Annotated in this window: 39 protein-coding genes (1 of these 39 running past the window's edge); 16 read left to right on the top strand and 23 right to left on the bottom strand. The window is 52.4% G+C overall.

What is annotated here, in order from left to right; genetic code table 11:
- Positions 1 to 188 precede the first annotated feature (188 nt).
- On the bottom strand, positions 189 to 890 hold the full coding sequence (locus tag ACO0LM_RS24810; protein WP_423040961.1) for a ZIP family metal transporter: 702 nt from the start codon (positions 888 to 890) through the stop codon (positions 189 to 191).
- Between ACO0LM_RS24810 and ACO0LM_RS24805 the strand changes: the two genes are divergently transcribed.
- Positions 826 to 960 carry a hypothetical protein gene (locus ACO0LM_RS24805; RefSeq protein WP_423040963.1) on the top strand — a complete coding sequence of 45 codons (135 nt, stop codon included), beginning with the start codon at positions 826 to 828 and terminating at the stop codon, positions 958 to 960. The genes ACO0LM_RS24810 and ACO0LM_RS24805 overlap by 65 nt on opposite strands.
- 86 nt (positions 961 to 1,046) lie before the next feature.
- Here ACO0LM_RS24805 and gorA read toward each other — a convergent pair whose 3' ends face one another.
- Positions 1,047 to 2,399, bottom strand: a complete 1,353-nt coding sequence (gorA, locus tag ACO0LM_RS24800; RefSeq protein WP_423040955.1) for a glutathione-disulfide reductase — start codon at positions 2,397 to 2,399, stop codon at positions 1,047 to 1,049.
- Positions 2,400 to 2,507: 108 nt separating this feature from the next.
- Positions 2,508 to 3,389 (bottom strand): dienelactone hydrolase family protein, encoded by an 882-nt coding sequence (locus ACO0LM_RS24795; protein ID WP_423040954.1) that lies wholly within the window; start codon positions 3,387 to 3,389, stop codon positions 2,508 to 2,510.
- Between the two features lie 307 nt (positions 3,390 to 3,696).
- On the opposite strand from ACO0LM_RS24795, the gene ACO0LM_RS24790 reads away from it, so the two are divergent.
- From ACO0LM_RS24790 to ACO0LM_RS24770, 5 genes are all read left to right on the top strand, one after another.
- On the top strand, positions 3,697 to 4,944 hold the full coding sequence (locus ACO0LM_RS24790) for a putative Na+/H+ antiporter (RefSeq protein ID WP_423040952.1): 1,248 nt from the start codon (positions 3,697 to 3,699) through the stop codon (positions 4,942 to 4,944).
- 557 nt (positions 4,945 to 5,501) lie between these two features.
- Positions 5,502 to 6,557, top strand: a complete 1,056-nt coding sequence (locus ACO0LM_RS24785; protein ID WP_423040950.1) for a gamma-glutamyl-gamma-aminobutyrate hydrolase family protein — start codon at positions 5,502 to 5,504, stop codon at positions 6,555 to 6,557.
- Between the two features lie 125 nt (positions 6,558 to 6,682).
- Positions 6,683 to 7,879, top strand: a complete 1,197-nt coding sequence (locus ACO0LM_RS24780) for a cation:proton antiporter (RefSeq protein WP_423040948.1) — start codon at positions 6,683 to 6,685, stop codon at positions 7,877 to 7,879.
- A 1-nt stretch (position 7,880) separates the two neighbouring features.
- The gene (locus ACO0LM_RS24775; RefSeq protein ID WP_423040946.1) at positions 7,881 to 9,014 is read left to right on the top strand and encodes a YbdK family carboxylate-amine ligase; all 1,134 of its coding nucleotides are present in this window, start codon (positions 7,881 to 7,883) and stop codon (positions 9,012 to 9,014) included.
- A 63-nt stretch (positions 9,015 to 9,077) separates the two neighbouring features.
- Positions 9,078 to 9,638 carry an HD domain-containing protein gene (locus ACO0LM_RS24770; protein ID WP_423040944.1) on the top strand — a complete coding sequence of 187 codons (561 nt, stop codon included), beginning with the start codon at positions 9,078 to 9,080 and terminating at the stop codon, positions 9,636 to 9,638.
- 96 nt (positions 9,639 to 9,734) lie between these two features.
- On the opposite strand, the gene creD is transcribed toward ACO0LM_RS24770, so the two are convergent.
- The 4 genes from creD to cdd all read right to left on the bottom strand — a co-directional run bounded on the left by creD (position 9,735) and on the right by cdd (position 13,961).
- A complete protein-coding gene (gene creD / locus ACO0LM_RS24765; RefSeq protein WP_423040942.1) occupies positions 9,735 to 11,147 on the bottom strand; it encodes a cell envelope integrity protein CreD in 1,413 nt (470 codons plus the stop codon).
- Between the two features lie 149 nt (positions 11,148 to 11,296).
- On the bottom strand, positions 11,297 to 12,727 hold the full coding sequence (gene creC, locus ACO0LM_RS24760; protein WP_423040940.1) for a two-component system sensor histidine kinase CreC: 1,431 nt from the start codon (positions 12,725 to 12,727) through the stop codon (positions 11,297 to 11,299).
- Complete coding sequence (gene creB, locus ACO0LM_RS24755) at positions 12,724 to 13,449, bottom strand: two-component system response regulator CreB (RefSeq protein ID WP_423040938.1); 726 nt, start codon at positions 13,447 to 13,449, stop codon at positions 12,724 to 12,726. The genes creC and creB overlap by 4 nt, the downstream gene beginning before the upstream one ends.
- A 110-nt stretch (positions 13,450 to 13,559) precedes the next feature.
- Positions 13,560 to 13,961: a cytidine deaminase gene (cdd, locus tag ACO0LM_RS24750; protein ID WP_422982711.1), complete on the bottom strand. Its 402-nt coding sequence runs from the start codon at positions 13,959 to 13,961 to the stop codon at positions 13,560 to 13,562.
- Between the two features lie 216 nt (positions 13,962 to 14,177).
- On the opposite strand from cdd, the gene ACO0LM_RS24745 reads away from it, so the two are divergent.
- Entirely contained in the window at positions 14,178 to 14,855 is a 678-nt protein-coding gene (locus ACO0LM_RS24745; protein WP_423040936.1) for a DUF5610 domain-containing protein, read from the top strand.
- A gap of 92 nt (positions 14,856 to 14,947) precedes the next feature.
- Here the strand turns inward: ACO0LM_RS24745 and ACO0LM_RS24740 are convergent, their stop codons facing one another.
- From ACO0LM_RS24740 to rbsK, 7 genes are all read right to left on the bottom strand, one after another.
- Positions 14,948 to 15,790, bottom strand: coding sequence for an isopenicillin N synthase family dioxygenase (locus tag ACO0LM_RS24740; RefSeq protein ID WP_423040934.1), 843 nt, complete (start codon positions 15,788 to 15,790; stop codon positions 14,948 to 14,950).
- A 12-nt stretch (positions 15,791 to 15,802) separates the two neighbouring features.
- Entirely contained in the window at positions 15,803 to 16,801 is a 999-nt protein-coding gene (locus ACO0LM_RS24735) for a nucleoside hydrolase (RefSeq protein ID WP_423040932.1), read from the bottom strand.
- Between the two features lie 382 nt (positions 16,802 to 17,183).
- Positions 17,184 to 18,155, bottom strand: coding sequence for an ABC transporter permease (locus ACO0LM_RS24730; RefSeq protein WP_423040930.1), 972 nt, complete (start codon positions 18,153 to 18,155; stop codon positions 17,184 to 17,186).
- Positions 18,152 to 19,234 carry an ABC transporter permease gene (locus tag ACO0LM_RS24725; RefSeq protein WP_423040928.1) on the bottom strand — a complete coding sequence of 361 codons (1,083 nt, stop codon included), beginning with the start codon at positions 19,232 to 19,234 and terminating at the stop codon, positions 18,152 to 18,154. The genes ACO0LM_RS24730 and ACO0LM_RS24725 overlap by 4 nt, the downstream gene beginning before the upstream one ends.
- 111 nt (positions 19,235 to 19,345) lie before the next feature.
- Positions 19,346 to 20,875 carry an ABC transporter ATP-binding protein gene (locus tag ACO0LM_RS24720; protein WP_423040926.1) on the bottom strand — a complete coding sequence of 510 codons (1,530 nt, stop codon included), beginning with the start codon at positions 20,873 to 20,875 and terminating at the stop codon, positions 19,346 to 19,348.
- 283 nt (positions 20,876 to 21,158) lie between these two features.
- Positions 21,159 to 22,163, bottom strand: coding sequence for a BMP family lipoprotein (locus tag ACO0LM_RS24715; protein ID WP_423040924.1), 1,005 nt, complete (start codon positions 22,161 to 22,163; stop codon positions 21,159 to 21,161).
- A gap of 305 nt (positions 22,164 to 22,468) precedes the next feature.
- The gene (gene rbsK, locus ACO0LM_RS24710) at positions 22,469 to 23,398 is read right to left on the bottom strand and encodes a ribokinase (RefSeq protein WP_423040922.1); all 930 of its coding nucleotides are present in this window, start codon (positions 23,396 to 23,398) and stop codon (positions 22,469 to 22,471) included.
- A 457-nt stretch (positions 23,399 to 23,855) separates the two neighbouring features.
- Here rbsK and ACO0LM_RS24705 point away from each other — a divergent pair, with 457 nt between their 5' ends.
- The gene (locus ACO0LM_RS24705; RefSeq protein WP_423040920.1) at positions 23,856 to 24,290 is read left to right on the top strand and encodes an SRPBCC domain-containing protein; all 435 of its coding nucleotides are present in this window, start codon (positions 23,856 to 23,858) and stop codon (positions 24,288 to 24,290) included.
- 187 nt (positions 24,291 to 24,477) lie between these two features.
- Here the strand turns inward: ACO0LM_RS24705 and ACO0LM_RS24700 are convergent, their stop codons facing one another.
- Positions 24,478 to 24,669 (bottom strand): Thivi_2564 family membrane protein, encoded by a 192-nt coding sequence (locus tag ACO0LM_RS24700; protein ID WP_422982731.1) that lies wholly within the window; start codon positions 24,667 to 24,669, stop codon positions 24,478 to 24,480.
- Between the two features lie 66 nt (positions 24,670 to 24,735).
- Complete coding sequence (locus ACO0LM_RS24695) at positions 24,736 to 25,068, bottom strand: collagen-like protein (RefSeq protein WP_423040918.1); 333 nt, start codon at positions 25,066 to 25,068, stop codon at positions 24,736 to 24,738.
- A 387-nt stretch (positions 25,069 to 25,455) separates the two neighbouring features.
- Here ACO0LM_RS24695 and ACO0LM_RS24690 point away from each other — a divergent pair, with 387 nt between their 5' ends.
- Positions 25,456 to 26,559, top strand: coding sequence for a carbohydrate kinase (locus tag ACO0LM_RS24690; protein ID WP_423040916.1), 1,104 nt, complete (start codon positions 25,456 to 25,458; stop codon positions 26,557 to 26,559).
- The gene (locus tag ACO0LM_RS24685; RefSeq protein WP_423040959.1) at positions 26,559 to 27,485 is read left to right on the top strand and encodes a pseudouridine-5'-phosphate glycosidase; all 927 of its coding nucleotides are present in this window, start codon (positions 26,559 to 26,561) and stop codon (positions 27,483 to 27,485) included. The genes ACO0LM_RS24690 and ACO0LM_RS24685 overlap by 1 nt, the downstream gene beginning before the upstream one ends.
- Positions 27,486 to 27,540: 55 nt before the next feature.
- On the opposite strand, the gene ACO0LM_RS24680 is transcribed toward ACO0LM_RS24685, so the two are convergent.
- The 6 genes from ACO0LM_RS24680 to ACO0LM_RS24655 all read right to left on the bottom strand — a co-directional run bounded on the left by ACO0LM_RS24680 (position 27,541) and on the right by ACO0LM_RS24655 (position 33,712).
- The gene (locus ACO0LM_RS24680) at positions 27,541 to 29,295 is read right to left on the bottom strand and encodes a DUF3426 domain-containing protein (RefSeq protein ID WP_423040915.1); all 1,755 of its coding nucleotides are present in this window, start codon (positions 29,293 to 29,295) and stop codon (positions 27,541 to 27,543) included.
- 5 nt (positions 29,296 to 29,300) lie between these two features.
- Positions 29,301 to 30,212 carry a 50S ribosomal protein L11 methyltransferase gene (gene prmA / locus ACO0LM_RS24675; protein ID WP_423040913.1) on the bottom strand — a complete coding sequence of 304 codons (912 nt, stop codon included), beginning with the start codon at positions 30,210 to 30,212 and terminating at the stop codon, positions 29,301 to 29,303.
- A gap of 371 nt (positions 30,213 to 30,583) precedes the next feature.
- On the bottom strand, positions 30,584 to 31,951 hold the full coding sequence (accC, locus tag ACO0LM_RS24670) for an acetyl-CoA carboxylase biotin carboxylase subunit (RefSeq protein WP_423040911.1): 1,368 nt from the start codon (positions 31,949 to 31,951) through the stop codon (positions 30,584 to 30,586).
- Between the two features lie 110 nt (positions 31,952 to 32,061).
- A complete protein-coding gene (gene accB, locus ACO0LM_RS24665) occupies positions 32,062 to 32,514 on the bottom strand; it encodes an acetyl-CoA carboxylase biotin carboxyl carrier protein (RefSeq protein ID WP_422982745.1) in 453 nt (150 codons plus the stop codon).
- Between the two features lie 145 nt (positions 32,515 to 32,659).
- Positions 32,660 to 33,097 (bottom strand): type II 3-dehydroquinate dehydratase, encoded by a 438-nt coding sequence (gene aroQ, locus ACO0LM_RS24660; RefSeq protein WP_423040909.1) that lies wholly within the window; start codon positions 33,095 to 33,097, stop codon positions 32,660 to 32,662.
- A 78-nt stretch (positions 33,098 to 33,175) separates the two neighbouring features.
- Positions 33,176 to 33,712, bottom strand: coding sequence for a TlpA family protein disulfide reductase (locus ACO0LM_RS24655; protein ID WP_423040907.1), 537 nt, complete (start codon positions 33,710 to 33,712; stop codon positions 33,176 to 33,178).
- A gap of 282 nt (positions 33,713 to 33,994) precedes the next feature.
- Here ACO0LM_RS24655 and ACO0LM_RS24650 point away from each other — a divergent pair, with 282 nt between their 5' ends.
- Entirely contained in the window at positions 33,995 to 35,242 is a 1,248-nt protein-coding gene (locus ACO0LM_RS24650) for a YjgN family protein (protein ID WP_423040905.1), read from the top strand.
- A 19-nt stretch (positions 35,243 to 35,261) separates the two neighbouring features.
- Complete coding sequence (locus tag ACO0LM_RS24645) at positions 35,262 to 36,308, top strand: M48 family metallopeptidase (protein ID WP_423040903.1); 1,047 nt, start codon at positions 35,262 to 35,264, stop codon at positions 36,306 to 36,308.
- Between the two features lie 70 nt (positions 36,309 to 36,378).
- On the opposite strand, the gene ACO0LM_RS24640 is transcribed toward ACO0LM_RS24645, so the two are convergent.
- Positions 36,379 to 36,990: a hypothetical protein gene (locus tag ACO0LM_RS24640; RefSeq protein WP_423040901.1), complete on the bottom strand. Its 612-nt coding sequence runs from the start codon at positions 36,988 to 36,990 to the stop codon at positions 36,379 to 36,381.
- A 302-nt stretch (positions 36,991 to 37,292) separates the two neighbouring features.
- On the opposite strand from ACO0LM_RS24640, the gene mpl reads away from it, so the two are divergent.
- The 4 genes from mpl to ACO0LM_RS24620 all read left to right on the top strand — a co-directional run.
- On the top strand, positions 37,293 to 38,699 hold the full coding sequence (mpl, locus tag ACO0LM_RS24635) for a UDP-N-acetylmuramate:L-alanyl-gamma-D-glutamyl-meso-diaminopimelate ligase (RefSeq protein ID WP_423040899.1): 1,407 nt from the start codon (positions 37,293 to 37,295) through the stop codon (positions 38,697 to 38,699).
- Entirely contained in the window at positions 38,696 to 39,268 is a 573-nt protein-coding gene (locus ACO0LM_RS24630) for a YqiA/YcfP family alpha/beta fold hydrolase (protein ID WP_423040897.1), read from the top strand. Before mpl ends, ACO0LM_RS24630 begins: the two co-directional genes overlap by 4 nt.
- Positions 39,269 to 39,302: 34 nt before the next feature.
- Entirely contained in the window at positions 39,303 to 39,869 is a 567-nt protein-coding gene (locus tag ACO0LM_RS24625; protein ID WP_423040895.1) for a chorismate--pyruvate lyase family protein, read from the top strand.
- A 627-nt stretch (positions 39,870 to 40,496) separates the two neighbouring features.
- A protein-coding gene (locus tag ACO0LM_RS24620; RefSeq protein ID WP_423040893.1) for a ribonuclease catalytic domain-containing protein crosses the window boundary here: on the top strand, positions 40,497 to 40,939 show its start. Its footprint extends 1,636 nt past the window's final position; the window shows 443 of its 2,079 coding nt (coding positions 1-443); its start codon is at positions 40,497 to 40,499; the stop codon falls past the right edge of the window.

Raw genomic sequence — 40,939 nt, 5'->3', positions numbered from 1 at the left:
TATTGTGGGCTTTTACAACAACGTTCGCTTGCATTCTGCCCTGGGCAATCTGCCACCCAGTGTCTATGAGCAAAAAATGGCAGAAAAAGAACCTATCCCAGTGTCCGAAAATACTTGACCACTACACTGCGTAGCTTGCTAGCTGCTTAGATTCTGTCGGCACAATGCAAAAAAAGAGGGGCAGGGCATCACCGGTGACTGGTCACAAACAACACCAGTACCACGCCCAGTGACACCAGCAGAATCTGCGGTATGGTTTCTTTCAGTGTAGCCCGCCGCTGCATTTGCGGCATCAGATCACTGACGGCAATATAGATAAAACCGGAAGATGCAAACACCAGCACATAGGGGATCATGCCGCTGGCGTTTTCCAGCGTGAAATAACCTATCACACCACCGACCACTCCCATCATGCTGCAGATCAGGTTATACACATAGGCACGTGCACGACTGAAGCCGGCATTCAGCAAGACAATGAAGTCACCTATTTCCTGTGGGATTTCATGCGCAATAATCGCCAGACCAGTGACCAGGCCAAGCTTGGGATTCGCCAGAAAGGCAGCCGCAATCAAAATGCCGTCGGTGAAATTATGCAGGCCATCACCCACCAGTATCATCCAGCCGGCACGGCCTGCTTCATCCGCATCATGTCCATGCTCATGATGGTGACCGTCCCCTTCATGATGATGCGAGTGGCGCAGTATTGCGAACTTTTCCAGCAAAAAGAAAGCCAGCAAGCCGCCCAGCAGGCAGGCAAACAGGGTGCGGGTGTCGGCACCGGATTCAAACGCTTCAGGCAGGGCATGCAGCAAAGAGGTGGATAGCATGATGCCCACCGACAGGCTGACCATGCGCTCTACCACTTTGGACAAGAGAGAAAACGAAAAAATGGCGGCAGCCGTGATGCTTAAAACACCGGCAACGGTGGTGGCAAACAGGATGGATAACAGCGTGGAATGAATTTTAAGCCTCGGGAATTTGCAACCAGGTTGCAAATTAAAGCATATTGTGGCGTTTTCTGCAAATCCGGATTGCTGCGGTACGCCCTACACCACTGCCGTCCGCATGGTCACAAACTCTTCTGCAATCGTCGGATGCACGCCTATCGTGGCATCCAGCTGTGCCTTGGTGACGCCGCATTGCATGGCTACGGCAAAGCCCTGGATGATTTCACCGGCATCTGCGCCCACCATGTGCATGCCCAGCACGCGGTCGGTGTCGCCATCGACGACTATCTTCATCAGGCAGCGCTCAGTCGAACCCGACATCGTATGCTTGAGTGCCTTGAACTCGCTTTTGAAGATTTTGACGTGGGCATGTTTTTCCCGCGCCCTGGCTTCAGTCTGGCCCAGGGTTGCGACATTCGGGTGGCTGAATACTGCTGTCGGAATATTTTCATACGACATCAGCTTGTGACCATGCTGGAACAGGTTGGCGGCGACTACCATGCCTTCGGCCAGTGCCACCGGGGTCAGGGCCACGCGGTCGATGACATCACCGATCGCATAGATATTGTCGACGTTGGTGGCAAAGTGTTCGTTGACGATGATGGAGTTATTTTCCCGTACCTGCACGCCGGCGTTTTCCAGCCCCAGGCCTTTGACATTTGGCTGGCGGCCAGTGGCAAACAGCACGCAATCACTATCGAGCGTGCGGCCATCGCTGAGCGCAACGCGCTTGCTGTTGCCGTTGGCAGTGATGGACAGGATTTTGGTGTCGAGTGCTATCTCCACGCCTTTTTTGTGCATTTCATTGATCAGGAAATGGCCCAGATCACTATCCATGGTGCGCAATATCTGGTTGCCACGCTGTACCAGCGTCACTTTGCAACCGAGGCCATTCAAGATGGATGCCAGTTCCACCGCGATATAGCCACCACCTTGTACCACCGCATGCCGGGGCAAGGCAGGCAGGTGAAAGAATTCATCCGAGGTAATGCCCAGTTCGCTGCCTGGCAATGCTGGCCGCACAGGGTGGCCACCGGTGGCGATCAGGATATGGTGGGCGCGATAGCTTTGTCCATTGACGACGACGGTATGCGCATCCAGTATCTGCGCATGGCCAGCGATGACATGTACTTTGGCCGTTGCCAGAATCTGGCTGTAGATGGTGTTGAGCCTGGCGATTTCCCTGTCCTTGTTGGCGATCAGCGTGGACCAGTCGAAGTGCTGTTCTCCCAGGCTCCAGCCAAAACCGGCAGCCTCTTCAAAATCGGCGTGGAAATGCGCCGCGTAAGACATTAATTTTTTGGGAATGCAACCGGCGTTCACACAAGTGCCTCCCAGTGGACCTGCCTCTGCCAATGCCACCCGCGCACCATACTGCGCTGCAAAGCGACTGGCACGCACACCACCAGAGCCGCCGCCTATCGTGAATAAATCATAGTCGTACGTATGCATGGTGGTCCTTGAGTTGCGGTAACGGTGTCAGGCAGATTCCTTATGCATATCAATGGAACCTGCCTGAGATTGGCTACACGGTATGGCTGTTGCAGCGAGGGATTAAAATCAAACGACGCCATTCGCCTTGAACCAGGCCAGGCAACGGTTCCAGCCGTCTTTGGCGTCGGCTTCATTGTAGCTGGGGCGATAGTCGGCATTAAAGGCGTGGCCAGAATTTTCATACACCTTGAATTCTGATTTACTATTACCTTTTTTGAGTTCGACTTCCATCTTGAAGACAGATTCAACCGGGATACCCTGATCTTTGGCACCATACAGACCCAGCACCGGTGTTTTCAGTCCGGCAGCGATATCGATAGGGTGTTTCGGTGTCAATGCAGTGGCGTCACCCAGCAATTTGCCATACCAGGCGACGCCGGCTTTGACATTGGGGTTATGCGCAGAATACATCCAGGTAATGCGGCCACCCCAGCAAAAGCCGGTGATGCCCAGGCGCTTGGTGTCACCGCCATTGCTGCCAGCCCAGGCGACTGCGGCATCCAGGTCCCCCATGACTTGCGCATCCGGCACTTTAGAAATAATTTCCTTGATCAATACGGCGACGCTTTCAGCATTTCTGGCATCACCCTGGCGCGCAAACAATTCAGGCGCGATCGCCAGATAACCCTGCTTGGCAAAACGGCGGGCGACATCGGCGATATGTTCGTGCACACCAAAAATCTCGGAAATCACCAGTACCACCGGCAAATTGCTCTTGCCTTCAGGTTTGACAAAATACATGGGCACATCTGCGCCAGCCACGCTCAATTTGGTCACGCCATCGGTCAAACCGGTACGGTCAGTCTTGATCATGGTTTGTGCACATACCGGCGCTACCGCTGCGGCAAAGCCTACACCTACTGCTGTTTGTATGAAACTGCGACGGTTGACTGTTGTGTTGTCTTCGCTGCTACCAACCAGGCTGTTAAAATCTTCGCGATACTGCATGGTGTTCTCCTATATGTATTCGTTGATACAGTTAAGTATATGAAACCCCGGACAAAACAGGAATGAATTGTACAACTGATTCAGAGAACTTACCTGTAAGAGGCGGTATTGCCGCTATTGCTTATGAACATCGCTTACGGTTTTGGCAAAACCGGTGGCAAGCAGTCAGCTACACAGCAGCTTCTTTTGATCATGGTTTGGCATCGCACAGGGTGGGTTATAGCGGTGGATACCACGCCGGTTTTTATCGTAGCCAGAGATAAGCTCGTGTAAGATAGGTATCCATATCTATGCAAAGAAAACAGCAATGACTTTAATGGACACCCTGGGTGCCGTGATCTTTGGCCTGGCCTTGCTGCACACCTTCAGCGCCAAGTTTTTTGAAGTGCTGGCGCATCGCCATGCCCGGCATGCAGGACTGTTTCATTTATTGGGCGAGGTGGAAGTCGTATTCGGTTTTTGGGCTTTTGTGCTGGTCGTCGTCATGGCGCTGGTATCTGGTAGCAGCGCTGCGGTGACTTATGCCGAGTCTCGTCAATATACAGAACCGCTGTTTGTATTCGTTGTGATGGTGGTGGCTGCATCACGTCCCATACTTGAGATAATGGGGCGTGTACTGCGCGGCATGGCAAGTTTCGTTCCCCTGCCGGATGCGCTTGCCATGGTCTGGTTTGGTCTGGCCGTCGTTCCCTTGCTGGGTTCTCTGGTTACCGAGCCAGCAGCGATGACCCTGGCGGCATTGATACTGGCCCCCAGGATATTTCGCCAGGGTATATCTGAATGGCTGAAATATGCAGCGCTGGGGGTATTGTTTGTTAATGTTTCCATTGGTGGCACGCTGACTTCGTATGCCGCGCCGCCGGTGCTGATGGTGGCATCGGCCTGGCAGTGGGACAGTGCTTTCATGCTGGCGAGTTTCGGCTGGAAAGCCGCTGTTGCCGTACTGGTCAATGCCACTATCGTGACACTGTTATTGCGCAAGCAAATCACTGGCGACGGCAGTACAGATGAAAAGCACAATCAACCAGTACCGTTGATCGTCAGCCTGATACACCTGGCCTTTCTGGCGGGTGTGATCTTGCTTGCGCATCACCCCGTATTTTTCCTTGGATTATTTCTGTTCTTCATGGGGTATACCCAGGCCTATGAACGCCATCAGAATCCATTGATTTTGAAAGAGGGTTTGCTGGTTGGCTTCTTTCTTGCAGGCCTGGTGGTGTTGGGCGGCATGCAGCAATGGTGGCTGCAGCCTATCGTATCCAGCCTGAAACCGCACATCCTGTTTTTTGCGGCGCTTGGCCTGACGGCGATTACCGACAATGCTGCGTTGACCTATCTGGGGTCTTTGATTGCAGGTCTGAGCGAACAAGCCAAATATCTGTTGGTCGCCGGTGCCGTCGCCGGTGGTGGCCTGACCGTCATTGCCAATGCCCCCAATCCGGCAGGCGTGGCTTTATTGAAGCGTGGTTTCAATGACGAATCCATCAGTGCATTGGGTTTGCTGCTGGGTGCCTTGCCGCCGACTTCGGTCGCTGCATTGATGTTTTTTATCTGATTCGCATTGACTGGTTCTTATGAATTCGTTGAAATTTTTTATGCGTTCCAAAGTCATGCAAGGTAGATAGATTTCACAAAACATGCTTTGACCTACACTGAAAATGTGAGATACACAGGGCAAGTTCTGTTGTAGGCGTTGTCTGACAGACGCAGTCCCGCAATACCGCTACAATACATAAAGTGTGTGTGGCGTACTCCCCACACATGATGTATATGCACTTGCATAATTTATGCAAGACGGCAATAAATCAGACCCAATGCAGGGCACGATTCAGTGCCAGTCAAGTGGCAACCGTCTTTTTGATGGAAACCGCGTAGCGGTTTTTTGGCGACAATAATGAACTCAAAGAGGGAAATGGCATATCAGTGTCAGGCAGGATATCGCGGTTTTTTCGTCTATGCCAGGACGTATCCTGTCACTCTGATGATTGAAGAAACAGAGTATCCGTGATTTGTCGTGCTCCCTGATTAGCGAGAAAGATTTTTTCCGTATTGCGTATTTTTACTTTGATTTGCACGTGATGCTTTTGGTTTTATCAGAGATGGATGAATGCCATGCCAGACGAAAAAAACAAGCAGGAATCAGCCGGTGCCGAGGCCGCAGATGCCGCACAAACCAGTGTGGTTGACACTGCTGCGGTGGCAAACCAGTCGCAGGGGCCAACTGCCAGTGCTGCGGTGGTACAAGCACCAATACCCACTTCAAATTCAACTGCTGGCCTGCAAGATCACCAGGCTAGTTATCAGAATGGTGAATCACCCTGGCGCACTCTTGTGCGGGTTGTTTCTGCCCGCTTGCGCGCAACGTCCTTGCGTACCGCAAAAGGTATTACCCATCGTACGTTGAAAATCGGCGTATCCGCCCGGATATTTCATCCCCAGGCCGGTGCCAAAGGTTTATCCAGCAAGACCTTGCAGTATCTGGAAGAGTCGATTGCACAATGGGTAATGGCGCGCGATGTCATGGTGTTCATGATCCCTTCGGTCAATACCAATGGCCTGATACGTCCCAGTAGTATACGCCTGCGTGACTATGCCAGGCATCTCGATGGCCTGGTATTGCAGGGTGGTGCCGATGTTGCGCCACAGACTTACTCGCAACAATCAACACGTCCGGAATGGAGTGGTGACCGTACCCGTGACATGTATGAGCTGGAACTTTTGCATGAATTTATCGAAGCCGATAAACCTTTGCTGGGTATCTGCCGTGGTTGTCAGTTATTGAATGTGGCTTTTGGTGGTAGCCTGTATCAAGATATCGCCACCGAGGTGCCGAATGCCATCGCCCATGTGAATGATCTGTACGACCAGCATGGGCATGAATTACAGTTCACTGCGCAATCCACGCTGGCACAATTGTTCCCGCCATTACTTACCGCCAAGGTCAATTCCATACATCATCAATCCATCAAAAATCTGGGCCGGGATATCAGGATAGAAGCTATCTCTCCCGCAGATAACATCGTTGAAGCAATACGGTATCAAAAAGCGAAATTTGTCGTAGGCCTGCAATGGCATCCAGAATTTCATCTGACAGGGCAGAGTGATTTACTGGATTGCACGCCCATACTAGACAGTTTTCTGCGTGCAGCCAGAGAAACACGATTTTAAAAATTGGACTGGTGCGCCGATGCAGATAAAAAGGAGCAATGCAGCAGCATCACAGGTGATTGCATTTTTCATGTTATCCACATCAGTATCAGCATTAGCATCAGGCACCCGTGACAGGAGACAGCATGACAGAATTTTCCATCAACATCAGTGAAATGGCCTGGCCTTGCATCATTGCGCTGGCCTGGCTGTTGGGGGATATGGGGCATCGCTGGCTACACCTGCCGCGCATCAGTATCTATGCGCTGACGGGTTTCGCACTGGTCAACCTGTTCCCGACTTATCTGTCGCCGCTGGATAACCATAGTCTTGTGTTGTTGGCCAATATCGCTTTCGGCCTGATCCTGTTTGAATTTGCTTATCGCATCAATCTGCGCTGGCTCAGCCTCAATCCCTGGGTAGCCGTGACAGGGCTGGTGGAAGCGGGCGTCACTTTTGCGGCGGTGTATTTCGTGGCGCTATGGCACGGCAGTTCACAATTGATGTCCCTGCTGCTGGCGGCACTGGCGATGTCATCTTCACCGACTGCGGTATTGCGTATCATTAATGAGCAGCGCAGTTCAGGCCAGGTCAGTGAACGCATCCTGCACCTGACGGCCATCAATTCCGTGCTGGCGGTATTTGCTTTCAAGATCATCCTGATGTATTGGGTGATGCAGACATCGGGCGACCTGTTGCAGGCTTCTGCCCAAAGCCTGCATGTCATGATGGCGGCTTTGGCGTCGCTGATAGCAGGGATCGTATTTGGTATCTTGCTGCCTATCGTGTTGAGCTGGCGTGGTCGCCAGGCAGAAGATGCAACGCTGGGCTTTGCCTTTGCAGTGATTGTGCTGGTGTCGCTCGGCTATGCCAGTGGCTTGTCGCCGGTATTGGCCACTCTGGCTTTTGGCCTGGTAGCAAGGCACCGGCGCATCAGCCTGGGTCGTACCCAAAGAAATTTCGGTGTGCTGGGCGAGTTGTTGACGGTGGTGCTGTTCGTATTCGCGGCATCCACGCTGGCATGGCAGCATGTCTGGGCAGGTGCGCTTCTGGGCGTGGTATTGCTGGTCATGCGCCTGGGTAGCAAGATACTGGTTACTACCGCCCTGGCACCGGTCAGTGGCATCTCTTTGCGCAAGGGCTTGCTCAGCGGAGTTGGTCTGGCACCAGTTTCAGTCTTTCTATTGCTCAGCCTGGAACAGCCACGCAACTTCGGCATGGTCATGAGCGAAGAATGGTTTGCCCTGATTGCCATGACGCTGATGCTGGAAGTTGTTGGCCCCGTCCTGACCCAACTGGCCTTGTTCGCTGCCAAAGAAACACCGGAAGAAAGGGAGCAATAATATGCCACTAGGAGAATTCACCAATTCGAATGCCCTCTCCATGGGGGTAGAGCTGGAATTGCAACTCGTCAGCCTGTCTGATTTTGACCTTGCCGCTGCCAGCCCCGATCTGTTGCATCTGCTGGCGAAACGCCCTTTCCCCGGTAATGTGACGCCGGAAATTACCCAGAGCATGATAGAAATCTGTACCGATGTACAAACCAGGTATCAGGGCGTGCTGGGGCAATTGCAGGAGATTCGCGATACCCTGGTGCATGGTGCTGACGTATTGAATATCGGTATCTGTGGTGGCGGTACCCATCCCTTCCAAAAATGGACAGACCGCAAGATATTTTCCAAACCGCGCTTCAAGGAAGTGTCTGCGCTATATGGTTATCTGGCAAAACAATTCACCATCTTTGGCCAGCATGTACACATAGGTTGCACATCTGGCGATGACGCCATGTTCTTGCTGCATTCTCTCAGCCGCTATGTGCCGCACTTTATTGCCCTGTCTGCTTCTTCACCTTATGTGCAGGGTGGTGATACCTTGTTCAATTCTGCCCGGCTGAATTCTGTGTTTGCTTTTCCCCTGTCGGGACGTGCACCATTTTTGTTGAACTGGGATGCGTTTGCCAATGACTATTTCAGCAAAATGGAAAAAACCGGTGTCGTCAAAAGCATGAAGGATTTTTACTGGGACATTCGCCCCAAGCCAGAATATGGCACCATAGAGTTACGCGTCTGTGACACGCCGCTGACGGTGGAAAGAGCGGCCGCCCTGGCCGCTTACCTGCAAGTCTTGTGCGCCTACCTGCTGGAACGGCGTGAAGCGCCACCATCAGAAGATGATTACCTCGTGTATAACTATAATCGCTTCCAGGCTTGCCGCTTCGGTCTGGACGGCGTTACCGTACACCCCAAGACCTATGAAAGCACGGTACTGCGCGACGACATACTGGCCAGCTTCGACCGGCTGAAACCGTATGCCGAAAATCTGGATGCCTTGGCCGCATTCAGCCACTTGCGAGTCGCGATACAGACAGGTAATGATGCACAATACCTGCGCCAGCAATTTCAGGAAAGCGGCAGCCCGGAAGGGATGGTGAATGCTGCCTTGCATACTTTCCGTGACAGAAGACGTAGCGACAGATGACCTGCCATAGTGGCATGGTGCTTGTCTTTGCCGGGTAAGCAATTTTATAGAGAGGAAGGCAAGATGAATAAATGGACACCCGATATCTACGCAAAAGCCTGGGATTTTTCATCACGCCAGCATAACGGACAAACATATGGTGGCAAAGTGGAAGGTGAAAAGGTAGAGTACATCAACCATATCGCCAGCGTCGCCATGGAAGTGATATGGGCCTTGCAATTCAATGCAACTGCGAATGGTGCGCTGGCGGTGCAATGTGCCTTGTTGCACGACACTCTGGAAGATACCGGCACCAGCTATGATTTTCTGAAAAATGAGTTTGGTCAGGCCGTGGCTGACGGTGTGCAGGCGCTGTCAAAAAATACGGCACTACCTGACAAGGCTGCGCAAATGCGCGATAGCCTGGATCGTATCTTGCAGCAGCCGCAAGAAATCTGGATGGTCAAGATGGCAGACCGCATCAGTAATTTGTACCATCCACCGCATTACTGGGGCAATGAAAAAATACTTGCCTACCGTCATGAAGCGCAAATGATTCATGATGAATTGCATACTGCCGATGCCAGGCTTGCAGAGCGTCTGCAAGCGAAGATACAGGCTTATCCTCAATTCTTGCGTAAATAATAGGGATTGTGATTGTCTGTAATGGACTTTCTATATGACGAAGCGGGGTGGATTTGATTTTTTCAAATCCACCCCGCTTCAGTCAGGCAAGCTGTTTCAGCTTGCAATCGCCGGTGCAGTCTTACCCAGTTGATACCAGTCTACCTTGCGCGTGATGACCATGATGGCGGACAGTACGGCGAACAGCAGCAAGCTACCCATAACCAGGGCATTGCTTTCTGATTGCAGCAAGCCAAACAATATTCCATACAATACTGTCAGCGCGCAGCCAAAGCCGAAACCACGCTTCCAGTTGCGCAAGGCATACGACAAATAAAAACCTATCAGAAGAATACAGGCAACACTGGCCAGCAGATACGCCAGGATGAAACTGATTTTTTCCGACAGACTGACCAGCAACAGAAAGAACAAGGCCAATGCCAGCCCCACCAGCGTATATTGAATCGGGTGGATAGGCAGTTGCTTCAATACTTCAAACAGGAAAAAGGCAGCAAAGGTCAGCGCAACAAACATCAGGCCATATTTGACAGCGCGATCCGCCTGGGAATAAATATTGACCGGCTCGATAAACGCGACGCTGAACACATCGATCGGTGTCGAGGCTGCAGTGCTTTCTTCCGGTGTTCTTGTTGCCTGGGCTGCAATCACCGGGCTACCGGCATTTTCCAGATTGTTCATTTGTTGTTGCGCATTGCTCGACAGGGCAGAAATATTCCAGTTGGCGCTAAAGCCATTGTCATTGCGTATCCTTCCTTTTGGTGACGGCAGGAAGCGTCCTCCATATTGCGGGTGTGGCCAGCTCGATGACAGGGTGACCTGATTGTTTTTGGCAATCGGTGCAAAGCTCAGACGTTCCACGCCGTCGAGTATCAGGTCCATCTTGAATTTAACCTGGCCGGCGCTTGCCATTTGCATGCCATCCAGGCGAGCATGGATACCACGCTGGAAGGCATTTAACTTGCTGCCCTGCCTGAATTCAAAGCTTTGCTCACCCCATTGCAGTTTGGGGAAGTTTTGCAGGCCACGGGTATCGCTCAAGCCTATAGCCACATAGGGTGCTTCCTGCACACTGATGCTGGCTTTGGTTTTATCTTTGGATGCGAGGCTGGCCATGTCGGGCAGCACAAAGTCACCGGAAATCTGATGGTTGCCGGTATATACCAGCACCTTATGGATGCCGCGATAGCGCTGGTCGGTATCGATCGTGCCTTTTACCGTCAGATCATTTGGATACACATAATGCTTGTGGTTATTCGAGACCAGGCGCTTGGTGACTTTTTGAGTCGCGGTATCAATGGTTTCTTCTTCCCAGGTTTCGACATACGGTATCACCAGGACCGGCCCTATGACCACCTGTTCACTGACAGAATCGGCAGTGATGCTGCGCACGGCTTCGTCCCGGTAGCGCATGCGTTCCCAGATGGTGGATTGAATCATCATCAGGGGAATGTAGATAACTATCGCCAGCAGACCGATGATAATGGTTTTGAACAGCAAACTCTTTTGCATGACAGACTCCATAGATAAGGAGCTACCAATGTATATAACTTGTGTGCGTTGTTGATGTGTTTTGTGTGAAGTGATACATCAGCTTGTGATGCATCAGCTCGTGACGCATCAGCTCGTGACGCATCAGCCTGTGACGTGCCTGCATGTGACTACAGAGGCAGATTCAGGCAGGCGCGGGTACCACCCTGGGGCAGGTTGCTGACGCTGATGCTGCCCTGATGCAGCAGAGCGACTTCACGCACGAAGGGCAAGCCCAATCCGGTGCTTTTGGCGGCAGTTGGCCTGGGCAGGGAATAAAAGCGGTCAAAGATTTTATCTTGTGCATAATCGGGTATGCCTGGCCCCTGATCCTGTACGCCGATCTGCAGTTGTTGTGCCGATTCTTTTGCTTGCATGTGTATCGTGCTGCCGACGGGGGCAAAGTCTATGGCATTGTCCAGCAGATTGCCGATGGCCTGGCGCAAGAGCAGTACATCACCCATGATGCCAGGGTTGGCAACGATGCCAGTAGCATCAATCTCCAGGTTCAGGTTTTTGGCCGACAGGGCAGCTTGCACATCCTGTGCGCATTGCTGTAGCAACTCTGGTACCTGTATGGCTTCGGCATGCTCCAGGCTTTGCTGTTTTTCCAGTTTAACCAGGGCCAGCAGTTTGTCTATCAATTGTTTCTGGCGCTGGTTTTGTTCGAGTATGTTTTGCAGGAAGCGTTGCCTGTCTACCGTTGGCATGTCTTCACGCATCAGTTCGGCAGAACCCTGTATGGATGCAATCGGGCTTTTCAACTCATGTGCCAGGGTATGCATCAGTTGCTCTACATATTGCTTGCCTTCCAGCCGGTTGCGCATGGATTCCAGTGCCCGACCCAGCCTGCCAATTTCATTATTGCCCAGGGCCGGCAGGGTTGCCTTTTCACCTTTTTCCACACTGCTGGCGTAAAGCTGCAATTTGCGCAAGGCCTGGTTCAGCCACCATGAAAACGCAATACCTATCATCAGGGAACCCAATAACATCCATGCACTGCGCTGGAGTATCTTGCGCTGACTGCGTTGTACAAAAGGATTGATGGTGGAAATGGCTTTGGCGACCGTCAATGAGCCGATGATATGGCCACGGTCCATGATGGGGGCTGCCACATGCATGATACTGCTGGCATCATCACCCGGGTCGGCACGGGTGCTGCGTGCACCATATTGACCTTGCAGGGTTTTGTAGACATCATTCCAGCGCGAATAATCCTTACCGACGTCCTTGCCATCGCTATCAAAAATGACCAGGCCTTTGTCATTGGTGATATACACGCGGTAGTCGAGACTGTTCTTGCGTATGCCGCTGATGTTGACATCGACACTGCGCTGCGCATAGTTTTGCAGGCGCTTCATTAAAGTGCTGTCGGAAGTATTGCCGCTTGCCACATCTTCCGCCACCAGCGTTGCCAGCATTTGGGCGGTATCGATCAGGGTATCTTCCAGCGTGGCACGTACCCCCGGTTTTATTTCTTCCACCACCACATTCAATACCAGCCAGGCCGTCAGACCCAGTATCAAAAAATATCCCAGCAGTATGCGCAGGCCTATCTTCATGCGAGGCTCAGGCTGTAACCCATGCCGCGATGTGTCTGTATGCCTTCGTCACTGCTGTCTGTCAGTTGTGCATCCGCTGCATCGTGGCTGCCCAGCCGTGTCTGTCGCAGTTTGGCACGCAATGATTTGATATGCGCATCGACGGTACGTTCCAGTGTCTCGGGCGCGTTGGTCCAGACTATTTCCATTAGTTGTGCTCGTGAGAATAAATGCCCGGGACGTTCCACCAGGGTTTTGAGCAACAGATATTCATAGCGGGTCAGGTTCAGGGCATGTCCGTAATACAGAATGCGCGCTTCATCCTGACGCAATTCAAAGCGTTTGGCTGGGCCCATGTTTGTCTGTGGATTACCTTGCTGGCGCCGTAAAATGGCGCGTATGCGGGCCACCACTTCGCGTGGTGAAAATGGCTTGGTCACATAATCATCGGCACCGATTTCCAGGCCGACGATACGGTCAATTTCATCATTGCGTGCGGTCAGAAAAAGTACCGGCGTATCTGAAAACTGGCGCAACTGCCGGCAGACATCAAAGCCATTGATATCTGGCAGGCCGATATCCAGTACGATCAGGGCAGGTGTGATACTGGCCTGACGCAGCATGCTCAGCGCTTGCTGCCCCAGACTGACATGGGTAGGCATGAATCCGTCTGTGCCCAGTGCATACGCAAGGTTTTCTGCGATGCTGATTTCATCTTCGATAATCAGTATGGATTTGGACATGCAGGCGGATTGGCTCAGAAATGGGAAAAGAAGAGAAACAGGTCGATTAAGCCAGAACGTGGCCGTAACGTGGACTGAGCCGACCGGCCCAGTCCTGATTCATTACCAGTTTATTCAGGCTTGAGGTAAAACGCATCAGGCAATTGGGCACCGGCTGTGGTGGTTTTCACGTCACCTTTCAGATTCGTCAGCAGCACCGGTAAATCCGGGCCGCCGAGTTCAATGATGACCTGGCGGCAGGCACCGCAAGGGGCGATTGGGCCCTCGGTGTCACCGGTGACGGCAATCGCGGCAAAATCACCAGGGCGATAACCGCTGGCAACCGCGCTGAACAGGGCAGTACGTTCGGCGCAATTGCATAAACCATAAGAGGCATTTTCTACATTGCAACCAAGGAAAACTTTGCCGTCCTTGGTCAGTACGGCAGCGCCGACCTTGAATTTGGAATAGGGCGCATACGCAGACTCGCGTGCAGTGTTTGCAGCTTGCAATAATTGGTCTTGATTGAGCATGGTGTTCTTTCGTTGTGATAGGCGTTATTGTAGTATTAAACCAAGGCAGTCAGTGTATTTACCGTCAAGCAGAGGGGTAAATCAGGTAGCGATGAATAACCAAGGCGGGGACGTTATTTTCAGCGATGATTTTCTTTTATCATTGTAATTTCCAGGTTTTTGGTCCATAACGAAGGAATAAAGATGCGTTTCTGACCTTTACCAGAGGGCAATAAAATGAGTATCAGTATTTCTACCCAGGACCTGTATGTCCGCACTTACCAGACTGCGCAGACCAATACACCGAAAACTGCCGACGCCAGCGACGAAACCGGTACTGCAGACGGCACGACAAACAGCACGACTAACAGCACGGCAGGTAGCACGACGGTCAGCCTGCAAAGTGGCAACAGCGATACCGTGGTGTATGCCGACCCACGCCTGAACAAGACTGCAGCACCTGATTTGCAGGCCCTGCTGGAAGAGTCAGATCGCAAGGCGCAGGAAATTGTCAATCTGATCAAGCCACTGATTCAGCAACAGGGATTGGATTTATCCAAGGTGGTCAGTGGTGAGCAGAAAATTTCAGCCAGCCCCGAAGCCATCAAGGCGGCGCAGGCCGCGATTGCCGACGGTGGTGAATTCAGCGTGCAAAAAACTGCTGAACGCATACTGAGTTTTGCCAAGGCGGCGATTGGTGATGACCCGGCCAAGCTGGACAAGATCACTGCTGCAGTCGAGCAGGGTTTCAAGGAAGCTGCAGATATCCTGGGCGGCAGCCTGCCAGATATCAGCAAACAAACCCTGGAAGCCATACGCACCGAATTTTCGCGTTGGAAATCAGAGGGTATACCTTCCGGTGATACTGTCAGTCTGGCCAAACCCACGACATCAGCGACCCAAAAGGCAGCTTGATTACATAGTAGGGTGCGCATGGCGCACCCTACAAAAAAAGCGCATCAGGAAACTGATGCGCTTTTTTATTTGCAGACCCGGGATAAAAAAATTTACTTCTTCACACCCAGTTCACGCAAGCGTTCTTGCAGGTAGCTACCCGAAGTATGACGCTCAGACAACACCACGTCAGCGCGCGGATGCAAGAACAGTGGCAGCGAGATACGTGATTTTTTCGCTTCTTCACCGGTAGGGTTCAACACGCGGTGGATAGTCGATGGATAGTAGCCGCCAGAAGCTTCATCCAGCATGTCACCGATATTCACGATCAGCATGCCAAAGTCGCAGGGTACATCATGCCAGGCATCATCCTTGCCCTGTACTTGCAAGCCAGCCTGTGTGGCGGCTGGCAGCAGGGTCAGCAGATTGATGTCGCCGTGGGCGGCGGCACGCACTGCATCGGGTTCTTCATCACCACGCAGGGGTGGGTAGTGTAAAACGCGTAGCAGAGTCAAGTCGCTGTCGGTGATCATATCTGACAAGGGCATGGAATACTTGGCCTTGATGTCAGCCGGTGAATGATCTTCTACCCATTGCAACAACTCTGCGGCCAGCTTTGCACCATCGTCGTAATACTTGCGTGCTGCATCCGACACTTCAGATGGATAACGGCCACCAGGGTAGATATGATAAAACTCTTTCAGGTCACGCTTGGTCTGGCCCTTGGCGGTTTCGGAAACTTTTGGCGAAAAATAGCCATCCATTTTCTCAGGATTAAAGTCATACTTGTTCTTTGCATCCGTCTGGAAAAAGTCATACCATTCCTTGTAAATGGTTTCCAGCACGCTTTGTGACAGAGGATGATTGGTCAGGACACCAAAGCCGGTGCGGTGCAGGCTTTCGGTGAATTTTTTCGCGGCATCGGGGGCGCGATAATCAACTGGTTCGATAAACATGATGGTCTCTCCTTATTGCGCCAGTGGTGCCTGCAACCAGCCTGACGACAAGGTCGCATCAATCAATTGTTTGCATGCTTCGGCATCGACTTTCATGCAAACGCGGGTTTCTGGTTTACTGGCTTCCCAACCGGCTTGTGGATAAGGGATAGGCAGTTTTGCCATCATGGTCTGGCCATTGCCTATACCTTCTTTGGCAACGCGTACGCGGCCAGAGTTGGTCTCGAAAATCTGTGGTGCCACCAGCCAGACAAACGCCAGCACATCATGGCCATAGCAAGCATGACCCAGATCTGGGCGTATGCTTTGGTAGAAATTGGCATAGAAGTTCACTGCATGCGACAGGGTATCCATGGCCACATGTTTATGCTGGTCTGCCAGACGCGCAAAGAAAGTCGAAGGCAAGACCACGCGATGGGTGACATCCAGGCCGACCATGGTCAGGTCCCAACCGGCGGTAAAGACCAGGTCAGCGGCATCCGGGTCATTCCAGACATTGGCTTCTGCCACGGGCGAGACATTGCCCGGTTCATCGACGGTACCGGCCATCAGGACTACCTGCTTCAACAGCTTGGGCAGTTGTGGTTCCATCTTCAGGGCCAGACCCAGGTTACCCAACGGACCAACGGCGACCAGGGTGATTTCACCCGGGTGCTGACGTGCCATCTTGACGATGAATTCTGCTGCGCTTTCTACCTCTGCCTTGCCACCGACTTCAATACGGCTGTTCAGGTTACCCAAACCGTCAGCACCGTGGATGAAATCTGGCGGCATGCCAGGCGCTTTGGCGAAAGGTACTGGTACCCCTTGTGCTACCGGGATGGAACGACCAGCAATGCGCGTCAGGTACAACGCGTTAGTGGTTGCCTGTTCAACGTGGACGTTACCAAAGGTCGTGGTAATGCCGACCACGTCGATATCAGGATGTGCCAGGGCAAAGTACAAGGCCATGGCGTCGTCCACACCTGGATCGGTATCAAAGATGACTTTGTGTTTCATTGTTGCTGACATGTGGATGCTCTCCAAAATTACACCGGCTGGCCATTGGGCAGAACCCAGTCGCGATGTGAATTGTTGCAGTTGACCCGGTTCAAGGAGGTCGAAATTATGTTGTGTGGTGCAAGACCTAAAGGCTCACCACAGAGACACAGAGGGGCACAGAGAAGAGCATGAGGAAAAGCCGAGAAGGTTGCAAGATTGTAGGTTGGGCCGGGCCACGATTAGCTACGCTTCATCAGCCCAACACTCAGCATTTCAAACACGTATACGATTATCCTGGGTTGAGTGTTGGGCTGGTAAACCGTAGCCCAACCTACAGGATTCTTTCGCCTTTCTCTGTGACCCTCTGTGCCTCCTCTGTGTCTCTGTGTTGAAAAGGTCTTTACACAATAAATTACCGTGACTTCACAAACGGCTGGCCTATCGCTTTCGGGGCGACGGACTTTGCCATCAAGCCTGCCAATACGATTACGGTCACGACGTAAGGAATCATTTGTATCAAGGAGCCAGGTACCTTGCCTATGCCAGGGAAGACCACGCCTTCTATCTGTACCTGCAATGCGGCGAAGAAGCCGAACATCAGGCAGCCCAAGGCTGTATGCAAAGGCCGCCAGTTACCAAATACCAGTGCCGTCAAGGCCAGGTAACCGTTACCGGCTGACATGTCACGCAAGAAAAAACCGCTTTGTACGATGGACAAATAAGCACCAGAGAAAGAACACAATACGCCAGCACACAACATGGCCATGAAGCGGGTGCGTTCTACATTGATACCTGCCGCATCGGCAGCGTGCGGGTTTTCACCGACGGCGCGCAGGCGCAAACCAAAGCTGGTGTGGTACAAGATCCAGTGGACCAGGGGGATCAGGGCAAACGCCAGGTAGACCAGGGCGCTATGGCCGCCGATGAGCTTGGTATACACCCAACCCAGGAAAGGGATACCGGCAATAGCTTCAGCGCCTGGAAAAACGATATCAAACAGACGGGCGTCACCCAGGTCAGGCGTGCGGCCCCCCTGCTGGAACAGGTATTGGGCGATCACAAAGGTCAGACCGCTGAGGGTAATATTGATGGCAATACCGGCGACCAGTTGGTTACCCTTTTGCGTGATACTGACAAAACCCTGCAATAGCGCAATGGCGACCGAAATGCCTATGCCTGCCAGTATACCCAGCCAGGGGCTCTTGGTGGCAAAGGCCACAGCCGCCGAGACAAAAGCCGCCGCCAGCATCTTGCCTTCCAGTGCCAGATCGACTACGCCGCTGCGTTCTGCAAACAGGCCAGCCATGGCGGCAAACATCAGTACCGGGGCATTGCGTATGGTCGATACCAGAATGCTGGAAAATTGAAAATCATCAAACATCATTTTTCCTTACGCTTGAGCAGGGCAGACAGGGCAGGGGCATACAGGTTTTCCATGGCACCGCAGAACAGGATGATCAAACCCTGGATAAAGATAAACGTCTCTGGCGGGATATTGGCTTTTTCCAGCGACAAGTCAAAGCCACCCTGTATCAGCGCGCCAAACAAAACCGACGACAGCAAAATACCAAGCGGATGTTGACGCCCCATCAGGGCAATCGCGATACCGATAAAACCGGCACCAGCAGGGAAATTCAGGTTCAGGTAATGGGTAGAACCCATGACAGAGTTGACCGCAGCCAAACCTGCCAGCGCACCCGATATCATCATGGTGATGATGATGGTCTTGCTGATGGAGATACCTGCATAATGCGCCGCATGCTGGTTCAGGCCAGTGGCACGCAACTGGTAACCCCAGGTGGTACGCCAGACGACAACGCCATAAATCACCAGTGCCAGCAGCGCCAGCACAAAGCTGATATTCAACGGTGTTTCGCCCAGTACTGGCAAAATGCTGTTCAGTTTAGGCAGCCAGGCAGCATCGGCAAATACGCGGCTGGCAGTATTTTGCTGGCCAATAGGGATAAGGAAACTGACGATCACATAATTCATCAAACTGGCGGCGATGAAGTTGAACATGATGGTCGTCACCACCACATGGCTACCGCGTTTTGCTTGTAAATAACCCGGCAAGAACGCCCAGGCCGCACCAAAGGCAGCACTGCCCAGCATGGCCAGCGGTATCAGTAACCAGCCCGGCAGGCTGGAATCGAGTGCCAATACCACCAGGGTCAGACCCAGGCCGCCGACATACATTTGGCCTTCGCTACCGATATTGAACAAACCGGCCTGCATCGCTACCGATACTGACAACCCGGTGAAGATAAAAGTCGCTGCATAAAACAGGGTGTAACCCAGGCCTTCAGGATTCAGCACTGCAGCATTGATCAGGATGCCCAGGCATTCTACCGGGCTTTCACCCAGCAGATAAATCACACCCGCCGCGACCAGTAAGGCGGAGAACAGGTTTAACAGCGGCAGGGCAAATGCGGTGGCCCAGCGTGGGAGGTCGGCTTGATTCATCTTTGTTTGGTCGCTTGTCTGTATTCGCTTTGTTTCTTACATGTGCTTGCTAAGGCGCTATCGGGTCTGTGCGGTTTGTACCGTACATCAATGTGTGCGTATCAATGTGGGTCAATGCGTGTGTATGCCACCCATGAGGCAGCCAATCTCGGTTGCATCAAATTCTTCCGCCTTCAATTCACCGGTGATGGCACCGCCAGAGATGACCAGGATGCGGTCAGCCAGGGCGCGTACTTCTTCCAGTTCCACTGATACCAGCAAGATCGCAATGCCGGCATCACGCATCGCCAGCAGGCGGGTATGCAAGCTTTCTATCGTACCTATATCAACGCCACGGGTAGGCTGGCCCACCAGCATCAGCTTGGGGTTGGCGGCGATTTCACGTGCCATCACCACTTTTTGCTGATTACCGCCAGACAGCAGGGCGATGCGCAAATGCGGATCAGCCGGGCGCACATCAAACCTGGCCAGCAAGTCGGTGCAATTCTTTAATATGCTTTTGTAATCGAGCAAGCCAAAAGACTTGCCCAGTTTTTTCTGGTAACCCAGGAAGCTGTTCATCATCACCGAGAAATTCTTGATGACGGCATCGCGCAAACGGTCTTCCGGCACGTGGCCTATGCCCAGTTCACGGAAAGTCGCTGGCAAACCATCGGCGTCCTTGCGACCGGCAAAGGGTAAATCCTTGCCCTGCATTTGCAGTTTGCCACTGGTGGGCAGGCGCATGCCGCTCAAGATTTCCAGTAATTCACTCTGGCCATTGCCCGACACACCGGCAATCGCCACAATTTCACCAGCACGGATATTGAAATTGACATTCTTCAGCAGACTCACTTTTTGCGAATTCACCAGATTGAGGTCTTTGACGTCTAGCACCATCTCGCCCGGCGTATAGGCAGCACGTGGTAAGTGGGTGACGATGGGTCTGCCCACCATCATCTCGGCCAACTGGACGGTAGTGGTGTCAGCCGTGGCGACAGAGCCGATAACGGCACCTGCACGCATGACCGTGACCTGGTCAGTGATTTCCAGAATCTCTTGCAGCTTGTGGGTAATCAGGATGATGGTCTTGCCCTGTTCCTTGAACAGGCGCAGCACTTCAAACAGCGAAGCGGTTTCCTGCACCGTCAGGACGGCGGTGGGTTCATCCAGGATCAGGATATTCGCGCTGCGATAAATTTGCTTGAGGATTTCTACCCTTTGTTGCACGCCGACGGACAAGTCCTGTATCGTCGCCAGTGGGTCGACATCCAGCGAATAGCGTTTGCAAATTTCACGCAGTTTGGCTTCGACTTCATGACGTTGCGGTTTCAGCCGAAAACCGCCTTCCATACCCAGCATGACATTGTCGAGCACGGTCATATTTTCCACCAGCATGAAATGCTGATGTACCATACCTATACCCAGCTTGATGGCTTCCTGGCTGTTGCGGATGTGGTGTTCTGCGCCATTGATGAGCAGCTTGCCACTGTCGGCGCGGTAATAGCCATACAGTATGCTCATCAGCGTGGATTTGCCGGCGCCGTTTTCACCGATCACGCCATGGATGGAACCCGGTGCAATGGAAAAGCTCACATCACGATTGGCCTGTACCGCGCCAAAGCGTTTGGAGATCTGTTGAAATTCGACTGCTGGCTGCATACTTTAGCGTTTCTTTAAAATACGATGTGCGACAGATGGGGGCGAAGAACGTGTTTACGATCTGTAGCGAGCGAGCGTCAGCGGGGTAAGGGTAACAAAAACGCAGCGCAAAAAAGCGGAATGTACTTAAGTACATGAGCATTTTGAGCAGCGCATGAGCCCCGATCACGCTCGCGCTTAAGATCGTAAACACGTTCTAAACATCAATCAGGGCGCAAAGCATCTGTAAAAGATACTGCGCCCCTCATACATTAGCTGTTACCTACTACCTGACTACTTGGCATCAGACCGGACACTTATTACCTTCACGGAAATCAACCACCTTGATCTTGCCGCTGATGATGTCTTGCTTGGCGGCGTTCACGCGTTTTTCCATATCGGCGCTGACGACGCTGCGGTTGTCCTTGTCCAGTGCCCAATCAACGCCACCTTCTTTCAGGCCCTTGTACTGGGTACCGTTTTTCCAGTTACCGTTTTTCAGTTGCATGAAGCTGTCATAAATGGCTTGATCCACGCGCTTGACCATGGACGTCAGCATATTGCCAGGGTGCATATAGTTCTGGTTGGAATCCACGCCGATACCCAGCTTGCCTTTTTCTTTGACTGCTTGCAAAGTCCCCAGGCCACTACCGCCGGCAGCGGCAAAAATTACGTCCACGCCGCGTTCAAACTGTGCCCTTGCCAACTCGCCGCCTTTGGAAGGATCGTTCCATGCAGCAGTGGTGGTGCCGACCATGTTTTGAACGACTTCAATCTTGGCTTCTGTGGCTTTCGCCCCTTGTGCATAACCACAAGAAAAGTTGCGTATCAGCGGAATATCCATGCCGCCGACAAAGCCGACCTTTTTGGTTTTGCTGGCAATGGCTGCTGCCACGCCGACCAGGTACGAACCTTCCTGTTCCTTGAACAGGACTGAGCTGACATTGTCACCAGTAGCAATACCGTCGATGAGGACGAACTTTGTTTTTGGAAATTCTTTGGCGATGTTTTGTACGGCCTGTGCCTGACCAAAACCGATAGCGGCGATCAGGTCCACATTTTTACGGGCCAGATTACGCAAGACCTGTTCAGTCTGGGTGTCGCTGGCAACCTGTACCTCAAAGAAATTGAGTTTGGTTTCTTTCTTGAAGCGCTCTGCACCCTCGGAAGCTGACTGATTGAAGGATTTGTCAAACTTGCCGCCCGCGTCGTAGATCACTGCAAATTTAAGATCTGCAGCATACGCGCTGGCCGCACCACCGAATGCCATCAGGGTTGCCAGGGACAGGCAGATTTGCTTGAGTTTCATGAAATTTCCTTATTCAGATGTCATAGTGCCGACGTGCTTGAAGCTATGCGCATGCGGTACCCAAATTAAAAACCATGTTTCGCTACCGCCAGGCTGACTATCCTTGCTACGGAGCCAGCCTGGAAAACCTGTGCAAGCCTAACATGGTGCAGACATTTCGTTTCAGCCACGAGGGCAAAATTTTATCAAAAACAGTGTTGCTGCTGGCAGCAGGGCATCAATCGAGCATGAACAGGGAATTAATCGAGCGTTATTTGCTGCCCGCGCCCACTTTTGGTGCCAAATTTTGTATTTACTTCAGACATTCAGGCTGCTTTGCTGACCGCCATGAACTCCAGCACTTGCTGGCGTTGTGGTATCGATGTTTGCGCCCCCAGCTTGGTGACCGTTAAAGCTGCGGTGTATTGCGCTTCGCGGCTGGCATCAACCAGGCTCAGGCCATTCGCGATACCTACGGCGAAGGCACCGACAAAAGTATCACCGGCAGCAGTCGTGTCCACCACGTCCACTTTCACGGCCGGAATGAACTGGCTGCCTGTGCTATCGGTAATCAGGGCACCGTGTTCACCCATGGTCAGCAAGACGGTCGCTGTGCCACGTTGCAAGATTTGTTCCGAGGCAGCTTTGGCGCTGGCCTGATCGACCACCGTGACGCCGCTCAGTTGCGATGCTTCGGTTTCGTTCAAAATCAGATAATCAACCTGGGCCAGCAAGACGTCGCTCAGGTCTTGTGCGGGGGCGGGATTCAGGATGACTTTGACCCCTTTGCTGCGGGCAATTTCTATCGCACGGGTGACGGTTGCCAGTGGGGTTTCAAGCTGGCATACCAGCAGTTGCGCACCGGCGATGGCGGCGGTGGCGGCTTCCACCTGGGCGCTGGTCAGGGTGGCATTGGCGCCTGCTGCTAGCACGATGCTGTTGTTGCCATTGTCATCGACCAGGATACCGGCAACACCGGTGGCCACGCCTGCCACTTTGGCCAGGTGGCTTAATTCCATCCCTTCGGCGGCCAGGCAGTCATGAGAAAAACAGCCAAAGCCATCATCACCCACGGCACCGATGAAGCTCACCTGTGCACCCTGACGGGCCGCGGCAACAGCCTGATTGGCACCTTTACCGCCAGGTATCTGTCTGAATTCATGCCCATGCAGGGTTTCACCCACGGCTGGCATGCGTGGCGTGCGAAAAACCAAATCCATATTGACACTGCCGACTACAGTTATGCGTGGCTTCATGATGCTTTTTTCTCGATAAAAAAGTGTCGCGCAATCGTTTGCGCAATCGATTTCGTATTTAACTATGGGGGCTGTTTAACGTCAAGCGCAATCTCGATTTTTGGTCAAAAAATGTGCAAAGACGCGGCTAGCTGGCAACCCTGTAGTTGGCATTATTTTCAGTCTTTGATTAGAGCCGGTTCAGGGCAGAATTTTATTGCGCTGCACCAGTGACGTGACCATGAAGTTATGACAGTTACAAGTGCAAATTGTTCTGCGATTTCGCCAAAGCGGGCTGATTGTGGGGCTGCTTTGGATGGATGTCAAATTCGATAATCCCGTCATGCCGGTTTGTGAGCATTTACTTATTTTAATTGTTATTATGGTATTTATTGTGGATGCTTGCCTTGACTCAGCGCATAATCACATAAGCACACTAAAATTTCAGGACTTGTGAACCCACGGAAACGAAGCGGCCATGACAACATTCAATACATCTCGTGAAATCCCGGCAGGCGTAGAGCAGGTCTTTGCCGCAATCAGCGATCCGGAACGTCTTGCACTGTGGTGGGGTCCTGCTGGTTTCACCAATACTTTCATTGCCTGCGAATTCAGGACTGGTGGACGCTGGTCTTTCATCATGCATGGACCAGACGGTAAAAATTATCCAAACGAAAACGTGTTTACAGATATACAAGCGCCAGTGAAGCTGGTTGTTCAGCACGCATCCGAGCCACATTTCCTTTTGACCATAAACCTGGCTCCGTCGGCGGCGGGAACCCTCGTGTCCTGGTCGCAGGCATTCGACGACCCCGATGTTGCTCGTCATATCGAGCACATCGTCGTCCCGGCCAACGAACAAAATCTGGACCGTTTGTCTGCGGAGGTCATGCGCAAGCTGGCTAGTGACTGAGCCGGCGTTGCAGCGAATCCTTTATGAGTGCTGGGCTTGCTAGCGATTTTTGATGCTGTTGGAGGCTGATCTGGTAATAAAGATCGCTTGGAGATTTTCTGCCGGAAGGTTAAAAAAACCGCCAGTCGGCGGTTTTTTTCACATCTGTGACACTGGTAACTGGTACATGGTCATTTCTGAAAGGAAGCTACCAGTGTATGGTCGGTATGTGTATGCCGGGCATGATTCCCAGCGCCGACAAAATGATCACGATCAGCAAAATAATAAACAGCACGCGTACTATTTGCCCGACTGGGGCAGGTAAGGGAAGCATGCCCACCAGCCACCAGATTAGCCCGAAGACGACCAGATAGATAATGAGATTGATGATCTGATTCATATTTTCCTCAGGTAAAGTACGGGCAGGTCAATGCCCGCTTTTTTTGCCAAATGGGCTAGGTGATAATTATTTCGGGGGTAAAACGACAATAGTATCACCAGGTTTACCGGGTTCGCCAGTTTTTCCTTTGGCGCCGTCATAACCAGGCGAGCCTGGAACACCTTTGTCACCGGTTGCGCCTTGCATGCCTTCTGCACCAGTTGCGCCAGTAGCTCCAGTTGCACCAACCGAGGCGGGCGCACCAGTGGCACCGGTAGCGCCGGTTGCACCAGGCGCACCAGCGGGGCCGGGTACTGCTACAGGCACAGGCACAGGAACAACGACCTGAGCCGGTTGGCGATCACATGCGCTTGTCGCCAAAACGCCAATAATTGACAGTAAAAGAATGGAAAATTTCATGGTAGGGACCTTGGTTGTATATAAATAAAGAGGAAAAAGAAGCAGGGCCGGGCAAAGGCAGGGAAAGAGTTTTCTTTGTACTTGCCCATGTCACTGCACTTTTCTGAGGATGCATGTAAAAACATTTACATTCCGTGCGCTAGCAAACATATTGAAAATTAGTTTTGTTTTATATTGGTTGAACCGGTAATAAAGAGTGTTGCTGATACCAGATTTGATAAGTTGTACAAACATCAAACCAGTGTCGGCTTTCATGGAAATTGATCAAACCCGCTGCCGCAAGGTATGCGGGATTTTTTTTGTGGAACAATTTAATTGACATTGAAAAGACAAATGTTTATTGTGTTAAACAATTGTTTTTTTAGTTTTTTCCAGGTAAAACTTGCCATGAGTCCCCCTATCTCTAAAAAAGAACAGCTTTACCAGTTGATTGCTGCCCATCCTTTCATCTCACAGCAAGAACTGGCGGATCAGCTTGGTTTGTCGCGTTCTGCCGTGGCGGGGCATGTCGCAGCACTGATACGTGAAAAACGCCTGCTGGGGCGGGCCTATGTCTTGCCGGATCAGCATGCCGTAGTGTGTATAGGCGGGGCAAATATTGACCGCAAAATGCGCACGCTGGGGCCTATGCAGATGGGCACATCCAACCCTGTGAGTCAGCATGAAGCCTTTGGCGGCGTGGCACGCAATATTGCAGAAAACCTGGCGCGTCTGGGTTTGCCTGTGAATCTATTGTGTGCTGTGGGGGATGATGCTGCCGGCCAGAGCATCTTGACGCAGGCGCAGTCCGTCGGCATTGATGCCAGAGCCAGCTTGCAAATTGCCGGTACCCTTAGCGGCAGCTATACCGCCTTGCTGAATGACGAAGGCGATATGGCGCTGGCGCTGGCGTATATGGAATGCTGCGAAGCCATGACGCCCGAGTATTTGCGTAGCCGTGCCCCCCAGCGCAGTGCCGCTGCTTTCACTATTGCAGACTTGAATTTGCCCGCAGATAGCATAGCCTTGCTATTGGAAGAGGCTCACTTGCAGGCCAGTCCATTGCTGCTGGTGGCAGTGTCGCAACCCAAGATGGCGCGCCTGCCCGAGCAGTTGCAGGGGTTGCGTTGCCTGGTACTGAACCGTGGCGAACTGGAAACGGTGGCCGGGCGCAGTTTACCTCAGCTAGAGGACGTGGCCATTGCCTGCCACCAGTTACAGCAGCGCGGTGCCCGGGACGTGATCATTACCCTGGGTAGCGACGGCGTTTTATATACCGATGTTGCAGGCAAGCATGGCATCAATCATCTCGCTGCACCAAAGGTCAGTGTGAAAGATGCGACTGGCGCTGGCGATGCCTTCTCGGCCGGAGTGGCCTGGTCTTTGTACCATAGTGCCGATGATCTGGGACTGGCTTGCCAGCGTGGTTTGAAGCTGGCTGCGCTGACCATCCAAAGTGAGGCGACTGTTGCGCCTGCGCTGAACCACCATATTTTTAATGAGGAAACATGATGCAATCTTATCTGGTCTTGTCGGACGAAGTCCGCGCTGCCCGCCTGGCAGCCAAACCCGTGGTGGCGCTGGAATCCACCATCATTTCTCACGGCATGCCTTACCCGCAGAATGTGCAGACGGCGCGCGAGCTGGAACAGATTATCCGTGACCGTGGTGCCGTGCCGGCCACCATCGCCATCATGAATGGCAAGATACACATAGGCTTGTCTGACGCCGAACTGGAATTGCTGGGCAACACGCCGGATGCCATGAAGGTCAGCCGCCGTGATCTGGCGTATGCCCTGATCAACAACAAACTTGGTGCCACCACCGTGGCCGCCACCATGATCTGCGCAGCATTGGCAGGCATAGAAGTATTTGTTACCGGCGGTATAGGTGGCGTACATCGCGGGGCCGAAACCAGTTTTGATATTTCTGCAGACTTGCAGGAACTGGCAAGAACTTCAGTTGCCGTGGTCTGTGCCGGAGCCAAATCCATACTCGATATCGGTTTGACGCTGGAATATCTGGAAACCCATGGCGTGCCTGTGGTCAGTGTGGGTCAGGCGGCTTTCCCGGCGTTCTTTACCAGGGACAGTGCTTACCAGGCAGATTTCCAGCTGGATACGGCAGAGCAGCAGGCCGACTTTATCCATGCCAAATGGACGCTGGGTCTGACCGGTGGCGTGGTGATTGCCAATCCGGTACCTGAAGTGGCAGCCATGCCAAGAGAAGAAATTGAAAGCATCACCCAGTCAGCCTTGCAGCAGGCTGATGAGTTGGGTATCAAGGGGAAGGCGATTACCCCTTTCCTGCTCAATCGCATCAAACAAATGAGCGCTGGACGCAGCCTGGAAACCAATATTTCCCTGGTGAAGAATAATGCAGTAGTCGGTGCGCGACTGGCGCTGGCCTTGCATCATTTGCGCAAGCGTACGGTATAAAAACCATAGCGATGACGACACATTGCGCCGTCATCGCGGATGAAATGAGTCCTGATCAGGGATAGAAGACACTGACGTGATAGCCAGCTGCTTTCAGCTTGGGCAATTCGAAATACAGTTTGATATTCTGATCGCTGCCTGCCGTGAAGCCTTTGCTCAGTTTGTCTTTTTCGGTCAGGTAATCTTCCGGGCCGAAGACGCGTTGCAATACGGCCTTGTCCTTGGTATCGTTCAATATTAACTCTACCGTCGGCCATGCCTGCACGAGGCTGCTGTGGTTCTGGATTTGCATGACCAGCAAAAAGACATTCCTGTCCGGTGCCAGCGCCTGCAATTCATTCGACTCCACGGTGATCTGCTCGATTTGTGCCGGCAGCTTAACCTGGCATTGCAAGAGCTGGCAGGCTTGTTGCAGATGCGGCTTGCTCTCTGGCAGCCAGGCTGCCAGTTGGCTGCGGAAAATATATGCGCTTTGGGCCAGCAGCGATGGGAAAAGCAAGAGCACCATCAGCGTCAGCATGACGGTTGTGACACGTTTGCGTCGCTGCTGCTTTTCAGCCTGAATGACAAAATTGGGGCGATGCGCTTTTTCATCTGCATCGCTGCTTGAATCTTCGCTGACGGCTGCATGATTTGCCAGCGCGGCTTCTTCAGCGCCTATATACGCGGCCTTATCGGTTTTATCATCAGATGGTTTGATCTCAGCCTCAGCCTGTGAGGTGGAATCGGTTTCTACGGGAGCTGTTTCCTTGTGCCGCCAGACTTTGGTGGTCGTGGCTGGCGCTGTATTGCTGCTTGTGGGCTTGGTGTCTTCTGCACGTTCATTGATGGACCAGTCTGCAGTTGGCGGATCCATCAATGCGGCGCGGGTTTCCAGCTCAGCTCTTGCGACGTCGCTGTCACTGATGTCTTCCATGGTGGTAGGGAAGCTGCCATCGCCCAGGTCAAAATCAATAGTAGAAGCACTGACCACTGGCGCGGGCTTGACGACAGCAGTGGGCGCTACTGGCGCAGTTATGGCGGCAATAGGTTTGCTGGCCTTGCTTTCGGCCGTTGTGGCGGCAGCTGGTTTTGCTGGTACTGGTGTTGCCTTGGGCTGGTCCAGATTCTCTGCTTCAAATTCTTTTTCTGCCTTGGAAATGGCAGCCAATATTTCATTGCCCGGCTTGTTGATCAAGGGTTTACCTGCGGCTGAAGCGGTGACTGGAGCGATGGCAGTGACTGGCGCTGCCGGTTCAGCGGGCGAGCGTGTACTGACAGCCGGCCCTGTCCTGGCAACTGCTTTAATCTCAGGAGCAGGGCTTGCTTCAACCGCAGGTGCCACTACTGGTGCAGGTGTGGCCGGGGTAGGGGCGGGGGGCGGTGTCGTAGCTGCAACCCCTGCCGCGTCCCATAATAGAATGCGGTGGTTAGGGGCGGGGACCGTCGGTGTTGTAGCTGTAACTGGAACACTAGCCGCAACTGGTGCCGGAGCACTTATGTTTGCTGCCTGTGTTACCGGTTTGGCTGCATTACTGGTCGCTGCGGGCGTGGTTGGTGTGTTTGGTGTGCTTGCCTTGGCAACTGGGCTTGGGCCTGGAGTTGCTGGTGTTGCAGCTACTGGTGTTACAGTTGCTGATGTTGTAGCTACTGGTGTTGTAACTGCTGGTGTGGCAACTACTTTTTGGCCATCAGCCGGGATCAGGTTTTCAACCGCATTAAAGGTTTGCTGACACGAACCGCACCTGACCAGGCCCGCATGCAATTTCAACTGGTCATTCGCTACCTTGAAGGCAGTTTGACAGTGGGGGCAGCGGGTAGCCAGGGCCATTTGCGTCAGCCGTCCAGTCTGCCTGACAGGGCAACCCAGCCTTCGTGTTCGGCCCAGACGCTGAGCTGAATGAATGGGGCATACGCTGCGGCCACTTCTTCTGCCTGTCTTGCCAGTACGCCAGACAGTATCAAGGCACCGCCGGGGGCGACACGGCCAGCCAGCATGGGAGCCATCAGTTTCAACGGGCTGGACAAGATGTTGGCGACCACGATATCAAATTTTTCTGGTGCCGGATGAGCAGCGCCAAATGCTTCCGGCAATGCGTATTCGATCTGGCATTGATTGCGTTCTGCATTGTAGTTGGCTGATTCTATCGCCTGCGGGTCAATATCAACACCGATGACTTTGGCAGCTCCCAGTTTGCTGGCCACCATCGCCAATATGCCGGAACCGCAACCATAGTCGAGTACCGACAGGTTTTGCGGCGCATGTGCTTCCAGCCATTCCATGCACAGTCGTGTGGTAGGGTGGCTGCCAGTGCCAAAAGCCAGGCCGGGATCGAGTTCAAGGATCAGGCCATTGCTATCAGGAGCATCGTGCCAGCTCGGTACGACCCAGATATTTTTACCAATATGGATGGGGGCAAACTGTGATTGCGTGAGACGCACCCAGTCCTGCTCTTCAACCTGGCGGGTGATATAGGCAGGTGCGGTTGCCAAGCCGACGGCAGTTGAGGCTTCGGTTACCAGTGTGGCATGGTCGCAATCCATATTGGCCAGGGCGACAACGCGGCTGCGGTCCCAGGCGGCTTCATCCGGCTCCATGCCGGGTTCGCCAAACAATGGCCTTTCGGCATCCGTGCCTTCGTCTGCATCTTCGACGGAAACAGACAGTGCGCCCGCATCCATCAGGGCATCTGACAAAGCCTCTGCCTGTTCACGCGCCACTTCAATCACTATTTCTATCCAACCCATATTGCTACTTTCTTATACAACGTTATTACTTCAAGAAACTTCAAGACCAAGAGGCTCGCCTCAGAGACACTGAGGAAGCGCAGAGAAAATCAAGAGAAAAACAAATTCATCCTCGACATCAACACTGCGCGCGTCCGCAATACAGGTCTGCGGTGTTGATTTATTGTATTAAAACATATCAACAGCAAAAAAGCTTACCACAGAGGCCGGATAACAAAGCCAAAAGCACAGGGAAAAACTTGTGTTTTCTCTGTGCTTGTTTTCCCTATTTGTAGGTTGGGCCGGGTCTGGCTCAACCTACGATTTTGAGATAAGCCTAAAGCTTTCCTCTGCGCCCCTCGGTGTCTCTGAGTCTCTGTGTTGAGAGGTCTTTACTTCGATTTTTTGGACAACTCTGGCATATCCGCCAATTTGTGTTCCAGATAATGAATATTCGTGCCGCCTTCAATGAAGCGGGCATCGATCATCAACTCGCGGTGCAGCGGGATGTTGGTCTGTATGCCTTCGACCACCATTTCCGACAAGGCGATCTGCATGCGGCGGATAGCCTGCTCGCGCGTTTCACCATAGGCGATGACCTTGCCTATCATGGAATCATAATTCGGTGGCACGAAATAGCCTGCGTAAGCATGCGAATCCACGCGGATGCCAGGACCACCCGGTGTATGCCAGGACGTGATGCGACCTGGTGAAGGTGTGAACTTGAACGCGTCTTCGGCATTGATGCGGCACTCAATGGCGTGACCCTTGAGGATGATATCAGTTTGCTTGAAGCGCAGCTTTTCATTGAAAGCAATACGTATCTGCTCTTGTACGATATCGACGCCGGTGATCATTTCCGTTACCGGATGTTCAACCTGTACGCGGGTATTCATTTCAATGAAATAGAATTCACCGTCTTCGTACAAAAATTCAAACGTACCTGCGCCACGATAATTGATCTTGCGGCAGGCAGCGGCGCAACGGTCGCCGATTTTTTCTATGATCTTGCGCGGAATGCCAGGTGCAGGTGCTTCCTCGATCACTTTTTGGTGGCGGCGTTGCATGGAGCAATCGCGCTCACCCAGCCAGATGGCGCTGCCATGCTGGTCGGCCAGAATCTGGATTTCCACATGGCGCGGATTTTCCAGAAACTTTTCCATATACACTTCCGGATTGCCAAAGGCCGCGCCAGCTTCCGACTTGGTCATGGTGACCGCGTTCAGTAAGGCAGCTTCGGTATGCACCACGCGCATGCCGCGACCACCACCACCACCGGCAGCCTTGATGATGACCGGGTAGCCGACCTTGCGGGCGATTTGCACGATGGCTTTTGGGTCATCCGGCAATGCACCTTCAGAGCCAGGTACGCATGGCACACCTGCCTTGATCATGGCATGTTTGGCCGAGACCTTGTCACCCATCAGGCGGATGGATTCGGCACGTGGGCCAATGAAGACAAAGCCGGATTGTTCTACGCGTTCGGCAAAATCGGCGTTTTCAGACAAAAAGCCGTAACCTGGGTGAATCGCCTGGGCATCGGTGACTTCAGCGGCGCTGATGATGGCCGGCATGCTCAGGTAACTCAAATTGGAAGGAGCCGGGCCTATGCAAACAGATTCGTCGGCCAGCTTCACATATTTTGCTTCGCGGTCGGCTTCAGAATGCACGACCACGGTTTTGATACCCATCTCGCGGCAGGCGCGCTGAATACGGAGCGCGATTTCACCACGATTGGCGATAAGAATTTTTTCAAACATGATTTAACTTTGCTGTGGCAATGGTTGCAATTGCATTAGCGGAAAATCCAGTTTCCGTGCTCGCTGGCTGATTGCCGCAGGCACCGATATTTCCCTAATGCGCGCCTGGATTAGCCAATCACGAACAGCGGCTGACCGTACTCAACAGGCTGACCATTTTCAACCAGGATCTGTTTGACCGTGCCTGAGAAATCGCTTTCGATTTCATTCAGCAGTTTCATCGCTTCGATAATGCAGAGAGTGTCGCCAACATTGACGCTCTTGCCGATATCGGCAAATGGGGCTGCGCCAGGAGAGGCAGAACGGTAGAACGTACCAACCATAGGGGATTTGACGATATGGCCATCCGGCACCACGGGTGCTGCTGTGACCGGTGCTGCGGCGACAGGTGCGGCTGCCGGCATCATTTGATGCTGGGGTTGCTGCATCATGACGACTTGATTTTGTGGCATCGCAGATGATTTGACGATGCGGACTTTTCCTTCACCTTCAGTCACTTCCAGTTCTGCGATATCTGATTCTGCTACGAGGTCGATCAGGGTCTTGAGTTTTCTTAAATCCATGTGGAATCCCCTTGAAAAAAGTGGTTCTGAATTAATTGAGACGCGCAATTCTGAGCAGGAAAACAGCTCTGACGATGCCGCCGAAGCTTGGATTATATACGAAATAAGCCGTCATTATCGGCAAATTGCGCGAAGATGCGAGAATTTAAATATTTTTGAGGGAAAAGTCAATCGCCAGGCGATAGCCGTCGGTACCGAGGCCGCAAATGACCCCTTTGGCAATTGCCGACAGAAAAGAATGATGTCTGAAGGCTTCTCTCTGATGCACATTGGAGATGTGCACTTCGATAAATGGTATGGCAACAGCAGCCAGTGCATCCCTTAAGGCAACGCTGGTATGTGTCAGGCCGCCCGGGTTGATGATAATAGCATCGACTTGCTCTTTTTGGGCAGCATGAATGCGATCAATTAATGCGCCTTCATGATTACTCTGGAAAAAAGCCAGTTCAGCGCCTGCGGCACGGGCTTGCGCCTGGGCTGCAGTCTCTATTTCTGCCAGGGGCGTGGCACCGTACGTGGCAGGCTCACGACTGCCCAGTAGGTTCAGATTGGGGCCATTCAGCAGCAGGAGTTTGCTTGCCATAGTCACATTCAATTTGACGAAGATGGGCGCATTTTGCCGCTAATGGCGTTAGATTGGCAAGGAAAACCGTCGCAACTTTTATTTTTCAGAAGAAAATTTGGCGATGTCGGCACGCAATTCCTCCATTTTCAGACGGCCAAGGTAGTTTTTGACAACTTTACCGTCCGGTGCAATCAGAATAGTAAACGGCAGGCCACCAGCCTGATTTCCCAACTGACGCGACAATTCGCTGCCTTCCATGCCGGCGGCAAACAGCGGGTAATTGATTTTGTATTTTTTTGCAAATTCGGCAATATTACTGGGGCTATCTATACCCAGGCCTAGTATCTGTACTTTTTTCCCTTTCAGTTCTTGCTGCAAGGTGGACAGTTCCGGCATTTCCTGTACGCAGGGCGCACACCAGGTCGCCCAGAAATTGACCAACAGATAACGTCCTTGCCATTGCGTCATGGCCTGGGGTTTGCCATCGCTATCCTTGAATTGCTGCGCCATTAACTGCGCCACTGCCTTGTTCTCGGGCGGTGTGGGCGTTGTCTGGACGTTACCGGCATAAATGCCCAGACCGGTCGACAACAGGCCGAGAACGATGGCCAGACTAATAAACTTCTTGTTCATACAGGGATTCTTTCACAGGGCTGCATCCAGACCGTGATGGTAGCGCAGCTTGTTGATTCGTGCTGAGAGAAGTGCATTACCTGAATCGTCTGGCTGCGTTGAAACGCAGCGCACAATATATCTCCCTGCTCTCGGCTGTCAATGCCAGGCTGCACGTGGCACACCCTGCGATAAGGGTAAATCCATCAACCATTTTACAAAATTTCACAAAAGTGACTGCTCCTATGGTATTTTGCGAGGTCGCGCTGATGATTAATTATTAAATTTACAATATAAAAAAGCATGCAAACAAGCACAGACACAGACAATACCGCTCCCTGGCAGGTGCCGCTGGGGACGGATGCATCAGTCGCAGACGCATCTTTCGCCGTAGGTGATCTATCGCTGATCAAGGACCTGGTTCATGCTCAGGCCCCCGCCCGAGCGATGCATCCAATTACTTTCACTGGCAATGGCCGTGAATATTTCCGTATTTGGATAGTTAATCTCTGTCTTAGCCTGGCGACACTGGGGATTTATTCTGCATGGGCGAAGGTAAGACGGTTGCAATATTTTGACCGTAATACCCAGCTTGATGGCGCGGTGTTCAATTTTCATGGTAATCCCAAAACCATTTTGCGTGGCCGCGTGCTGGCTGTGCTGCTGCTGTTTTGTTATCACTATCTGTTCACCTTGTCGAAAACAGTGGCGCTGGTGCTGTTTATCATCTTCTTGTTAGGCATCCCCTTCATGATGCGCAGCGCTATGCAATTCCGCCTGCGCAATACCAGTTTCCGTGGATTGCGCTTTGATTTTAATGGCAAGCTGACCGAGTCTTACCAGATATATTTGCCGGTTGCCCTGGTGTTCCTGTTGCCGGGTCTGATCGGGGTACTGTATCCGCAACAAAAACTGTATGTCGGTCTGGCGTTTCTGGTCTATCTGGCCTGGCCCTGGCTGCATGCCCGCATGCGTATTTACCAGCATGGCAATCTGTCTTATGGCAAGCTGGAATCACGCTGTTCACTGACCGGCAGTGCCTTTGGCTGGTCGTATTTTGCTGCGGCTTTGTCGCTGATCGGTTTTGTCACTCTGGTGGTGATCGTCAGCATGATTTCCATGTATTCAGTCAAATTGTTCAATCCTGATGCCTACAAGCATTACGCTAATGATTATGGCTGGTTGATGGCCTTGGGCGTGATGGCGATGGTCGTGGTCGTTTACCTGATATTTTTAATTTGCGGCTGTTTTTTGCAAGTAAAAATCTGGAATAAATCATGGAATGCCACCACGTTTCCTGGCGTGCAAATTCACTCTACGATTCCGTATTTTGCCTATTTGCGCCTGCAATCCAAAAATCTGGTGCTGACCTTGCTGAGTCTTGGCCTGTACCGGCCATTTGCCGTCATAAATGTTTATCAATTCCGGTTGGCTCACATCAACCTGGTGGCCGATCAGTTTGATCAGGTACTGGCAAGCAATGTTCCTCAGCATGGCCAGGCGGTAGGTGACGGTTCGGCTGACCTGTTTGGTTTTGATTTATCCTGGTGATTGAAGCAAAGGCGACGATATGATTTCCGCGAATTATTTTGATCATCAACGGGGCGGGCTATATCCAATCTGGCTGGATTTGCAAGGCGCTTTTATTACCCTTAACGGTGACGGCGTGAACAAGCATTTTCCCAGACAGGAATTGCAGGTCGACGAAGTGTTCATGCATGCCCCTTGCGTGTTGAATTTTGCTGATGGCAGTCATTGTGAGATCCATGATGCCGCACACAAGCAAAGTTTGCTGGCATGGCTGAACCATCAACCTTCGCAAGTGCAGCGCTGGCAAAAAAAATGGCAGGCGGCCCTGCTGGCCATCATTGTTATGGGCGGCATGCTGCTGGCTGCCTATGATTGGGGGGTGCCGGTCTTGGCTGACAGTGTTGCCAAAAGACTTCCTGTCAGTTATGAAAGGGCTCTGGGTGCGGAATTGATGACCGCGATTGACAGATCCTTCATGGAACCCAGTAAATTAAGTGACAAAAAAATTGCCAAGGCTGAGCAGTTGTTGCGGCGTTTGCGCCCCAAGGACGCGAGGGTACCTATTCATCTGGAAGTGCGCTATGCACCCAAGATAGGGGCGAATGCCTTTGCCTTGCCGGGCGGCACAGTGGTGGTAACCGATCAATTGATCGATTTGATTGTTGGCTACGGCGGGAATGAATTGGAAGGCTATCTGGCCGATGAATTGTCCGGTGTATTGGCACACGAAATTGGTCATGTACAAAAAAATCATGCCATGCGTCGTTTGAGCCGGGATGCCATGATCACCGTCATTGCTGGTAGCCTGTTTGGCGATTTCAGCTCGGTCGCCACGCTGGCACCGACTGCCTTACTGAATCGTGAATATTCACGCGAAATGGAAACCGAAGCCGATACCTATGCCATAGAGCGCCTTAAGCAGCTAAATATATCGCCTTCCCATCTCGCAGATACACTGGAAGCCATGCAGAAACAACATGGCACTGGTGCCAAAATACCCGCCTGGTTACGCGCAACATTGAATTACAGCAGCACCCACCCGCCAACTGAACAACGCATAGCGCGCATGCGGGCGGCGGCACTGTAAAGTATTGAAAGCAGGGGCTTAGTGGAGTAGTGTCGTGCTGGCCAGGTAATTCTCAGCTATCAAAGGGAAATCAATCCCCTGCCAGATCAGTTTGATCTTCCGCAATCAATGCACGCAAAGCATGGAGATTTGCTCTTTCCGTACTTTTGCCATGGCCGCTACGGATGTCGTCCTGGTCGTGCAAGACCAGGTGAACACCTTCGTTCTTGTGCATGAAACTCAGGGTTTCTATGCGGTCATTACGATTATTGAAACTTTCAGATACTTCAAACTGCATTTCCTTGTTCAGCAAATAAATCGCTACCTCTTTGGTATTGTCGGCAAACAAATGCAAATAAATGTCGGAATGATTGCCTGCCGTGCCGTTCAACACGGCTCCGACCAGATAGGGATGGAAGCGTTCGAGTTCTTCCATGAGTTCGACGGCAAGTTGGCGCAAATGCAATAAACGCTGAGACTGGGTATCGCCAAAGAACAATTCATTGTATTCGCGCACTTCCTGTTCGACCTGTGCGTTGTCGGGCAGGATATCGCCCTTGATTTTCTGGTTGCCCAGCAGTTGCTTGGCGGCCTTGCGCTTGGCTGAGGCATAGTCGGCACCATCTTCGGCGATCATGCGCGCTGCCAGGGCAGCAATCTCAGCCCGCAGGCTTTCGGCTTCGTTTGGTGTATGGATCATCATGTGGTCATCATAACTGAATACGTAAGCCCCCTCAATACAGAGAAGAGCAAGGCTGCTTGTGGGTGGGGCCTTCATTCGGCATGTAGCCCCCGCTATGACTTCGCGGGGATGCATGGGAGGGCAGCCGAAAGGCAAACTAAAATCAAGCCTGTCAAAAATTATTCTTTTAATATTTTTCTCTGTGACACTCTGTGCCTCCTCTGTGACTCTGTGTTGAGAGGTTTTCAGGTTCTGTTACGAGTGGTGACAAGAACATGCCTTCTCTCAGGTAGAATTGCGGGATTCTGGAATTTGGTTCAATTATGCATATTCATATTTTAGGTATCTGCGGCACTTTCATGGGTGGCCTGGCGGTGTTGGCGAAAGAGGCCGGTCATACGGTGACGGGCTGCGATGCCAATGTCTATCCGCCTATGAGTACTCAGCTTGAATCGCAGGGCATCACCCTGACGCAGGGCTATGGCGCCGAGCAAATTGCATTGGAGCCGGATTTATATGTCATAGGCAACGTGGTATCACGTGGCAACCCTTTGATGGAAGAAATCCTCAATCGGGGCTTGCCCTATGTATCTGGCCCGCAATGGATGGGTGACCATATATTGCATGATAAGTGGGTACTTGCTGTCGCTGGCACTCACGGCAAGACAACCACCTCGGCCATGCTGGCCTGGATACTTGAATATGCCGGTTATGCACCGGGCTTCCTGATCGGTGGCGTACCGCTGAATTTTGGTATCTCTGCCCGCTTATGGGGTAACCATGCTTCAGATTTTTTCGTGATCGAAGCGGACGAATACGATACGGCGTTTTTCGACAAGCGCAGCAAATTCGTTCATTACCATGCCAAGACAGCGGTATTGAACAACCTTGAATATGATCATGCCGATATTTTCCCCGATGTGGCAGCGATAGAAAACCAGTTCCACCACCTGGTGCGTACCGTACCTGGTGTCGGTCGCCTCATCGTCAACGGCGATAATGCTTCGCTGGAACGGGTGTTGAAGCGCGGTTGCTGGAGTGAAAAAGAATTTTTTGGTGCCGGTAATCAGGCCTGGCGTCTGGTCATGCAGGATGGCGAAGACTTTGATGTCGTCTTCAATGACGAAGTGCAAGGCACCGTACACTGGAACCTGAATGGCGAACATAATCGCCAGAACGCGTTGGCAGCCATCGCCGCTGCACGCCATGTCGGCGTCACGCCGGATATCGCCATCGAAGCGCTGGGCCAGTTCATCAGTGTCAAGCGCCGTATGGAAGTGCGCGGCATTGCTGACGGCGTCACCGTCATCGACGACTTTGCCCATCATCCCACGGCAGTTGCCACTACCGTTGCCGGCTTGCGGCATAAGGTTGGGGCTGCACGTATCCTGGCCGTGCTGGAGCCGCGTTCCAACACCATGAAGCTGGGCACCATGAAGCAGGCTTTGCCCGGCAGCCTGGAACAGGCTGATCTGGTATTTGGTTTTGGTGCAGCAGAAGGCAAGGATGCCTTGGGCTGGGACCTGGCAGAAGCGCTGGCTCCGCTGGGCGACAAAGTCAATTGCCACAGCAACATTGCTGAGCTGGTAGAGGCCATCGTCGGGCAGGCCCGGCCAGGTGACCATGTACTGATCATGAGCAATGGTGGTTTTGGTGGTGTTCATCAAAAATTGCTGAATGCGCTGCAAAACCGTGCACAGCAGAATGGCAGCGAGGCCAGGGCGGCATGATCCTGTATCTGCACGGTTTTCGCTCATCGCCTGATTCGTACAAGGCGCGCGTCATGCGTGAACACATGCAGGCATTGGGCCGGGCCGGGGAGATTGTCTGCCCTGAACTGTCACCTTCGCCCTTGCTGGCGATACAACAGGCAGAAGCGATACTGGCAGGTCAGGATACCAGACAGGTAAGCATCATTGGTTCTTCACTCGGTGGCTATTATGCGACCTGGCTGGCCGAAAAATATGGCTGCAAGGCAGTATTGTTAAACCCGGCCGTCAAGCCACCACGCGACCTGGAAAGCTATGTCGGTGTGACGACGTATTATCACAACGACCGCATCTTTGAATTCAAGGCTGACTACGTGGCAGAGTTGCGTTCCCTCGCTGTTCAACAGATCAGCCAGCCCGAACGCTATTTCCTGATTGCTGCAACCGGTGATGAAGTGCTGGACTGGCGTGAAATGGTCGCCCATTACCCGGCTGCAAAACAATATGTAATAGAAGGCAGCGATCACGGCATTGCCGAATTTGCTGATTGTCTCGATATGGTCATGGCGTTTTGTGACAAGGCGCACTGATTTGGAAGCACAGCTTTTGCAAACGAAGAAAAAGATGCAACGCCCACGGGCGGCCAGATGGGTGGAGCATGTCAATGCCGTACAAGCCAGCGCCAGGATGGAAGACTGGCTGAGCAATCGCGATTCTTTGACGGCCAGACTGATGGCAAGATGCGCGCAGTTTCGTGTACAGCGTTTGTCGCAGCACAAGGCGATTTGCCTGCAGGATGAATATGCTGCCATAGGCTTGCCAAGAAGCTTGAAGGTGCATGAGCGGGAAGTGTTTTTACGCTGTGATGGTGTGGCCATGGTGTATGGACACACTGTAGTGCCGCAGACAGCGACAGCCAATGAATGGCCATTGTTTCATGCCCTGGGTGAAAAGTCTTTGGGTAGTACCCTGTTCAATGATCCGCTGGTAGCCAGGGGCGAATTGAGTTACGCCAGACTACGCCAAAGCCACCCGCTGATACGCCGCATCGTGGCAAGGCAGCCAGAACTGGCAGGCGTACCTGGCATGCTCGCGCGCCGTTCCCTGTTCTGGCGCAAGAGTGGGTGTTTGCTGGTGACGGAAGTGTTTTTGCCTGGGGTTGAGGGTTTGCGGATTGTTGAAAAGCATTAAGACCTCTCAACACAGAGAAAGGAAAGGCTGCTTGCAGGCAGCCTTCGTTACGCAGACGAACGGCATGCCGTTCGAAACCTCTGCTACACCACAGAGGTGTCACAGAGGGGCACAGAGAAATGCAAAAAAGACGTCACGGCCCTATCGTACTAATGAAGTCGCTTTCTCAAAGTCGTCATTCCTGCGAAGGCAGGAATCTACCGGGTGGCGATCCACCGGGTGGCGATCCACCGGGTGGCGGTCCACCGGGTGGCGATCCACCGGGCTGGCGGGCCAGCGGCGTTTGTGACAAACTGGTTTGGCCAAAACGCGAGCCGCAATATATAAAGCTCCTTCCCCTTCAAGGGGAAGGTTGGGATGGGGGTTCTTCAGCAAACGAAATAAGTAGTTAATCAACCGAACCCCATTCCCACCCTAGCCTTCTCCTTCAAGGGGAGGGTAATAGATAAGTATTTGAATGATTTCCGCTTTGCTGATAAAGCAAAGTAAGAATAGAAACAACAAACGTCTCAACCAAGATGGACTGGCAATAGCAGGGTAAAAAAAGTACAAAGATTTTCTCTTGCTTTTCTCTGTACCTCCGTGCCTCTGTGTTGAGCTTTTTGGTCTTAATTAAAGAAGTATTGAATGAATTTATTTTTCGAAGAATCCGGTGATTTCAAGGCAGGCAGTCTCATGACGCAGGCTGGTGAGGCGTATCAGGTCGAGATGGCCAGCGGCAAGCGCACCAAGGTCAAGGCCAAGGACGTGCTGTTGCAATTCGCTTCCCCTGATCCTGTCAGCCTGATTGAGCAGGCCAAAGCTGCAGCAGCCGAGATAGACCTGGAATTTTTATGGGAAGTGGCGGGTCAGGACGAATTTGGCTTTGCCGAACTTGGCGCTGAATATTTTGGTCATGCACCGCAACCGGTGGAAGCTGCAGGGCTGATTTTGGCCTTGCATAATGCCCCCATTTATTTCTACAAAAAAGGTCGTGGCCGCTACAAGGCCGCGCCGGAAGCAGCACTGAAAGCCGCGCTGGCTGGTATAGAAAAGAAAAAACAGCAAGCCCTGATACAGGTTGGTTATGT

The sequence above is a fragment of the Undibacterium sp. Di26W genome, assembly GCF_049340265.1.
Lineage (GTDB): Bacteria > Pseudomonadota > Gammaproteobacteria > Burkholderiales > Burkholderiaceae_D > Undibacterium.
This window is presented reverse-complemented; position numbering and strand designations above follow the sequence as displayed.

Coding starts and splice junctions, on each gene's coding strand:
- ACO0LM_RS24805 (WP_423040963.1), top strand. CDS start 826: ATGATGCCCACCGACAGGCTGACCATGCGCTCTACCACTTTGGACAAG.
- gorA (WP_423040955.1), bottom strand. CDS start 2,399: ATGCATACGTACGACTATGATTTATTCACGATAGGCGGCGGCTCTGGT.
- ACO0LM_RS24795 (WP_423040954.1), bottom strand. CDS start 3,389: ATGCAGTATCGCGAAGATTTTAACAGCCTGGTTGGTAGCAGCGAAGAC.
- ACO0LM_RS24790 (WP_423040952.1), top strand. CDS start 3,697: ATGACTTTAATGGACACCCTGGGTGCCGTGATCTTTGGCCTGGCCTTG.
- ACO0LM_RS24785 (WP_423040950.1), top strand. CDS start 5,502: ATGCCAGACGAAAAAAACAAGCAGGAATCAGCCGGTGCCGAGGCCGCA.
- ACO0LM_RS24780 (WP_423040948.1), top strand. CDS start 6,683: ATGACAGAATTTTCCATCAACATCAGTGAAATGGCCTGGCCTTGCATC.
- ACO0LM_RS24775 (WP_423040946.1), top strand. CDS start 7,881: ATGCCACTAGGAGAATTCACCAATTCGAATGCCCTCTCCATGGGGGTA.
- ACO0LM_RS24770 (WP_423040944.1), top strand. CDS start 9,078: ATGAATAAATGGACACCCGATATCTACGCAAAAGCCTGGGATTTTTCA.
- creD (WP_423040942.1), bottom strand. CDS start 11,147: ATGCAAAAGAGTTTGCTGTTCAAAACCATTATCATCGGTCTGCTGGCG.
- creC (WP_423040940.1), bottom strand. CDS start 12,727: ATGAAGATAGGCCTGCGCATACTGCTGGGATATTTTTTGATACTGGGT.
- creB (WP_423040938.1), bottom strand. CDS start 13,449: ATGTCCAAATCCATACTGATTATCGAAGATGAAATCAGCATCGCAGAA.
- cdd (WP_422982711.1), bottom strand. CDS start 13,961: ATGCTCAATCAAGACCAATTATTGCAAGCTGCAAACACTGCACGCGAG.
- ACO0LM_RS24745 (WP_423040936.1), top strand. CDS start 14,178: ATGAGTATCAGTATTTCTACCCAGGACCTGTATGTCCGCACTTACCAG.
- ACO0LM_RS24740 (WP_423040934.1), bottom strand. CDS start 15,790: ATGTTTATCGAACCAGTTGATTATCGCGCCCCCGATGCCGCGAAAAAA.
- ACO0LM_RS24735 (WP_423040932.1), bottom strand. CDS start 16,801: ATGTCAGCAACAATGAAACACAAAGTCATCTTTGATACCGATCCAGGT.
- ACO0LM_RS24730 (WP_423040930.1), bottom strand. CDS start 18,155: ATGATGTTTGATGATTTTCAATTTTCCAGCATTCTGGTATCGACCATA.
- ACO0LM_RS24725 (WP_423040928.1), bottom strand. CDS start 19,234: ATGAATCAAGCCGACCTCCCACGCTGGGCCACCGCATTTGCCCTGCCG.
- ACO0LM_RS24720 (WP_423040926.1), bottom strand. CDS start 20,875: ATGCAGCCAGCAGTCGAATTTCAACAGATCTCCAAACGCTTTGGCGCG.
- ACO0LM_RS24715 (WP_423040924.1), bottom strand. CDS start 22,163: ATGAAACTCAAGCAAATCTGCCTGTCCCTGGCAACCCTGATGGCATTC.
- rbsK (WP_423040922.1), bottom strand. CDS start 23,398: ATGAAGCCACGCATAACTGTAGTCGGCAGTGTCAATATGGATTTGGTT.
- ACO0LM_RS24705 (WP_423040920.1), top strand. CDS start 23,856: ATGACAACATTCAATACATCTCGTGAAATCCCGGCAGGCGTAGAGCAG.
- ACO0LM_RS24700 (WP_422982731.1), bottom strand. CDS start 24,669: ATGAATCAGATCATCAATCTCATTATCTATCTGGTCGTCTTCGGGCTA.
- ACO0LM_RS24695 (WP_423040918.1), bottom strand. CDS start 25,068: ATGAAATTTTCCATTCTTTTACTGTCAATTATTGGCGTTTTGGCGACA.
- ACO0LM_RS24690 (WP_423040916.1), top strand. CDS start 25,456: ATGAGTCCCCCTATCTCTAAAAAAGAACAGCTTTACCAGTTGATTGCT.
- ACO0LM_RS24685 (WP_423040959.1), top strand. CDS start 26,559: ATGCAATCTTATCTGGTCTTGTCGGACGAAGTCCGCGCTGCCCGCCTG.
- ACO0LM_RS24680 (WP_423040915.1), bottom strand. CDS start 29,295: ATGGCCCTGGCTACCCGCTGCCCCCACTGTCAAACTGCCTTCAAGGTA.
- prmA (WP_423040913.1), bottom strand. CDS start 30,212: ATGGGTTGGATAGAAATAGTGATTGAAGTGGCGCGTGAACAGGCAGAG.
- accC (WP_423040911.1), bottom strand. CDS start 31,951: ATGTTTGAAAAAATTCTTATCGCCAATCGTGGTGAAATCGCGCTCCGT.
- accB (WP_422982745.1), bottom strand. CDS start 32,514: ATGGATTTAAGAAAACTCAAGACCCTGATCGACCTCGTAGCAGAATCA.
- aroQ (WP_423040909.1), bottom strand. CDS start 33,097: ATGGCAAGCAAACTCCTGCTGCTGAATGGCCCCAATCTGAACCTACTG.
- ACO0LM_RS24655 (WP_423040907.1), bottom strand. CDS start 33,712: ATGAACAAGAAGTTTATTAGTCTGGCCATCGTTCTCGGCCTGTTGTCG.
- ACO0LM_RS24650 (WP_423040905.1), top strand. CDS start 33,995: ATGCAAACAAGCACAGACACAGACAATACCGCTCCCTGGCAGGTGCCG.
- ACO0LM_RS24645 (WP_423040903.1), top strand. CDS start 35,262: ATGATTTCCGCGAATTATTTTGATCATCAACGGGGCGGGCTATATCCA.
- ACO0LM_RS24640 (WP_423040901.1), bottom strand. CDS start 36,990: ATGATGATCCATACACCAAACGAAGCCGAAAGCCTGCGGGCTGAGATT.
- mpl (WP_423040899.1), top strand. CDS start 37,293: ATGCATATTCATATTTTAGGTATCTGCGGCACTTTCATGGGTGGCCTG.
- ACO0LM_RS24630 (WP_423040897.1), top strand. CDS start 38,696: ATGATCCTGTATCTGCACGGTTTTCGCTCATCGCCTGATTCGTACAAG.
- ACO0LM_RS24625 (WP_423040895.1), top strand. CDS start 39,303: ATGCAACGCCCACGGGCGGCCAGATGGGTGGAGCATGTCAATGCCGTA.